The 57671-nt window shown below is 57.4% G+C and carries 48 protein-coding genes, 1 tRNA gene and 2 pseudogenes (1 of these 51 running past the window's edge); 36 read left to right on the top strand and 15 right to left on the bottom strand.

What is annotated here, in order from left to right:
• From ACW9H9_RS16710 to ACW9H9_RS16700, 3 genes are all read right to left on the bottom strand, one after another.
• A protein-coding gene (locus ACW9H9_RS16710; RefSeq protein ID WP_457341929.1) for a c-type heme family protein crosses the window boundary here: on the bottom strand, positions 1-84 show its start. It extends 795 nt beyond the left edge of the window; the window shows 84 of its 879 coding nt (coding positions 1-84); it begins with the start codon at positions 82-84; the stop codon falls past the left edge of the window.
• 40 nt (positions 85-124) lie between these two features.
• A complete protein-coding gene (locus ACW9H9_RS16705) occupies positions 125-937 on the bottom strand; it encodes a hypothetical protein (RefSeq protein WP_457341928.1) in 813 nt (270 codons plus the stop codon).
• A 128-nt stretch (positions 938-1065) separates the two neighbouring features.
• A complete protein-coding gene (locus ACW9H9_RS16700; protein ID WP_457341927.1) occupies positions 1066-1332 on the bottom strand; it encodes a hypothetical protein in 267 nt (88 codons plus the stop codon).
• A 43-nt stretch (positions 1333-1375) separates the two neighbouring features.
• Here ACW9H9_RS16700 and ACW9H9_RS16695 point away from each other — a divergent pair, with 43 nt between their 5' ends.
• The 3 genes from ACW9H9_RS16695 (at position 1376) to ACW9H9_RS16685 (ending at position 3603) form a co-directional block, all read left to right on the top strand.
• Entirely contained in the window at positions 1376-1930 is a 555-nt protein-coding gene (locus ACW9H9_RS16695) for a DUF3455 domain-containing protein (RefSeq protein ID WP_457341926.1), read from the top strand.
• Between the two features lie 134 nt (positions 1931-2064).
• A complete protein-coding gene (locus ACW9H9_RS16690; protein ID WP_457341925.1) occupies positions 2065-2820 on the top strand; it encodes an outer membrane protein in 756 nt (251 codons plus the stop codon).
• A 144-nt stretch (positions 2821-2964) separates the two neighbouring features.
• The gene (locus tag ACW9H9_RS16685; RefSeq protein ID WP_457341924.1) at positions 2965-3603 is read left to right on the top strand and encodes a TetR family transcriptional regulator C-terminal domain-containing protein; all 639 of its coding nucleotides are present in this window, start codon (positions 2965-2967) and stop codon (positions 3601-3603) included.
• A gap of 28 nt (positions 3604-3631) precedes the next feature.
• Here the strand turns inward: ACW9H9_RS16685 and ACW9H9_RS16680 are convergent, their stop codons facing one another.
• Both ACW9H9_RS16680 and ACW9H9_RS16675 read right to left on the bottom strand, forming a co-directional pair.
• A complete protein-coding gene (locus tag ACW9H9_RS16680) occupies positions 3632-4702 on the bottom strand; it encodes a 3-deoxy-7-phosphoheptulonate synthase (protein ID WP_457341923.1) in 1071 nt (356 codons plus the stop codon).
• A 331-nt stretch (positions 4703-5033) separates the two neighbouring features.
• Positions 5034-5168, bottom strand: a complete 135-nt coding sequence (locus ACW9H9_RS16675) for a hypothetical protein (RefSeq protein WP_457341922.1) — start codon at positions 5166-5168, stop codon at positions 5034-5036.
• Positions 5169-5295: 127 nt separating this feature from the next.
• On the opposite strand from ACW9H9_RS16675, the pseudogene ACW9H9_RS16670 reads away from it, so the two are divergent.
• The 6 genes and pseudogenes from ACW9H9_RS16670 to ACW9H9_RS16645 form a co-directional block, all read left to right on the top strand.
• A pseudogene (locus ACW9H9_RS16670) lies at positions 5296-5424 on the top strand (carbon-nitrogen hydrolase family protein); the annotation flags it as partial.
• A gap of 7 nt (positions 5425-5431) precedes the next feature.
• Entirely contained in the window at positions 5432-5872 is a 441-nt protein-coding gene (locus tag ACW9H9_RS16665; RefSeq protein ID WP_457341921.1) for a GNAT family N-acetyltransferase, read from the top strand.
• Positions 5873-6083: 211 nt separating this feature from the next.
• The gene (gene gacA, locus ACW9H9_RS16660; protein ID WP_457341920.1) at positions 6084-6725 is read left to right on the top strand and encodes a response regulator transcription factor GacA; all 642 of its coding nucleotides are present in this window, start codon (positions 6084-6086) and stop codon (positions 6723-6725) included.
• 1 nt (position 6726) lies between these two features.
• Positions 6727-8550 (top strand): excinuclease ABC subunit UvrC, encoded by a 1824-nt coding sequence (uvrC, locus tag ACW9H9_RS16655; protein WP_457341919.1) that lies wholly within the window; start codon positions 6727-6729, stop codon positions 8548-8550.
• Between the two features lie 32 nt (positions 8551-8582).
• A complete protein-coding gene (gene pgsA / locus ACW9H9_RS16650) occupies positions 8583-9143 on the top strand; it encodes a CDP-diacylglycerol--glycerol-3-phosphate 3-phosphatidyltransferase (protein WP_457342018.1) in 561 nt (186 codons plus the stop codon).
• Between the two features lie 62 nt (positions 9144-9205).
• Positions 9206-9281, top strand: a tRNA-Gly gene (locus ACW9H9_RS16645).
• A 304-nt stretch (positions 9282-9585) separates the two neighbouring features.
• On the opposite strand, the gene ACW9H9_RS16640 is transcribed toward ACW9H9_RS16645, so the two are convergent.
• From ACW9H9_RS16640 to ACW9H9_RS16600, 9 genes are all read right to left on the bottom strand, one after another.
• Complete coding sequence (locus tag ACW9H9_RS16640; protein WP_457341918.1) at positions 9586-10878, bottom strand: hypothetical protein; 1293 nt, start codon at positions 10876-10878, stop codon at positions 9586-9588.
• Between the two features lie 59 nt (positions 10879-10937).
• Positions 10938-11402, bottom strand: coding sequence for a type III secretion system chaperone (locus ACW9H9_RS16635; protein WP_457341917.1), 465 nt, complete (start codon positions 11400-11402; stop codon positions 10938-10940).
• Positions 11403-11437: 35 nt separating this feature from the next.
• On the bottom strand, positions 11438-12478 hold the full coding sequence (locus ACW9H9_RS16630) for a hypothetical protein (RefSeq protein ID WP_457341916.1): 1041 nt from the start codon (positions 12476-12478) through the stop codon (positions 11438-11440).
• Between the two features lie 477 nt (positions 12479-12955).
• Entirely contained in the window at positions 12956-13654 is a 699-nt protein-coding gene (locus tag ACW9H9_RS16625; RefSeq protein WP_457341915.1) for a glutathione S-transferase family protein, read from the bottom strand.
• Positions 13655-13751: 97 nt separating this feature from the next.
• Positions 13752-14918, bottom strand: a complete 1167-nt coding sequence (locus ACW9H9_RS16620) for an alkene reductase (protein ID WP_457341914.1) — start codon at positions 14916-14918, stop codon at positions 13752-13754.
• Positions 14919-15039: 121 nt separating this feature from the next.
• Positions 15040-15927, bottom strand: coding sequence for a LysR family transcriptional regulator (locus tag ACW9H9_RS16615; protein ID WP_457341913.1), 888 nt, complete (start codon positions 15925-15927; stop codon positions 15040-15042).
• A gap of 532 nt (positions 15928-16459) precedes the next feature.
• Complete coding sequence (locus ACW9H9_RS16610) at positions 16460-17323, bottom strand: NmrA family NAD(P)-binding protein (protein WP_457341912.1); 864 nt, start codon at positions 17321-17323, stop codon at positions 16460-16462.
• A gap of 314 nt (positions 17324-17637) precedes the next feature.
• Positions 17638-19020 (bottom strand): MATE family efflux transporter, encoded by a 1383-nt coding sequence (locus ACW9H9_RS16605; RefSeq protein WP_457341911.1) that lies wholly within the window; start codon positions 19018-19020, stop codon positions 17638-17640.
• Between the two features lie 39 nt (positions 19021-19059).
• The gene (locus ACW9H9_RS16600) at positions 19060-20457 is read right to left on the bottom strand and encodes an efflux transporter outer membrane subunit (RefSeq protein WP_457342017.1); all 1398 of its coding nucleotides are present in this window, start codon (positions 20455-20457) and stop codon (positions 19060-19062) included.
• 149 nt (positions 20458-20606) lie between these two features.
• Between ACW9H9_RS16600 and ACW9H9_RS16595 the strand changes: the two genes are divergently transcribed.
• The 27 genes from ACW9H9_RS16595 (at position 20607) to ACW9H9_RS16465 (ending at position 56914) form a co-directional block, all read left to right on the top strand.
• On the top strand, positions 20607-21242 hold the full coding sequence (locus ACW9H9_RS16595) for a TetR/AcrR family transcriptional regulator (protein ID WP_457341910.1): 636 nt from the start codon (positions 20607-20609) through the stop codon (positions 21240-21242).
• 65 nt (positions 21243-21307) lie between these two features.
• Positions 21308-22405 carry an efflux RND transporter periplasmic adaptor subunit gene (locus ACW9H9_RS16590; protein WP_457341909.1) on the top strand — a complete coding sequence of 366 codons (1098 nt, stop codon included), beginning with the start codon at positions 21308-21310 and terminating at the stop codon, positions 22403-22405.
• Positions 22402-25476, top strand: coding sequence for an efflux RND transporter permease subunit (locus ACW9H9_RS16585; protein WP_457341908.1), 3075 nt, complete (start codon positions 22402-22404; stop codon positions 25474-25476). Before ACW9H9_RS16590 ends, ACW9H9_RS16585 begins: the two co-directional genes overlap by 4 nt.
• Before the next feature lie 667 nt (positions 25477-26143).
• Positions 26144-27700, top strand: coding sequence for a type VI secretion system protein TssA (gene tssA, locus ACW9H9_RS16580; RefSeq protein ID WP_457341907.1), 1557 nt, complete (start codon positions 26144-26146; stop codon positions 27698-27700).
• Positions 27701-27732: 32 nt separating this feature from the next.
• Complete coding sequence (gene tssB / locus ACW9H9_RS16575) at positions 27733-28236, top strand: type VI secretion system contractile sheath small subunit (protein WP_457341906.1); 504 nt, start codon at positions 27733-27735, stop codon at positions 28234-28236.
• Positions 28237-28264: 28 nt separating this feature from the next.
• A complete protein-coding gene (gene tssC, locus ACW9H9_RS16570) occupies positions 28265-29740 on the top strand; it encodes a type VI secretion system contractile sheath large subunit (RefSeq protein WP_457341905.1) in 1476 nt (491 codons plus the stop codon).
• A 12-nt stretch (positions 29741-29752) separates the two neighbouring features.
• A complete protein-coding gene (tssE, locus tag ACW9H9_RS16565) occupies positions 29753-30160 on the top strand; it encodes a type VI secretion system baseplate subunit TssE (RefSeq protein WP_457341904.1) in 408 nt (135 codons plus the stop codon).
• A 347-nt stretch (positions 30161-30507) separates the two neighbouring features.
• The gene (tssF, locus tag ACW9H9_RS16560) at positions 30508-32295 is read left to right on the top strand and encodes a type VI secretion system baseplate subunit TssF (RefSeq protein WP_457341903.1); all 1788 of its coding nucleotides are present in this window, start codon (positions 30508-30510) and stop codon (positions 32293-32295) included.
• On the top strand, positions 32259-33266 hold the full coding sequence (gene tssG, locus ACW9H9_RS16555) for a type VI secretion system baseplate subunit TssG (RefSeq protein WP_457341902.1): 1008 nt from the start codon (positions 32259-32261) through the stop codon (positions 33264-33266). The genes tssF and tssG overlap by 37 nt, the downstream gene beginning before the upstream one ends.
• 13 nt (positions 33267-33279) lie before the next feature.
• Positions 33280-35925, top strand: a complete 2646-nt coding sequence (tssH, locus tag ACW9H9_RS16550) for a type VI secretion system ATPase TssH (RefSeq protein WP_457341901.1) — start codon at positions 33280-33282, stop codon at positions 35923-35925.
• A gap of 10 nt (positions 35926-35935) precedes the next feature.
• Complete coding sequence (locus tag ACW9H9_RS16545) at positions 35936-37459, top strand: sigma-54 interaction domain-containing protein (protein WP_457341900.1); 1524 nt, start codon at positions 35936-35938, stop codon at positions 37457-37459.
• 87 nt (positions 37460-37546) lie between these two features.
• On the top strand, positions 37547-37687 hold the full coding sequence (locus tag ACW9H9_RS16540; RefSeq protein WP_457341899.1) for a type VI secretion protein: 141 nt from the start codon (positions 37547-37549) through the stop codon (positions 37685-37687).
• Positions 37688-37704: 17 nt separating this feature from the next.
• Positions 37705-38901, top strand: coding sequence for a type VI secretion system-associated FHA domain protein TagH (gene tagH / locus ACW9H9_RS16535; RefSeq protein WP_457341898.1), 1197 nt, complete (start codon positions 37705-37707; stop codon positions 38899-38901).
• A 5-nt stretch (positions 38902-38906) separates the two neighbouring features.
• Positions 38907-39398 (top strand): type VI secretion system lipoprotein TssJ, encoded by a 492-nt coding sequence (gene tssJ / locus ACW9H9_RS16530; protein ID WP_457341897.1) that lies wholly within the window; start codon positions 38907-38909, stop codon positions 39396-39398.
• Between the two features lie 2 nt (positions 39399-39400).
• Complete coding sequence (gene tssK, locus ACW9H9_RS16525; protein WP_457341896.1) at positions 39401-40732, top strand: type VI secretion system baseplate subunit TssK; 1332 nt, start codon at positions 39401-39403, stop codon at positions 40730-40732.
• 5 nt (positions 40733-40737) lie between these two features.
• Positions 40738-41613 carry a type IVB secretion system protein IcmH/DotU gene (icmH, locus tag ACW9H9_RS16520; RefSeq protein WP_457341895.1) on the top strand — a complete coding sequence of 292 codons (876 nt, stop codon included), beginning with the start codon at positions 40738-40740 and terminating at the stop codon, positions 41611-41613.
• A 13-nt stretch (positions 41614-41626) separates the two neighbouring features.
• A complete protein-coding gene (tssM, locus tag ACW9H9_RS16515) occupies positions 41627-45154 on the top strand; it encodes a type VI secretion system membrane subunit TssM (protein ID WP_457341894.1) in 3528 nt (1175 codons plus the stop codon).
• Complete coding sequence (locus ACW9H9_RS16510) at positions 45154-45882, top strand: PP2C family protein-serine/threonine phosphatase (protein WP_457341893.1); 729 nt, start codon at positions 45154-45156, stop codon at positions 45880-45882. The genes tssM and ACW9H9_RS16510 overlap by 1 nt, the downstream gene beginning before the upstream one ends.
• Positions 45879-46886, top strand: coding sequence for a serine/threonine-protein kinase (locus ACW9H9_RS16505; RefSeq protein WP_457341892.1), 1008 nt, complete (start codon positions 45879-45881; stop codon positions 46884-46886). Before ACW9H9_RS16510 ends, ACW9H9_RS16505 begins: the two co-directional genes overlap by 4 nt.
• Positions 46883-47818, top strand: a complete 936-nt coding sequence (locus tag ACW9H9_RS16500) for a hypothetical protein (protein ID WP_457341891.1) — start codon at positions 46883-46885, stop codon at positions 47816-47818. The genes ACW9H9_RS16505 and ACW9H9_RS16500 overlap by 4 nt, the downstream gene beginning before the upstream one ends.
• 111 nt (positions 47819-47929) lie before the next feature.
• Positions 47930-49966 carry a type VI secretion system tip protein TssI/VgrG gene (gene tssI / locus ACW9H9_RS16495; protein WP_457341890.1) on the top strand — a complete coding sequence of 679 codons (2037 nt, stop codon included), beginning with the start codon at positions 47930-47932 and terminating at the stop codon, positions 49964-49966.
• Between the two features lie 21 nt (positions 49967-49987).
• The gene (locus ACW9H9_RS16490; protein WP_457341889.1) at positions 49988-50416 is read left to right on the top strand and encodes a hypothetical protein; all 429 of its coding nucleotides are present in this window, start codon (positions 49988-49990) and stop codon (positions 50414-50416) included.
• Between the two features lie 20 nt (positions 50417-50436).
• Positions 50437-53550, top strand: a complete 3114-nt coding sequence (locus ACW9H9_RS16485) for a peptidoglycan DD-metalloendopeptidase family protein (RefSeq protein WP_457341888.1) — start codon at positions 50437-50439, stop codon at positions 53548-53550.
• Positions 53547-54323 carry a hypothetical protein gene (locus ACW9H9_RS16480; RefSeq protein WP_457341887.1) on the top strand — a complete coding sequence of 259 codons (777 nt, stop codon included), beginning with the start codon at positions 53547-53549 and terminating at the stop codon, positions 54321-54323. Before ACW9H9_RS16485 ends, ACW9H9_RS16480 begins: the two co-directional genes overlap by 4 nt.
• Positions 54324-54418: 95 nt before the next feature.
• Positions 54419-55132: a hypothetical protein gene (locus tag ACW9H9_RS16475; RefSeq protein ID WP_457341886.1), complete on the top strand. Its 714-nt coding sequence runs from the start codon at positions 54419-54421 to the stop codon at positions 55130-55132.
• Positions 55133-55178: 46 nt separating this feature from the next.
• The gene (locus ACW9H9_RS16470; RefSeq protein WP_457341885.1) at positions 55179-55910 is read left to right on the top strand and encodes a hypothetical protein; all 732 of its coding nucleotides are present in this window, start codon (positions 55179-55181) and stop codon (positions 55908-55910) included.
• Positions 55911-56140: 230 nt separating this feature from the next.
• On the top strand, positions 56141-56914 hold the full coding sequence (locus tag ACW9H9_RS16465) for a hypothetical protein (RefSeq protein WP_457341884.1): 774 nt from the start codon (positions 56141-56143) through the stop codon (positions 56912-56914).
• Positions 56915-57323: 409 nt separating this feature from the next.
• On the opposite strand, the pseudogene ACW9H9_RS16460 reads toward ACW9H9_RS16465, so the two are convergent.
• Positions 57324-57488, bottom strand: a pseudogene (locus tag ACW9H9_RS16460) (transposase); the annotation flags it as partial.
• Positions 57489-57671: the final 183 nt, after the last annotated feature.

Here is a 57671-nt window from a genome sequence, read left to right as displayed (position 1 = left end):
GGTGGCGAGGCTGGTGGCGATGAATCCGACCACAAACACCACCAGAAACACCACGTTGAATTTTACGGCGAGCGACAGTTTCATAAGGACTCTTGGGGGCTGACGAGGTTAAGCGACAAGCGCATCAATGCGGGTTTTTCCGGCGTTCCAGGCGCAGCAGTTCAAGCTCCCATTCCAGCACGCCACCGCGGTTGACCTTCACGGCCTGGCGGAACGCCGGGTCGCTGAGGCGCGGGGCAAAACGGCTGGCGAGCATCTGCTGGCTCAGGTTCAGCGGGCTGACGACCCACGGTGCGATGTCGTCGTAGTTGACCTCGCGTTCCTTTTTCAAGGCCGGTTCGGCGGGGATCTTTTTGGCCAGCGGCACCAAAGGGTCCAGGAAAGGCCGGGGCAGGGCGTCGACAAACGCTTGCTCCGGGCGGCCGACGTTCTTCAGCGGGGCGTCGCCCTGGTGTTGCGCGAAGTCTTCACGGCCCAGGGTGAGGGTGCGGCCGGGCTTGCCTCGGGTGTCCAGTTCGGTCACGGATTGGCTGCCGTCTTCGACGAACATCTCGGTCTGGCGCGTGCCGACGTGAAGCACGCTGGCGCTGTCGGTCACGTTAAAGGCCAGGCCTGCGGCGTTGACCGCCAGGCTGGCGCTGGACTTTGTCGCCAGCGGTTGCAGTTTCAACCAGCCACTGAGCAAATTGATTTGCACCGCCTTGCTATTGGTGGCGATCAGGATGCGCGTGTCCGGCCCCAGCGCCAGGATCGCTGGCGCCAGGCCTTCAATCTGGGCGCTCGAGGCGCCTGTTTGCAGGATGTCGCCGCCCTGCAAGTGGGTGCCGGCACCAATGGTGTACAGCGTTGTGGCTCGAATCAGGTGCAGGGATTTTTCCGCGTAGGAAATCACCGCAAGGTTGTTCGAGGCCGCCGTGGCCAGGGGCAATTGGAGCATCCCGGCAAGTAACAGGACTATCGAAAGTTTCTTCACGTGGGTGCCACTGATAAACAGTTTGGAGGTCTGGGACCGATGCTGCCTTGCTGTCGGTAGTCACGCGTGCGCAAGGCTCGCAGGGTCGAAGGCTACCTGCTGGACGGGCGTGCAAAGAAGACAATTTTGTCCATGGTTTTCGGCGGATCCCATTGAGCAAAATCATGGAATAAAGCGCCGTTGCCGGGTGTTCTTCGTATGGTTTCGCGTGGTTCAAGCGCCTTTGCCAGGGGCGTCGAATCAAGGGTTGGCGAGTTTTTCCAGGTTTGAAAAAAGTCGGGAATAAAACCGTCGGGCGGGTTGTTCATCCTGCAGACGCTCACAGCTTCTTGTGATTGAACACCGGCGGATCCCGACATGATTGGACAGACTTTCCTTAAAACTTTTCCTGGCAGGCGAGCAATGAACGGCACCGATCCTGACGTTGTGGCTCGCCGTAATCGCCTGGTGCTGCTGGTATTGCAAGTGGTGGGCATGATTATTCTGGTGGTGTGCGCCATCGACGCCCAACGCGCCCAAGCGCAAGACTTGCCCGACGACCCGTTGAGCGGCGAGGCCAAGACCCTGCTGCTGACGGCGCGCGCCGAAGGTGTGCAGATTTACAACTGCGCCAAGGACAGCAACGGCCAGCTGACCTGGCAGTTTCGTGAGCCGCTGGCGACTTTAATGGTCAATGGCAAGACGGTCGGACGCCATTTTGCAGGGCCTACCTGGCAGTTGGATGACCGCAGTAGTGTCGTCGGCAAGGTGTCGGCACAGGTGCCGGGGGCAACGCCTCGCGATATCGCGTTGTTGCGCCTGGACGTGGTGTCGCACCAGGGCACGGGCGGTTTGTCGCGCGTGGTGGCCGTGCAGCGGCTGCACACTGAAGGCGGCGTATACAGCGGCAGTTGCGAACGTGAAGGTGACATGCACGTGGAGCCATACCGCGCCGACTACCGCTTCCTTGGCCAATAAATTCAACCGATTCACCCCGGGTCGCTCGACCCGGTTGTAGCACCCTCACGCACGCTGTTACGCCCCATGCCGGTTGCCATCGGCGTGCGGCGAAGCCGTGTTCGTGTATCAACCAATAACGACAGGAGCTTTACATGATCACTCGTTTACTCGCCGTTACGGCAATCACACTGGTGGCTTCGGCAGGCGCCCAGGCGGCTGACAACGGCCCTACCGACTGGACCGGTTTTTATGGCGGCTTGAACGCAGGCTATGGTTTTGGGGGCGATGGCGACGTCAACACCAAAGGCCAGGCCGCGCCGAACATTGCGAACATCAATGGCGGCGCGCGTCCGGGCCGGGTGGACCTGGATCGCAACGGCTTTATCGGTGGCGCGCAAATTGGCTACAACTATCAGTTCGGCCAATGGGTGGCGGGCGTCGAGGCCGACATCTCCCACACCGACCTGCAAGACAGCCGCAACATCGGCACCGCGCAGTTGAACACCCGCCTGGCGCTGAACAACAAGTTTGAATCGAAGATCAAATACCTCGGTACGCTGCGTGGCCGTTTTGGCTATGCCTTTGACCACACGCTGATCTACGGCACCGCGGGTCTGGCGTATGGCGAAACCAGCCAGAGCGTCGACATGTTCGGCCCTACCGGCAACACCCAGTTCAGTGGCGACCAAAGCCACTTCAAAATGGGCTACACCGTGGGCGCGGGCATCGAACAGTCCATCACCAAAAACCTCTCGTTCAAGACCGAATACCTTTACTACGACCTGGGCGAAGACAAGCTCAACGTGGCGGTTATTCCGGGCAGCGGCGGTGCTGGCACGGGCTACGACTCCAAGTTCAAGAACGACGGGCAAATGTTGCGCGTAGGTTTGAACTGGAAGTTTGACTGACGATGCACAGGCCTCAAGCGCAGGCGCTTGAGGCTTTGGCCGTGTTCCGACGCCGGTGTGATTCTGCCCGCCGGATCGGAGATCGCCGGGCTACCGGGACTGCTGTAGAGTCGTGCGGCCGACTCAACCGAAGGAACTCCCATCATGAACCAGGAATCCCGTTTCTCCCGAATGGAGCCGCAGTCGCGCAAGGCCAATCTGGTCCGCGCAACGCTGGTCTGCCTCACGCGCCATGGTTTCCAGGGGACGTCGATCCGTAGGATCAGCGCCGAGGCGGGCGTGTCGCTGGGGCTGATCAGCCACCACTATTCGGGCAAGGATGAATTGGTGGCGCAAGCCTATCGGTCCGTTACCCTCCAGGTGATGGACCTGTTGCGTGACGCCATGGCCAACGCGCCGCCAAGCCCGCGAGCGCAGTTGTCGGCTTTTCTCCAGGGCTCTTTTTCCCCCGCCTTGCTTGACCCGCAGCTGTTGGATGCATGGCTGGCCTTTTGGGGCGCGGTGAAGACTGCCCCGGCTATCAGCCAGGCGCATGAATATTTCTACGACGAGTACCGCGCCCTCATGCGTTCGGTGTTGATGGACATGGCCGGGCAAGAAGGTTGGGAGCGGTTTGACGCACGCCTTGCGGCCATCGGCCTGAGTGCGCTGCTGGACGGATTGTGGCTGGAGTTGGGGCTCAACCCTGACACGTTCACGCCCCAGCAAGCCATCCAGATCGCCGAAGCCTGGATGGATGGCTTGCTGGCCGGCGGCCGCCAGCGCTTTCAACTGCCGGCCTGAATCAAACGTTCCGGCACGGCCCTGGCGTTTAACCTCTGGCGCGCAGCTTTTCGGCGGCGCTGCGCAACAGGTGCTCGGTGCCGTTCCAGCCCAGGCACCCGTCGGTCACCGACACGCCGTAGCGCATCGACGCGCTCAATGGCTGGCAACCTTCGAACAGATGGCTTTCGATCATCATGCCCACCAACGATGTGTCGCCCTGCAAGCGCTGCTCCAGTACGTCGTTGAACACCGCTGGCTGGCGCAGCGGGTCTTTGCCGCTGTTGGCATGGCTGCAATCGACCATGATCCGCGCCGCCACGCGGGATTTGGCCAGGTCTTGCTTGACCTGCGCCACACTCTGGCGATCGTAGTTCGGCCCGCGATGGCCGCCACGCAGTACCAGGTGGGTGTCGGGGTTGCCCGAGGTCTGGATGATCGCCGGGTGGCCCTGGCTGTCGACGCCGAAGTGGCGGTGCGGGTGCTCGGCCGAGCGCATCGCGTCGCAGGCGATGCCGACGCCGCCGTCGGTGCCGTTCTTGAAGCCCACGGGCATGCTCAGGCCGCTGGCCATTTCACGGTGGATCTGCGATTCGGTGGTGCGTGCGCCAATGGCCACCCAGCTCAGCAGGTCATCGAAGTACCCGGCGGCCATGGGCTGCAGCAATTCGGTGGCAACCGGCAGGCCCAGGCGCAGCATTTCGCGCATCAGTTCCCGGGACAGGGTAAGGCCCGCGGCCATGTCGTCGCTGCCATCGAGGTGCGGATCGTAGGCCAGGCCTTTCCAGCCGACGGTGGTGCGCGGTTTTTCGACGTAGGCGCGAATCACCAGCAGCATCTGGTCGCTGACTTCTGTGGCGAGCTTTTTGAGATTGCGCGCGTATTCCATCGCAGATATGGGGTCGTGGATCGAGCAGGGGCCCACGATGACCAGCAGGCGTGAATCTTCGCCATTAAGGATGGCGCGCACGGCCTGGCGATGGGTGCGGATCTGTTCGTTGAGGAACGGGCTGAGCGGCAACTGGTGCTTGAGCTCAAGGGCGCTGGGCAGGCGCTGGGTCAGGGCTTCGTTGGCGCTGGTCAGGGCGGATACAGGCAGAGCGGCGACAGAGGAGTTCATATGCAAGGCTTCCTGGGCGAGCGGCGGGCGATTCCCGCAGGCTCGGCCTACTGGGGTGTTCGACAATTGGTCGGATTGGCTACGTGTGTTGGCTTGCCACCAATAGGTGACCGATCGGAGGCGGCAGGCTGTCCCGAACGGAGCTTGGTAAATCGCCAGGCGGTGGAGGTGCAGTAGCGGTAATAGGCGGTGTAGTTCATGTCGCGATTCCTTTTAAGTGTTCCAAAAATGGCAGGGGCCTGAAAAAACAAAACCCCCGGTCGGGGAGCCGACCGGGGGTTAGATTTCTCTGGTGGCGTCCCCTCGAGTAGTGGGCGCCGAATTTCAGGTATCAGGCGCGCCAGTGGCTAAACCAATACCCAAAATAAAAGCTGACCAGTGCAGCCAAACCGTTCACACGGGCAGCCATCACCGAGCGCTTGGCGCGGATCGAGGGGCAAACCTGAGTGAGGGTGAGTTGCAACATGGTGTGTCTCCAAATGATGGGGGTGAGCTTACTAGAGGCACGCGGTGGGATTCAATCAGTAATTTCTATGGCCCTGGGGGGCTTACGGCTATGGTCGGTGGGTGGATATGCTGCGTGCATTATCCCCGCGGGGCGCAGCGCGATCTGGGGCGCCGACGGGCATCTGATCGCGCAAGCGCCGGGTACGGGCGACAGGTTGGTGATTGCCCGTCGTGATACGCAAGGCAATTGGCGCGGCGAAGTGACAGAGGTTTGACGTAACCATGGCGTTTCAACTCCAGCCCGCAACTCGCAAGCACCTGGCATTCGCCCGCACGCTGACGCATCAGGCGATGGGCAACTATTACCGGCAGTACGACCTGGTCTGGTCCGACGAGGGCTTCGACATGGCGTGGGGTGGGCGCGAGAACTGGCTGATCTGCCGCGATGAAACGGTGCTGGGGTTCATCAGTCTGAGTGTGGATGAGAACGCGCTGTATATTCGCGAGTTACATCTGCTGGAGGCGTATCGCCGCCAAGGTGCGGGTGGGTGGGCATTGCAGCTCATGGTGCTCAAAGCGCGGGCGTTGGGTTTGGGGCTTTTGCGGTTGACCGTGTTCAAGACCAACCCGGCCAGAAGGCTGTATCAACGTCATGGCCTGAGCATTGTGGGGGAAGAAGAGGGCTTCTGGCGCATGGAACTGAATGTGCGGCACGGCGATTAACGCTGTTTTTAGGGGTGAGACAGGTCCGGATCTTCTGTACGTGTTGTAGGTTTTTCTGACCCTTTACGCAGGAAATAGAGCGGTCTGCTGCTCGCGAGCGGCGGTTTGTGCGGGGAAACACTATATATATGACGCTTCCAGCTAGGTCTGTGCGCCGCTTTTTTGCTAAGGTGTCCAGCAACCTGAAAAGACCATATCGCGAGGTGTCTGCTTGATTAGGGTGCTAGTAGTCGATGACCATGATCTCGTTCGTACAGGCATTACACGAATGCTGGCTGACATCGATGGCCTGCAAGTAGTCGGCCAGGCCGAATCGGGGGAAGAGTCCCTGATCAAGGCTCGGGAATTGAAGCCCGATGTGGTGCTGATGGACGTCAAGATGCCCGGAATCGGCGGTCTTGGCGCCACCACCAAACTGTTGCGCAGCCATCCGGATATCAAGGTTGTCGCGGTCACCGCCTGCGAGGAAGATCCGTTTCCGACGCGCCTGTTGCAAGCAGGGGCGGCGGGCTATCTCACCAAAGGGGCGGGGCTGTCGGAAATGGTCCAGGCCATTCGCCTGGTGTTTGCGGGACAGCGCTACATCAGCCCGCAGATTGCCCAGCAATTGGCGATCAAATCGTTCCAGCCGACCAGCGAGTCGCCGTTCGACGCGCTGTCGGAGCGGGAAATCCAGATCGCGCTGATGATTGTCGGCTGCCAGAAGGTGCAGACGATTTCGGACAAGCTGTGCCTGTCGCCCAAGACCGTGAACACCTACCGCTACCGTATTTTCGAGAAGCTTGCGATCAGCAGCGACGTCGAGTTGACCCTGCTGGCGGTGCGCCACGGCATGGTGGACGCCAGCGCCTGAAATGACGACTCCGTTTGATCCAAGTGCTTTCCTTTCTACCTGCAGTGGCCGCCCCGGTGTGTATCGCATGTTCGACAGCGATGCGCGCCTGCTCTACGTGGGTAAAGCCAAGAACCTGAAAAACCGCCTGGCGAGTTACTTTCGCAAGACGGGCCTTGCGCCCAAAACCGCTGCGTTGGTGGGGCGTATCGCCCAGGTGGAAACCACCATCACCGCCAACGAAACCGAGGCGCTGCTGCTTGAGCAGACGCTGATCAAGGAATGGCGGCCGCCGTATAACATCCTGCTGCGTGACGACAAGTCTTACCCGTACGTGTTTTTGTCCGACGGGGAATTCCCGCGCCTGAGCATCCATCGCGGCGCCAAAAAGCAGAAGGGCAAGTACTTTGGGCCCTATCCCAGTGCTGGCGCGATACGCGAGAGCCTGAGCCTGTTGCAAAAAGCCTTTTTTGTGCGCCAGTGCGAAGACAGCTTTTACAAGAACCGCAACCGCCCGTGCCTGCAATACCAGATCAAACGCTGCAAAGCCCCGTGCGTGGGCCTGGTCGAGCCGCAGGAGTACGCCGAAGATGTGCGCCATTCAGTGATGTTTCTTGAGGGGCGCAGCAATGCGCTGGCCGATGAGTTGTCCGGCGCCATGGAACAGGCCGCCAGCATCCTGGATTTCGAGCGCGCCGCAGAGCTTCGCGACCAGATTTCCCTGCTGCGCCGCGTGCAGGACCAACAGAGCATGGAGGGGGGCAGCGGCGACGTTGATGTCATCGCGGCCTTCGTCAACCCGGGCGGCGCCTGTGTGCACCTCATCAGCGTGCGCGGCGGGCGGGTGTTGGGCAGCAAAAATTTCTTCCCGCAGACCGGAATTGACGAAGAAGTGGCCGATGTCATGGCGGCATTCCTGGGCCAGTACTACGTCAGCAGCCCTGAGCGCGACCTGCCGAGCGAGCTGATCGTCAACGTGGTGCACGAGGACTTTCCCGCGCTGATCGAGGCGATTCATGCCTTGCGCGGTCGTGAGCTGGACATCAGCCATCGCGTGCGCGGCACTCGCGCCCGCTGGCAGCAACTGGCGGTGACCAACGCCGAGCAGGCCTTGGGCGCACGCCTTGCCAATCGCCAGCATGTGGCTGCACGGTTTGACGCATTGGCCCAGGTGCTCAACCTCGACGAGCCGCCCCAGCGCCTGGAGTGCTATGACATCAGCCACTCCAGCGGCGAGGCCACGGTGGCGTCCTGCGTGGTGTTCGGGCCGGAGGGGCCGATCAAGGCCGACTACCGGCGTTACAACATTGAGGGCGTCACCGCGGGCGATGACTATGCGGCGATGCACCAGGCCCTGACCCGGCGCTTCAGCAAACTGAAGGACGGTGAAGGCAAGTTGCCCGATATTTTGCTGGTGGACGGCGGCAAGGGGCAGTTGTCCATGGCGCGTGACGTGCTTAATGAGCTGGCGGTGCCTGACCTGATTCTGCTCGGCGTGGCCAAGGGCACGACCCGCAAGGCTGGCTTTGAAACCCTGTACCTCAATGATGCGGCCCATGAGTTCACCCTGAAGGGCGATTCCCCGGCGCTGCACCTGATTCAGCAAATTCGCGATGAGGCCCACCGTTTTGCCATCACCGGCCACCGTGCTCGACGCGGTAAAACCCGGCGCACCTCAACCCTGGAAGGGGTTGCCGGGGTAGGGCCGACGCGGCGGCGCGACTTGTTGAAACACTTTGGCGGTTTGCAGGAACTGTCCCGCGCCAGTATCGAAGAAATTGCCAAAGCGCCTGGTATCAGCAAAAAGCTTGCTGAGTTGATTTATGCAAACCTGCACAGCGAGTAGAATGCGTTTTCATTTCGTAGCCAGTTGTGCCGATGAATATCCCTAATCTGATCACCGTCCTACGCGTCCTGCTCATTCCGATTTTCATTCTGCTGTTTTATTTGCCGTACGAATGGAGCTACGCGGCGTCCAGTTCCGTCTTTGCGTTTGCCGCCGCAACCGACTGGCTGGACGGTTATCTTGCCCGCCGATTGAAGCAGAGCACCCCGTTCGGCGCGTTTCTTGACCCTGTGGCCGACAAACTGATGGTGGCCGTCGCCCTGGTATTGCTGGTACAGGAGCACGGCAGCCTTTGGCTGACCTTGCCGGCGGCCGTCATTATCGGTCGCGAGATCGTCGTGTCTGCCTTGCGCGAATGGATGGCCGAGATCGGTGCCCGGGCCCACGTCGCCGTCTCCAACATGGGCAAGTGGAAAACCGCAGCGCAAATGCTGGCCCTGGTGATCCTGTTAGCCAACCCTTCGCAGCTCAGCTTCTGGGTATTCACCGGCTACGCTTTGCTGCTGATTGCCGCCGGGCTGACCTTGTGGTCCATGCTGCAATACTTGCGCGCTGCGTGGCCTCATCTGCGGACCACCGCAGAAAAGAAATAAACTTTTTTGAATCAAGGTGTTGACGACTGTTCAGGATCCTATAGAATGCGCAACACCAAGACGCGGGAATAGCTCAGTTGGTAGAGCACGACCTTGCCAAGGTCGGGGTCGCGAGTTCGAGTCTCGTTTCCCGCTCCAAATATAGATCGGCAGCTGTCCATTGGAGGCTGCAGATCATCGAAAAAGACGCTTCGGCGTCTTTTTTCGTTTCTGTGGTTTGCGCTGAAAACCTTGCCCGGAACTTACCGCTGGGCATGCCCGCATCACCAGCAAAAACGACGCTTGATGACGATGACGGTCCCTGTCTTTGCGTCACCAAGCGCGCTATGGCCGAGCTGGCCAGCAGAGGCGGATCACGCTCGGCGCTTACTGGCGGCGGGGCTAAAAGTAGCCCGGGCTCATCCTGATGAAGCTAGCGCGTCCAGGGGCTGCAAACAGCGCTTCAACGGCTCCATTCAGGCCTGAACCAGGGGTTGGGGCGTTTTGAGTACTCGGCGACTCCCTCGTATTCCTTGGGTGCCCAGATGGGCGCCATTGCCACGTATTTTTTTCCTGCGCCATCGACACTCATCTTGTTCAGAATTGCCTCTTTGATCTCGTCATCCGGGACGTCTTTCAATAATTTGATAGTCTGGTCCAGGTCGAAATCCAATTGCTGTATATCAAGTTCACCGGGATGGTTTGCCTGATTGATACGGGCATGAATGTGCAGGCCGACGTTAGCGTCTCCGTACAAAGGCTTGTGCATGTACAGTTGAATTTTATCTTTCTTGGGATCGACGCCATAAATATCTTGCAAGTGGTCTAGCATGACCGATTTAAAGTTTTCCAGCAGGGGGATATGCTGTTTTCTGAGGTCGCAGAACGTGGAAAGGTAGTCCATTCCAGTTCGCTCTTTGTAGGCTTTCGGATTCTCCCGTTTTCCAGAATTGAAGAGCTCCTGTCCTTCAACTAAACGGTGATCGGCATCCTTGAAGAGTTGATTGAACACAGGGTGGCCGTTGAACTTTTGATCGGGCACGTAGTACCCAAGCACCGCCATGCCCCCTGTCTGATATTTCACGGTCTTTGGATCGTCATACGCCCCCTTGCCTTTGGGAACATACGACTCATTGGGCGAAATAAGAAAACCGCCTATGCCGGGAAAGAATTGGGTGCCCGTGAACTGTTCAGGATGGGCCTTGTACCCTCCGGTTCGATCTTCTCTTTCCAGGCCTTGAATGAAATCACTGATAAAAGAAGGTACGGCCGGTTGCAAGGTTTCGAAGCTGGCCAGCTTTTTTTCGAGCTCGGTACGGTTTAATAGCGCAACATCTTTCCTGTCGTATTTTCCGGCGCTCTTTTCCTTGACTTGATGACCTTCACTAAACCCCAGCCTCGCTGACTTTACGGACTCAACATAAGAAGGTGAGGCATAAGGGATTTTGGAGAGGTCCTCTGGCGTATTCAGTATTTTTTTGCCTTCGTCATCAAAATGACCAAAGGACAATTTCATTAGATCCAGATGTTCCAACTTTTTGTCGATGGGTCGATTGTCGAGTGGTGCATTATCGAGTTTGACCTGCCGCTGGCGGTGATCCGAAATGTGCGTGTCATCAACGCTGCCTTGACGGCCTTTGGGCGAATAATTCACTTTGGCGAATTTATTCTTGAGCCCGTCATCCACCGGCTTGGGGCTATCGTGTCCAATCTCCACCGGTTGGGAATATAAAGGAGTAGTAACAATTTTAGGCATTTTTGCACATCGTCTTATGAAGGTGGGCGGTATGCCTCAGTTCAGGGCGCCGCGTAAATTTACAGCGTGCGTTGAAACGTCCTGTGCCTGGCATTTTTTGACAGATCAGGTTTTGCAAGCTGTTGTTTTTTATAGTCGTCAAACATTGACACCAGCTCACCGCTCAGCTTCAGCATGTGGGTCATCACCGCCTCCAGCCATTGGATCGTGATGACCGACAAGTCCAGCGAGGAGCACAGTTGCAATGAACCCTCCTTGGTATCAAACGCAACCCAACTGCCCTTCATTTTTTCAAATTCAAGGTTGAGGTTCATCCACGCCCTCATGTCCTCGTTTTCCGGAAGGGTCTTTAATACCGGTACAGAGATCGCAAGAAACTCCGTCGTCATTCCAGTGTCCAGCCGCCACTCCCGATGTTCATGATCGGTGATGATTATAATGTTGTCGTTCCAATGCAGATTCATTCCAATCCTCTTTCCAAGATCGGAGATGATTAACGCAATTTTTCCACGATGCAGGCTCATCTGTTTTACGCTACCCCTACAGTTGTTGAGTTTAATCAGGCGTGTCGATATTTTTTCAGTAGCTGTTGAAGAGCGACGGTATCTTTAATAGCGGGCGCTGCAATGTCCATGTCCTGCAGGTTCACGTTGTCGTCTTTCATTCTTTTCAATACCCTGTCGAGTTCTACCAATCCGCAACGGTAGTGACCCGAGATCAGGGCAAATGATGTCGCCACGCCGTTCTCGATTTTGATAATGCCGGACGCCAGAACGGGAACGCCGCCTGTCGTCATCGGGTGGTGCATTTTGTTTCTTTCGTAATCATGGACATACATGTCGCCGTTACGGTGCATGACGAATACGCCATGTTGTGGGTAATATTCGGCGTGATTGGTTTTTCCAGGGGAGGCCAGTGTATCAACTCGCGTCGCTTGTTCGTCGGTACGGTGCCATACACCGTTTTTTACCGTTGCCTGGTACTGGTTAATCTCATTTGCGGAAAGGAATTTAGTCTGCTCTATTTCCTTTACGCTCTGGAAACGAACGATGGCGGCCGCAGACGTATCCACATTTTCCCTTGCCCATACATGGGGGCCGGCATCGCCAGGCTGGCCATGTTTTTTCCATTCTTCAACGGTTTTTTCAGGATCAAAAATGGGGATTTTATGGTCTGGATTTTTGTCCAGCCATTCAAAAAAGCTGGCTTGCTGCTGCCCCGTTTTTTTCCAGTCGACGTGGGCGATATTCAACATCGAGTAGATTCTGTGTTTTCCAAGATCCAACGCTTCCAGTTGAGTGTGTTCAATCAAACCCACTTCTCCCTTTTTCGCGTTCGGCGTAAGGGAAATGACTTTCTCGATCGCACTTTTAAGTTTTGTGCGCCGATCGATTGATACGCCGTTGGTGAATCCGTTAGCCAAGCTGACTTCTTTGAGTTCGTCCCATTCGGGTATGGGTTTCAGCTGGGGTTGAAAGGCGGAACGTGAACTGGAAAATTTCCCGTGCAAAAAACTATCCTGGTGCTCCGAATTATTTTTCAGCGATAACGACTCGCTAATAAACGCGTCGTTGCGGGATGAATGAATTCTTTCCAGCATTACAGAACTCCGTAACTATCTCTGGTAGACGTGAAGAAAAGGCGCCCGATATTTGCGCAGCGATTCGTCAAGGCGGGTCTGGCAACCAGCGCTTGTCAGGGGGCTTATGTCAGTGAGTGAGTGGGTGGGGGGGACGATGGGTTCCTTGATGATAAAAAATTTAAGGAGGCGCGGTGCGCCATCGTCAAGCTGCGTTATATGAAGCGCAACTGCGGCGGTTTGCTAATTGGGCAGGGGCGAATGCTGCGTGTCCACGTTATCCAGCACGGGGGGCAATCTGGCCGCTTTTGCTTGCGAAGAGGCGCGACAGTTACCGGAAAAGTTTGAAACGCGTCAAGCAGTGGAGAGGGGGGTTAAAAATGCCGGGGTGATTTCAGTTCGCGTAGAGCGGGTTCAATAATACGTTTGAAAAAGTACGCGACCCACAAAGTATTTTTGAAGGTCGCGTCGCTGAAGCACTGCGATTGCTCAAACAGTTCAGGCGCTGAGAACTTCCAGTGTGCTCCCGAAATCCTTGTTCAGTTCCGTCACCCGAACTTCGAGCTCATCGCGGGTTTTGCGCCAGGCTGGCACTTCGGCGAGCATTCGTTCATGCCATTTCTTTACGTTCGGATAGTCGTAGTAGGGGGCCTTGGTGCGCAGCATTTGACTGAACGGGCCCGCTACGTCGAGGTCCGCAAGCGTCAGGTGATCGCCGACGATCCATTGGCGAGTGGACAAGTGGTTGTCGAGAATTTCCAGCCAGGGGGCTATTTGCTTGTGAGCGCGTGTCAGCGCCTCCTGGTCCGGCTCTTGTTTCTGCCAGCGTTTGGCAAAGTTCTCCATAAAGAACGTAACGACGTTGGGCCGCAAATGCTCTGCCGCCCAGAACATCCATTTGATCGTCTCGTAACGCTCAGGTCCGCTTTTGGCGAGCAGTGAACTGTCGTAAGTGTCACTGATGTAGATGTTGATGGTGGCGGCGTCCCAGAGCGTGACGTCCCCATCTTTCATGACGGGCACGAAGTGGTTCGGGTTCATTTCAAGGAACCAGGGCTCCATCTGCTCGCCCTTGAAAATGTCCAAATGCTTGAACTGATAGTCAATTTCCAGATGGTCCAGGACCGTTGTAACTCGGCGCGTACTGCCGGAAATTTTATCGCTGAAGAGCGTGATGCCACTTGAGGTTTTTGCCACGACTTTCTCCTTACTGCTGTTAAACGACGACCAGATTGGTTGGCGATGAACAGCAGGTTATTAGGCCGACGGAAGAGGGGGTAGCCGGGCTTGCGGACTAAACGTTATTCAAGTGGGGAATAGGGTTTTTGGGTGTTACGCTCACCCGTTCGGTGCCCGAGTGTTTTGAGGGAGCGGCAGGCGGGTAGTCCGTATACCCTTGCTCTGCGCCGCCGAAGAAGGTGGCAGGGTCACCCGTATTAAGTGCCAGATCATGCTCAAGCCGGTGGGCAAGGTCGGGGTTGGCAATAAAGGGCCTGCCGAAGGCGACGAGGTCGGCATACCCCTTTTCGAGTACCCAGTCGGCCTTCTTTCGATCGTACAGCCCGGCCATGATGATCCGCCCGTTGAAGCGTGCTCGTATTTCCTGGCGGAAGTCTTCAGTGAATTCAGGGGCATGGTCGAAGTCGGCCTCTACCATATGCAAATATGCCAAGCCGATGTCATTTGCAAAGCTTGCCGCTTCAGCAATCGTCGGCAAAATATCGGGGCAACCCATTCCTCGAAACGTGAGAAATGGCGCAAGGCGGATGCCCGTACGATCGGCACCGATTTCCTCAACCACGGCGGTGAGTACCTCGCGCACAAAGCGCAGTCGATTCGTGCGTGAACCGCCGTATTCATCTGTCCGAACGTTCGACGTCGTACGCATGAATTGGTCGACCAGGTACCCGTTGGCACCATGAATTTCGACACCGTCAAATCCTGTCTCGATTGCGTTGCGGGCCGCTTGGCGAAAGTCCTGCACGGTTTGTTTGATTTCCTCGTGCGTCATAGCGCGCGACGGCTGTACCGGGACGAGTCCACCGACGCCCGTCACCGGGTCTACTTTCCAGATCTTCTCGTCAACGGGCAACGCGGAGGGCGCAACGGGCGCGGCGCCGTCGTGAAAATCAGAATGTGACATTCGACCGACATGCCAGATCTGAAGGAATATCCTCCCGCCCTCAGCGTGAACCGCCTCAACCACCTTCTTCCAGCCAGCCAGTTGTTCGCTGGTGAAGCAGCCCGGGGTGCCGTCGTAGCCTTTTCCTTGCCTTGATATGTAGGACGCTTCGGAGATGATCAGCGCTGCCGACGAGCGTTGGGCGTAGTATCGGGCATTCATCTCTGTGGGAATGTCCCCGGGTTGCGCACTTCGTGCGCGCGTCAGAGGCGCCATGACAACGCGTGAGGGGAGGTCCATGCGTCCGAGATGAAGAGGGGTAAACAGCAGTGGTTTCATGTTGCCGAACTCCTTTGTGCCTCGCCTCAATCAGGTTTGTCGTGACGCCTTGATTGAAGGCAAGGAGGGGGGGATGGGGCCGGTGCAAAACGCCGGCGCCTGGAACAGAAGAGCGAGATGGCTAGATCTCTTTCAGGATCTCTTCAATAAAATCCGCGAATGCTCGAGCCTTGGCGTTGGCGCTGCGCCCGTTTGCAAAAACCGCCCAGATATCCATGGGCGCCAGGCTCCAATCGCCGACGAGTTGAACCAGTTGTTCGGAGCGCATTTCCGGCAAGAAGAGCCACTCGGAACCAATCCCGACGCCTAACCCCGCCAGAACGGCCGAGCGTACACCCTCGCCGGTATTGAGTCGCACACGCGCACCCACCGAAACAGCCATTTCTTCGCCAGCGCGCTTGAAGCGGGAGGTTGCAGGCTCGCTACCGTTGTCGATTACATAAACTTGATGGTGGGCCAAGTCGCTTGGCTTTTCGGGCGAGCCGTGCCGAGAAACGTAGTCGGGAGTTGCCATGACTAATCGGCGGGACTGCCCAATTCGGCGGCCTGTAAATGTTGAGCTCACCAGTGTGCCCATCCGAATGGCAAGGTCGACGCCCTCTTCAACGAGAGCGATATTGTCGTCGGCCATGACGAGATCAATCTCGATTCCGGGGTTGTGTTCCAGAAACGAGGACAAGCGTGGAATGACGTGCAGCCGCGCAAATGTGATGGTCATGCTCACGCGCAATTTCCCCACCAGGCCGGCACTGGCTCCCCGCGCTGCCGCCTCGGCTTCTTCTACCTCGGCGATCGCGCGTTTGGCGCGTTCGTAAAAAGCCTGCCCCGCCTCAGTGGGTGTCAGGCCTTGCGTGGTTCGCAAAAGCAATCGCACGCCCAAGTGGTTCTCTAGTTGCGCAATGGCCTTTGAGACTGAAGGTTGGCCAATCTTCAATTGCCGTGATGCCGCCGAGAATGAGCCGGTTTCAATAATTCGGACCAGCATCTGCATCGCGCCTAAACGGTCCATTCTTAATCCGCCTGGTTAGTTGCTTCACCCTTGGGGGCAGCTTGAAATATTTAGAAGGCTCTCGTCGGACTACCCAACCCCGGCATGAATCAACTTGCTGAAAGGGCTTTTGTAAACGTTGAAAAATCTGTTTTTTATAAAGGTGAAAGTCAGTTTTTAAGCGCAGTGGTCTGTGCGATGTTGTACAAGGCTTTATCGAGGAGGGTTGTGCGCATGGCGTTTGCTTTGTTTCAGCGCAGATTTATTGTTCAGCACTCAAAGCACAAACATAAACGGCATTGCTCGTCTTTGGCAGCGTGCAGGCGGGAATAATGCTTATTCTGCGAGAGAATAGGTGAGGGCTGGCGGGCTTGGGGTTGCTTTCGTTTGCAGGGTTTTTTTTTTAAAACTTACTCGACTTAAAAAATATGAGCACGCTCGTACTTGCGACGGCGATGTGTTCACGGTGGCTGGTATCGACTACCGCAAGCTCCCATGGTGCACCGGGCTGAAATAGCGGCAAGGCATTCCAGCCCGATAGCTTACTTGCGTATCAGATCAACAGCTCACGATGCTCGGCAACAAACTCCGCGGGAGTTTGCAGAGGCCCGCCGATGATGGTGGTGCCGATGGTGTCCAGGCCTTCGAGGCGTCCTTCCTGCTGGTCGATTTTTACCGCCGAAAAGTGCGTCAGGTAACTCGGGTCGGATTCGAGGCCCATGATTTTGACGAACTCTTCCGGTGTCGCTTGTTCAAAGCGCACCTCTTTACCGAGCGTTTCGCCGATGACGCTCGCCAGTTCTTTGTGGCTGTACTCGATCGGGCCGTTCAATACGTAGGCCTGGTTGGCGTGCGCTTCGGGATTGGTCAGCACGCCAGCGATGATTTTTGCGATATCGCGGGTGGCCATCGGGGCAAAACGGCTGTCTGCGTCAAATGGCGTCAGGTAGAGGCCTTGGCGAATCAGCGGAGCGATGTAGAGCATCCACTGGGCGAAGAAGGTGATGCGCAGGTGGGTGCTCGGCACGCCGGACCAGTTGAACACTTGTTCTGACAGCCAGTGATTGAGTGTGGTCTGGCTGCGCGCATCGGGCCGCGATTGTTTGTGTGACATGTTTGCGATGATCTTGACGCCTGCCTCTTTCGCCGCCTGGGCAAAGACAGCCGCCGCTTCGACCAGGCCATTGCCTATCGGATAAACGAAGTACGCGCCGTCTACGCCCTTCATCGCGGGGCGCACTTCTTTCAGTTTCAGCAAGTCACCCACGAAGATGTTGGCGCCAAGGGCCTTCAATTTTTCCGAGCGTTCGTCTTCGCGATGGACAAAGGCGTTAACGCGATGGCCTGTTTCAAGCAGGTATTTGACGGTGGGGGTGCCGGTAGCGCCGGTGGCGCCTGATACCAGATACGTTTTCATGCATGTCTCCGGAAGCGGTGGGTGGGCTTTTTAAGCAGTATTGTCATACTGCATCTTTGGGCGAAGAATGATGGCCGAAACGCAGACTGTCAATACCTTTGTGTGTATTCAGTTTTGTGTATGTGTATATGGATTTTTGTTTTTGTCGGGTTTTATGGGGTTTTTCAGGTGTTTTTGTGTTTACACAAATATAAATTCATAAACTATTTTTCCGCTCAAAGGCACGTCGGCACATGCGTGCCGATAAAGCAGCTCGCGTCCCCCCCCCGCTCGCAAGGCGGGGTTTAGCGGTGTCTGACACGGCTCCAGGTCGCCTAAATTGCAGGGTTTGTACCCTGTCGATGCCGCCATATTTTAGTGGAGCGCATACCAGACAGGCAGATGGCCGCCTGGGTGAATGACCCTAGAAAAAACGCCAGCGCGATGCCTTCAATGCCCGTGTCCAGATGGTGGGTTAGCCACCAGCAGCTGGCGATAGTCACCGTCAGGCGGGCGGTTACACCGATGCTGGGAAGCAAGGAATGGCCGGTGCCCTGCATCGCGAAGCTCAGCACAAATGCCAGCGTGAACAGCGGGTAAGCGGCGCCAGCGATGCGAAGAAAGTGCGTGCCCTCAAGGAGGATGCCGGGCTGCGAGGTGAAAATCTCCAGCCAGCAAGAGGGCCAGAGGGTGATGACGGTAGCAGGCACAGTGATGAGGGCGAGCGTTATGGCGCATCCATAGCGCGCAACTTTTCGGGCCCTCAAAAAGTTTGCAGCGCCGTAGTTGGCGCCTGTCATGGTCAGCACTGACGTCGCGAACCCAAACAACAGCGGGATGGCGGCTGTCTCCAGGCGAGAGGCGATGCCAAAGGCGGCGAGGGCGTCGACGCCCAGCCGGGTCGCAAAGGCAGAAAGGGCGATATTTAACACGCTGCTTTGTACGGTGTTCAGGCAGCTGGGCAGGCCCACTTTCAAAATATCGGCCAGTGTTTGAAGGTAATGCTGGCGGTTGGTGGCGGGTTTATCGTCACCGGTTTGCCTGGCGAAAAGCGCCAGCGTCAGTGCTGCCAGGCTGTAATAGGTTGTCAGCGCCCAGCCGACGCCTGCGACGCCCTGGGCGGGAATGGGGCCGTAGCCAAAGATAAAGCAGGGAAAGGCCGGGATAAGAATCAACGCACTCACGCTTGTGACGATGCCGGGCAGGCCAGGCCGCCCCGTACCGCGGTACAGCGAAGCCAGCAGGTTAGTGATCCAGAGAGGGAAAGCGCAAAAAGCCAGCGAGCTGGAAAAGGCAATCGCCGCGTCGAGCACACTCCCGGTGCCGCCCAGCAAGGCATAAAAGTGAGGTCCGCCAAAGGTGAGCGCGGCGTAGAAAAGCACGCCAAACCCGATGCCCAAGGTGAAGCACTGATGCATCACGCTGCGAAAAATAGTCGGATCGTTGGCGCCCATGGCTCTCGCCAACTTGGACGATATGCCGTTGCCGATGCCACCGGCCGACATGGTCGACATCAGTAACTGGAACGGCACAACCAGCGTCGCGCCCGCCACGGCAGACGTTCCCAGCTGGGCGATAAAATAGAATTCGGCAATCGCGATCAGCACTTGAATCAGCATGACCGCCACGGTGGGCATGGCCAATTTAATGATGGGCGAGAGGATCGCGCCTTCTAAAAGAGGTGAGGCTTGGGATTGGGCGGTGTTAGAGGCGGTCATGCAGGCACCCTCAGGTTTGAGTTGGTCCGGGTATAAGCGTCATGGGGTTGGCGTAGGCGGCGCGCTCCACCCACCGCCCAGCGCCTTGTAAAGCGCCACCGCTGAAGATGCTGATGCATAAGTGGCATTTAACCGGCGTGCCTGGGCGAGCTGGAGTGTGGACTGTGTCAACAGCGCGTCGATGAGGCTGCTGTTGCCGCGCTTGTAGCTTTGCAGGGTGGCATCACGCGCGCTTGAGCGGGCGTTCTCGGCCGCCTGTAGCAGCCTTGCGCTTGATTCACTGGCGATCAGTGAGGCAATCGAGTCTTCCACCTCGGCGGTGGCTTGCAGGACGCTGTGTCGATAGATCGCCAGTTGCTCTGAATAGGCACCTTTTGACGCATTCACCTGGGCGTCGACCCGGCCGAAATCAAACAGCCGCCACCGCAGGCCCAGGGTGGCGGCGGCCTGGTTGGCATCACTGTCAAACAGGTGTGCGCCTTGGGAGGTGACCGTGCCGAGCAATGCCGACAGCGATACCTTGGGGTAGTACTCGGCCAGCGCTTGCCCGATCCGCTCATTGGACGCGGCAAGGTGGCGCTCGGCGACGATCAGGTCGGGTCGGCGGCGCAGCAACGCGGCGCTGCCCCCGGCGGCCTCGATCGAAGGTGCCGTGGGAATGGGGCGTATGGCGTCCAGTTCGGGGTCGTCGGTCCCGGGCTGCCTGCCGAGCAGCACGTCGAGTTTGTTCCGCGCCGCGCTCAAGCGGGCCTTGAGAGCAGGCACGGTGGCCTGGGTTGCGATGAGCTCGGACCGGGCCTGTTGCAGGTCCACATTTGGCGCGAGCCCGCGCATGTACAACGTGCCCACCCGTTGCTCGATATCCGCCTGGGTCGACACCTGTTCCGTCGCCAGCGACAGGCGTGATTGCAGGAGCCTGATCAGCAGGTAAGTGTCCGTAACGTTGGCTACGACCTGAATGTGTGCGGCCGCAACATCCGCCTGTGCGGCTTCATACTCGGCACGTGCCGCTTGTGCACTGCGCCTCAAGCCGCCGGACAGGTCGATCTCCCACAGGCTCGATACCCCGGCGCCATAAAGGTTGCCGGTACGTTCGAACCCGGGCAGCGTGGCATGCTCCGTGGCCACAACAGGATCTTCAAGGGATTGCCGAGCGCGGCTGGCATCGGCCGATGCCTGCCCGCTGGGAAGCAATTGCGCGTCTGCATAGCGGGCGAAGGCGGCGGACTGTGCGCTGCGGGCCAGGGCTTGTTCCAGGCTCAAGTTTTCGCGCAGCGCCGTATCGACCAACTGGTTCAGGGCGGGGTCATTGAAACCTTCCCACCAATGGTCTAGTGCGACTGGCGCACCGGCCACTGACCGCTCGCCAAGGGCTTGCGCTCCTTTAAACTGTGCCTCGGTTTTTATGTCGGGCTGCTGGTAGGTCGGGCCGACCATGCAGCCTGCTAATCCCGTTACAACGGCGAGCGCGAGTAAACTGTGCTTGCGCCTAATCCGGTACTGGTTCACTGCGGTGTCCTCACGACTCACAAGTGTTTACAGTATCGTAAAATCGTAACCTTTATGTCAATGGAGTCACGCCCGCTATGAATCAGCCGCAGCCAGACGAAATCGAGCTCCCGTCCTCCGGGCAACGCGGCCCTGTGGACCACGACCGCCGACTCGAAATCCTGCGTTTCGCCGACGCGCAGTTCCGTTTGTCTGGATACCGCAAAACCACAGTGGCCGAGCTGTCCAAGGCCATCGGCATCACCACTGCGTATATCTACCGGTTCTTTGAGTCAAAGCAGGCCATCGGCGAGGCTGTGGTGGCGCTGGTTTTAGCCGAGATGGATAACGAGCTGCGTCGACTCGTCGCTGAAGAGTCCTCTGCAACCCGTAAATTAAGGACATTTACCCGCCAGGCATTGCTCATGAGCCACGCGCTTTTTATCAGTGAAAACAAATTGTTCGAGCTGGTGGTGGCGGCGGTGGAGGAGCAGTGGTGCACCGCGGCAGGGCATAAGGCCGCGCTGGACACGTTAATTAAATCGATCGTCGAGCACGGGCGTGCAACCGGGGAGTTTGAGCGAAAAACCCCTTTGGATGAGGTGGTGACCGGTATCCATGAGGCGTTGATTCCCTACACCCATGCACCTTCAATGGTCAGTCGCAGCTTGCCGGACCTGGAGGCAGGTATGACGGCTGTCACGGGTATGATCCTGAGAAGCCTTGCGCCTTAACGCCCAAGTTAGTTGACATAATTTAAATCTGTAAACAAGAATGTCTCCTCGCCGAGGAGGCCTTCATGTCAATCTACGACCGTACGCGCTTTACCCTGACTGCTGTTGCCCTGTGCATCGCCCTGACGGCGTGCCGTGATCCTGTCAGTACAGACCCGAGGGTCGATCAGCCGCCGTTGGCCAGTGTCGCGGTGGTTAACGCCAATTCCACCTCTTCGCAGCAGCGGTTTACCGGGGTAATGGCTGCCCGGGTCGAAAGCCCGCTCGGTTTCCGGGTGGGCGGTAAAGTCGCCGAGCGATTTGTGGACGTCGGCCAGCACGTCAAGCGTGGCGAAACGTTGATGCGCCTGGACCTGGCCGACTTCGACCTGAGCGTCAAGCGTCAGCAAGCGGACGTGGATGCCGCCCATGCGCTGTGGGCCAAGGCGACCGCTGATCTGGGGCGGATGCAGGGCCTGGTGGAGGCGGGCGCCCTATCGGCCAGGGCCTTTGATGAGGCGCAAGAAGCGCAAGGTTCGACACGCGCTCGCTGGGAGGCGGCCCGCGCGCAGTTGGACCTGGCGAAAAACGCCTACCGTTATGCTGACCTGCGTGCCGACTCGGACGGCACCGTGGTCGAGCGCTTCGCCGATGTCGGGCAGGTGGTCAGCGCTGGCCAGTCCGTCGTCACCCTCGCGCAAGAGGGCGCTCGCGAGGCGTTGATCGATTTGCCTGAAACGCTCAGGCCCGCCCTCGGTTCTGCCGCAACGGCACGGCTTTACGCTCAACCGGCGCAGTCGTTCCCGGCGCAACTGCGCGAGCTGTCCGGCTCGGCGGACCCTTCGACACGGACCTACCGGGCGCGGTACGTCGTGGACGGGATCGCCCGTGATACGCCGTTAGGCTCCACGGTGATCATCAGCATCGCCCATCCGGCCGTCGCCTCTGAGCGAAGGGTGCCACTCTCGGCTATTTATGATCGTGGTGAAGGGCCAGGCCTGTGGGTGTTGGCCAGCGATAACAGCGTGCATTACCGGGCGGTGAAAATGTCCCGGATCGATGACGAAGACGCCGTTTTGAGCGAAGGCATCGACCCGGGAGAAAAGGTGATCGGGCTGGGTGCCCATCAGCTCCATGAAGGGCAGAAGGTGCGGCCTGTACCCATGGAAGGGGGCCGGCAATGAAAGGGTTCAACCTGTCCGAATTGGCCGTGCGGGAACGGGCCATCACGTTATTTTTGCTGATCGCCATTTTTGCCGCAGGGACGCTGGCATTTCTGAAGCTGGGGCGGGCAGAAGACCCGGCGTTCACGGTCAAGCAAATGACCCTGGTCACCGCCTGGCCAGGGGCTACCGCTCAGGAAATGCAAGATCTGGTGGCCGAGCCGCTAGAAAAACGCCTGCAAGAGTTGCGTTGGTATGACCGGACCGAGACATTCACCCGCCCAGGGCTGGCCTTTACAACCTTGATTTTGCTCGACAGCACACCGCCCGGTCAGGTGGCAGAAGAGTTCTATCAGGCCCGCAAGAAAGTGTACGACGAGGAGCAGAATCGCCCGGCGGGCGTGTCCCAGACGCTGGTCAATGACGAATATTCCGACGTCACATTTGCGTTGTTCGCCTTGAAGTCCAAAGGGCAGCCGTTGCGCGCATTGACGCGTCAGGCCGAGACCCTGCGCCAGCAGTTGCTTCACGTGCCGGGCGTCAAGAAGGTCAACATTATTGGTGAGCAGCCAGAACGGGTGTATGTCGATATTTCCTACGATCGGCTGTCGACCCTGGGTATTTCGCCGAACGACCTGTTCAGTGCCTTGCATGCCCAAAACGCGGTGACGCCGGCCGGGTCGATCAACACCCGTGGGCCCCAGGTGCAGATACGCCTGGACGGCGCACTCAATAGCCTCGATAAAATCAGAAACACACCGATCCAGGCCAACGGCCGCACGCTGAAGCTTTCGGATGTGGCAACGGTGGCACGCGGTTATGAAGACCCGGCTTCCTTTTTGGTGCGCAGCAATGGGGAGGAGGCGTTGTTGCTGGGTGTGGTCATGCGTGAGGGCTGGAACGGCCTGGATCTGGGCAAGGCGCTGGATAAGCAACGCGCGCAGATCAGCTCGACCTTGCCCTTGGGCATGACCTTTTCCAAAGTCACCGACCAGTCTGTGAACATCGACGAAGCAGTCGGCGAATTCATGCTGAAGTTTTTTGTCGCACTGGCCGTGGTGATGGTCGTTTGCCTGGTCAGCCTGGGGTGGCGGGTGGGGTTGGTCGTCGCCGCCGCTGTCCCGCTGACGCTGTCGGCGGTGTTTGTGATCATGCTGGTCACGGGGCGCGCATTCGACCGTATCACCCTTGGGGCGCTGATCCTGGCGCTGGGGTTGTTGGTCGACGACGCGATCATCGCGATCGAAACCATGGTGGTCAAAATGGAGGAGGGGTATGACCGTCTCCGTGCCAGCGCGTATGCGTGGAGCCATACGGCGGCGCCGATGCTGTCCGGCACGTTGGTCACGGTGATCGGCTTTTTGCCGGTGGGGTTCGCCATGAGTACCGCAGGTGAATATGCCAGTAATCTCTTCTGGATCGTCGCCTTTGCGCTTCTCACCTCCTGGGTGGTGGCGGTGGTGTTCACACCCTACCTGGGGGTGAAGCTGCTCGGCCATATCAAGCCGGTCGAAGGCGGGCACTCGGTCATCTACAGCACCCCGGGCTACCAGCGGCTCAGGCGGTTGTTGGGTGTGGCGATCAGGCATAAATGGCTGGCAGCGGCGCTGGTGGTGGCCAGCTTTGGCGTGGCCGTAATAGGGATGGGCGTGGTGAAAAAGCAGTTTTTCCCGTTGTCTGACCGGCCCGAAGTGCTGGTTGAAATCCAGATGCCGCAAGGCTCGTCGATCGAGCAGACCAACGCAGCCTCGGCGCTGGTCGAGCACTGGCTGGCCACCCAACCGCAGAGCCAAATCGTCACCGCCTACGTCGGCCAGGGCGCCCCCCGTTTCTATTTGGCGATGGCGCCGGAGCTCCCGGACCCCTCGTTTGCCAAAATCGTCGTGCTCACCGCCGGTGAGCGCGAGCGCGACGCGCTCAAGCTCAATCTGCGAAAAGCGATCAGTGACGGTCTGGCGCCGCAAGCCCGGGTTCGTGTGACCCAATTGGTCTTTGGCCCGTATTCGCCTTTCCCGGTGGCGTACCGTGTGATGGGGCCGGATGTGAATAAGGTCAGGCAGATTTCCGAACAGGTTCGCGCCGTCATGCTGGCCAATCCGGACATGCGCACGGTCAACACTGACTGGATGGAGCGTGTGCCTACCGTGCACCTGGTGCTGAACCAGGATCGCTTGCAGGCGTTTGGGCTGACCTCGGCGCAGGCGGGCGAGCAACTGCAGTTTTTGCTCAAGGGGGTGAGCGCCACGCAGGTCCGTGAAGACGTCCGCAAGGTCGAGGTGGTGGCCCGTTCCGAGGGGGATACCCGCCTGGACGCCGGAAAACTGGCCGACTTCAGCCTGGTGGCAAAAGACGGCCGACGCATCGCGCTGTCCCAGGTCGCAGAGATTGAGGTACGCCCTGAAGAGCCTATCCTGCGTCGACGTGATCGCGAGCCGACCATCACCGTACGCGGCGATATTGCCGAGGGGCTGCAGCCGCCCGACGTCTCCGTCGCGGTATGGAAAGACCTGCAACCGGTGATTGCGCTGTTGCCGGCCGGTTATCGAATCGAGATGGCCGGTGCCATTGAAGAGTCTGCCAAGGCGGACGCGGCGCTCGCGCCGTGGTTTCCGATCATGGCGCTTTTCACCCTGATCGTCATCGTGTTCCAGGTGCGTTCCCTGTCGGCCATGGCGATGGTGCTGGCCACCGCGCCGCTGGGCCTGGTGGGCGTTGTTCCAACGTTATTGATATTTCATCAACCGTTTGGCTTTAACGCACTGATTGGCCTGATCGGCCTGGCGGGGATCCTGATGCGCAACACATTGATCCTGATCGGCCAGATTCACACCAACGTACACGAAGGCCTGGCGCCTTACGACGCCCTGGTCGAGGCCACCATTCAGCGCACGCGGCCGGTGTTGCTGACTGCGTTAGCCGCCGTGCTTGCCTTTATTCCGCTGACCCAGTCGGTGTTCTGGGGAACGCTCGCCTACACCTTGATCGGCGGCACCCTCGGCGGAACGATGCTTACGCTGGTGTTCCTGCCGGCGTTGTACGCCATTTGGTTCAAGATCAAACCGGGCGTTTCGGCGCGAGCATCTGTGGAGTAAGAGCGACGTGGGTGTGTCGGCGTGGTTGTGCGGCTGCAACAGCCACGTCGGTCAATGCTACGCAGCGTAAGGATTACGGCGCACTTTCCCCGGTGTTTTGAGGTCGGGTCTTATATCACTTGGATTAAATGGTGGCACATTGAAATCATTCATTTGAAAGTGATGGCAATGTGAAATCATCTTTCGCAATGTAAGCATGACTTATAGTTGTAATAGCCTCGTCGTAGGAAGAGTCCTATCATCTTTTGGGAGTTTTCGTATTTATTGTATTGACGGCGATGAGTGTAGAATCCGCGGCCTGCACCCCTCCGATGCGAAGGTTTTCTCTGCCGATATTGTGAGAATTCGGAGCATGTGAAGGTGTGCCAATGCACTGTGTTTCAGCCATTGAATCAATGGTTTAGGGCGGTTTGTTGATTGTTTGGATGCTAAGTCGTCGTTTTGGGCTGCCCCTGATGCCTATAAGGGATTCCCCTAGCTTAGTTATGTGAAACTCATTTTTTTATTAACACCACTGCTTGCAGTATGCCATCACTCTCAGTACGATTCGCCTGCCCTAAAAAGTGGGCGCGATCTCATGGATTGAACAGCGACGCAGCTATTTCATTGTTCCGGCTTATTAAAAACGCTTAAGCCCGGTAACGATGTTCTAAATCAAAGGCCATGGATGTCCTACTCAAGCAAACTCTCCGCTCATTATCTAGAACTCGCGCAACTTTCTATTTCTACAGAGAGTTTTGCGGGCGAAGACGTTCGTTTCTCGAGTGAATTCGAGGCGCTGGAAAACGAGCTGGGCAAAGCCCAATCCATGCATGAAAGCGGTCAGATCGACTGGCTGAAAATTCGTGAAAACAGTGAAAGCCTGCTGCGCACCCAATCCAAGGATTTACGGGTGGGCGCCTGGCTGACCTGGGCCTTGTATCAGCGTGAATCGTTCCAGGGGCTGCTGGCGGGCCTTGGGCTTTTGCACCATTTGTGTGAGCACCACTGGGCCGAGGTTCATCCGGCTAAAGCCCGCACACGTTCGGCGGCCATCAGTTGGTTGGTTCCGCGTCTTGAGCAGGTGCTGAGCGAAAACGTTGCGATCAAGGAGCAGTTGCCGCTGTTCCGCCGACTGGTCGAACACCTTGAAGGGCTGGACGCCGCCTGCACCGAGCATTTGGGGGATGATGCGCCGCTGTTGCTGCCGATCTCGCGACGGCTCAAAAGCATGGTGCAGCGCGCCGCCGACAACCAGCCCGAGCCTGGTGTGGTGAGTGCTGCGGTTGCGCAGGTCAAGCAGGCCGCCACGCAGCTGTTCACGCCGGGCGCGCCCATCGACAACGAAAAAGAAGCCCACAAAGCGTTGCGTGCGCAGCAGGAAAGTGCGCGTCCGTTGTGTGCCTGGTGGCTCAAGCAGAAAGCCACCGACCTGCGCGCGTTGCGCCTCAACCGCACGCTGCTGTGGCTGCCCATCGACGCCGTCCCCGAGCGCAATGCCGAACACATCACCGCCTTGCGCGGGCTGCCGGCGGACAAACTCAAGTCTTACCAGGACCGTTACGAGCAAGGTGCTTACGCCGATTTGCTGGTGGAACTGGAAGCCAGCCTGGCCAAGGCGCCGTTCTGGTTCGACGGCCAGCGCATGGTCTGGGAGTGCCTGCAAGGCTTGAACGCGGAGCTGGCGATGCGCGAAGTGGAAATCCATTTTGCGCTGTTGATTCAGCGCCTGCCCGGCATCATCGAACTGCGCTTTCACGACGGCGCACCGTTCGCCGACGCTGCAACCCGGGCGTGGATCAGCGGCAACGTCATGCCCCATCTGCAAACCGCCAGCGCACCGCGCAAGGTGGAGGTCGCCGACACCCAGCCAGCCTGGGAGCTGGCATTGGAAGAAGTCTTGCCGGTCTTGCGCAAGGACGGCCTCAAGGCTGCCGTGCAGATCCTCAAGCAAGGTTTGCAAAACGCCCAGGGCGGGCGCGTCAGGTTTTTCTGGCAGTTCGCCCTCGCTCGACTGTGTTTCATGGCCAAGAAATACGAACTGGCCAAGACCCAGCTCGAAACCCTCGACCAGACACTCCAGGACTCGGGCCTCAACGCCTGGGAGCCGGATCTTGCGCTGGAAGTGCTGCACCTGCTGCATAGCTGCTGCGAGCTGTTACCGCAGAACCATGCAGTGCGTGAACGCAAAGAAGAGATTTACCGCAGGCTGTGCCACCTCGACCTCGAAGTGGTACTCGAATAGGCCCCCGGGCCACAACCGCAAGGAGAAAACCCATGGCCAAAGAAGGCTCGGTAGCCCCCAAGGAACGCATCAACGTCACCTTCAAACCCGCCACTGGCGGTGCTCAGGAAGAGATTGAACTGCCACTCAAGCTGTTGGCAATCGGTGACTACACCCATCGCAAGGACGAACGCAAAGTCGAAGATCGCAAGCCGATCAGCATCGACAAAATGACGTTCGACGAAGTACTGGCCAAGCAAGAGCTGCAACTGACGTTGAGCGTGCCCAACCGTCTTCAGGAAGACAGCGACACTGAAGAGCTGGCCGTGAAACTGCGCGTCAACTCGATGAAGGACTTCAACCCGGCCAGCCTGGTCGAGCAAGTGCCCGAGCTGAAAAAGCTGATGGAACTGCGCGACGCACTGGTAGCCCTCAAGGGCCCGCTGGGTAATGCGCCTGCATTCCGCAAAGCCATCGAAGGCGTTCTTGCCGACGACGAATCCCGCGGTCGCGTACTGGGTGAGCTGGGCTTGAACGCCGCCGCCCAAGACGCTTGAGCCCTAGCCAGTCAAGGAAGCCAACATTATGAGCACCAGTGCAGCACAGCAAAAAGGCGCCGAGAGCGGTGAATACAGCATTCTCGACAGCATCATCGCCGAGACTCGCCTGACCCCGGACGACGAAGCCTATGACATCGCCAAGCGCGGCGTATCGGCCTTCATCGAAGAACTGCTCAAGCCGCAGAACGACGGTGAGCCTGTCAAGAAGGCCATGGTTGACCGCATGATCGCCGAGATCGATGCCAAGCTCAGCCGCCAGATGGACGAAATTCTGCACCACCCGGACTTTCAGTCCCTGGAGTCTTCGTGGCGTGGCCTGCAGTTGCTGGTCGACCGCACCAACTTCCGCGAAAACATCAAGATCGAAATCCTCAACGTCTCCAAAGAAGACCTGCTGGACGATTTCGAAGACTCGCCGGAAGTGATGCAGGCGGGCTTGTACAAGCACATCTACACCGCTGAATACGGCCAGTTCGGTGGTCAGCCGGTAGGCGCGATCATCGCCAACTACTTCATGTCGCCAAGCTCGCCGGACGTGAAGCTGATGCAGTACGTGTCCAGCGTAGCCTGCATGTCCCATGCGCCGTTCATCGCCGCCGCCGGTCCGAAATTCTTCGGCCTGGAAAGCTTCACCGGCCTGCCGGACCTCAAGGACCTGAAAGATCACTTCGAAGGCCCGCAATTTGCCAAATGGCAGAGCTTCCGCCAGTCGGAAGACTCCCGCTACATCGGCCTGACCGTACCGCGTTTCCTGCTGCGCAACCCGTACGACCCGGAAGAAAACCCGGTCAAGTCGTTCGTGTACAAGGAAACCGTTGCCAACAGCCACGAACACTACCTGTGGGGCAACACCGCCTACGCGTTCGGCACCAAGCTGACCGACAGCTTTGCCAAGTTCCGCTGGTGCCCGAACATCATCGGCCCGCAAAGCGGTGGCGCGGTGGAAGACCTGCCGTTGCACCATTTCGAAAGCATGGGCGAAATCGAAACCAAGATCCCGACCGAGGTTCTGGTTTCCGATCGTCGTGAGTACGAACTGGCCGAGGAAGGCTTCATCTCCCTGACCATGCGCAAAGGCTCCGATAACGCGGCGTTCTTCTCCGCAAGCTCGGTGCAAAAGCCGAAGTTCTTCGGCATCAGCGCAGAAGGCAAGGCCGCAGAGCTGAACTACAAGCTCGGCACCCAGCTGCCTTACATGATGATCGTCAACCGCCTGGCCCACTACCTGAAGGTGCTGCAGCGCGAGCAACTCGGTTCGTGGAAAGAGCGTACCGACCTGGAACTGGAACTCAACAAGTGGATCCGCCAGTACGTCGCCGACCAGGAAAACCCGAGCGCCGAAGTGCGTGGCCGTCGCCCGCTGCGTGCCGCCCAAATCATCGTCAGCGATGTGGAAGGTGAGCCGGGCTGGTATCGCGTCAGCTTGAACGTGCGCCCGCACTTCAAGTACATGGGTGCCGATTTCACCCTGTCGCTGGTTGGCAAGCTGGACAAAGAGTAAGCGGAGCGACTCATGACTGGATACGGCAGCCTTTTCGAACGCCTGGGTGGCGACGCGGACAAACGCGTCGGCTGGAGCCGCGAGGTTTCCGCCACGGCGTCCGTGGCGGCCCATCTGGCCAAGATGCTCAGCACCCGTGCGGGCAGCGTGCAAACGCTGTCCGACTACGGGCTACCCGATCTCAATGACATGCGCCTGAGCCTGCACGACTCGTTGAGTCAGGCCCGCCAGGCCATCGAACGCTTTATCGAAGCCTACGAGCCGCGCTTGAGCAACGTGCGTGTCATTTCCCTGCCGCGTGAACACGATCAGCTTCGCCTGTCCTTCAGTATTGAAGGCCTGCTGGAAGTCGATGGTTTCAAGCGTCAGGTCAGTTTCGCCGCGCGCCTGGATGGCAGCGGTCAAGTCAAGGTCAATTAAGGAGGCCTGCATGTCTGGCAAACCCGCAGCCCGCGTCCGGGACGACTCTTGCCGGGAATTTGCAGACGCCTGCGCCGTTTGCAACGCCCTTGAGCGTTTGACTGCTCAGTGACCAGATGCATGCCTGGCTCGCTCATTATTGACGCTTATTGTTTTGCCGGGCCGATGGTCGGCGGTTGGCATTCTGTTTTTTTGGCTGGCCTGCTTGCCTTAGGTATTGGGTGTGGGCTGGGTTTTTAAAGTGATTGAGCTTCAGCCTGAGGGCGCCACTGTCGGGTTGATTTTGACCGTTGGGAAAAGCCACCAGGGCACTTTATTCATGAGATTCACTGCAAGGCAGGTACGCCATGTCCTTTAACCACTACTACCAAAGCGAACTCACCGCACTTCGCCAGTTGGGTCGTCGATTCGCCGAGCGCAGCCCGGCGTTGGCGCCTTTTCTTGGGCAAGCCGGGCGTGATCCGGACGTAGAGCGGTTGCTCGAAGGCTTCGCGTTCCTCACCGGTCGCCTGCGTCAGAAGCTCGATGACGAGTTGCCCGAACTCAGCCATTCGTTGATGCAACTGCTGTGGCCCAACTACATGCGGCCGTTGCCCGCGTTCAGCATTTTGCAGTTCGACCCGCTCAAGCACGCCGGTCCGGCAATGCGGGTGGAGCGCGATACGCCGGTGGAAAGCATGCCGGTCGACGACGTGCGTTGCCGTTTCCGCACCTGCTACCCCACCGACGTGCAGGCCCTGGACCTGGCCGCGCTGACGTACTCGGTCAAAGGTGACGGCTCGCTGCTGAGCCTGCGCCTGGAGATGAGTGCCGACGGCCATTTCGGCGAGCTGGAACTTAGCCGCCTGCGTCTGCATTTTGCCGGTGAGCGTTACATCAGCCAGATGCTTTACCTGAGCCTGTTACGCAACCTGGACGGCATCGAGCTGGTTCCCCTGGATGGCACCGGCAAGGCGATCAACGGTGTCAGCGGCCAGCCCCTGGCGTTCAAGCTGCCCGGCGACCGCGTTCAGCCGGTAGGGTTTGCCGAGGAAGAGGCGCTGATCCCGTACCCGTTGAACACCTTCCGGGGCTATCGCTACCTGCAAGAGTATTTCGCGTTCCAGGACAAATTCCTGTTTGTCGACGTCAACGGCCTGGACCTGCTCAAGGCGCTGCCGGAAGACACCCTCAAGCAAATGCGCGGGTTGGAGCTGCGTTTCGACATTCGCAAGAGCGGCATCCTGCGCATGCGGCCCACGATGGACAACGTCAAGCTGCACTGCACGCCCATCGTCAACCTGTTCAAGCACGACGCATTGCCGATCCGTCTCGACGGCAAGCAGGACGAATACCTGCTGCTGCCCGCCGAATTCGACCTGCAAAACTGCGGCGTGTTTTCCGTGGACCGGGTCATCGGCTGGAAGCCGGGCGGTTTGGGCTACCAGGACTACGTGCCGTTTGAATCCTTTGAGCACGACCCCAGCTTCGACGTGCCTACCAGTCGTCCTCACTACAGCATCCGTCAGCGCTCGTCGCTGTTGCACGACGGCCTCGACACCTACTTGAGCTTTGGCATTCGCCATACCGAAGCCCATGAAACCCTGTCGATCGAGCTGATGTGCACCAACCAGAATCTGCCGCGCAAGCTCAAGCTGGGCCAGATCTGCCTTTCATGCGAGCAAACGCCGGAGTTCCTGAGCTTTCGCAACATCACGCCCGCCACGCCCAGTTACGCACCGCCCCTGACCCGGGATTTTTTATGGAAGTTGATCAGCAACATGTCGCTCAACTACCTGTCGCTGGCCGACGTCAATGCGCTGAAGGTGATTCTGGAAACCTACGACTTGCCGCGCTACTACGACCAGCAAGCCGAGCGCGTCAGCAAGCGCCTGTTGGGTGGGCTCAAGTCGATCAAGCACCAGCACGTCGACAGGCTGCACCGCGGGTTGCCGGTCCGGGGGTTGCGCACCGAGCTGACCATCGACCCCGAAGGCTACATCGGCGAGGGCGACCTGTTTGTCTTTGCCTCCGTTCTCAATGAGTTTTTCGCGCTTTACGCCAGCCTCAATTCGTACCACGAACTGCGGGTCAACAGCACACAGGGAGAGGTGTACCAATGGACACCACGTATGGGCCTTCAGCCGCTTCTCTAAGCGGGCTGACCCGAGGCATACGCGAATACTCGCTGTTTCAGGCCGTGATGCTGGTCGTTGACCGGCTGCGCGAAGCGCACCCGAACCTGAGCCACGATGATTTGTACGATCACCTGGAGTTCCAGGCCAACCCCAGCCTGGGTTTTCCGGGCAGTGATGTTGATCGTGTCGAGTTCTTCCACGAGCACGGGCAAATGCGTGCGCGCATGCGTTTCAACCTGATTGGCCTGGTGGGTTCCGGCTCGCCGTTGCCCGCGTTTTATGGCGAGCAAGCCCTGGGTGACAGCGAAGACGGCAACCCGACGCGGCACTTCCTGGACCTGTTCCACCATCGTCTGCAGCGGTTGATGCTGCCGATCTGGAAAAAATACCGCTATCGCGCCAGCTTTGAGAGCGGCGCCCTCGACCCGTTCTCCGCGCAGCTGTTTGCATTGATCGGCCTGGGGGGCGAAGAGATCCGCCGTGCGCAGGAACTGAACTGGAAACGCCTGTTGCCGTACCTGGGCTTGCTCAGCTTGCGGGCGCATTCGGCAGCGCTGATCGAAGCGGTGCTGCGTTACTACTTCAAGCACGCCGAACTGATCATCGAGCAGTGCATTGAGCGTCGCGTGCAAATCCTCGAGGAGCAACGCAACCGCCTGGGGCGCGCCAACACCTTGTTGGGCGAAGACTCAGTGTTGGGCGAAAGCGTGCGCGATCGCAGCGGCAAATTCCGCATCCACATCCGTGAACTGGATTGGCAACGCTTCCACGAATTCTTGCCGATCGGTTTTGGCTACCAGCCGCTGTGCGCGTTGGTGCGGTTCACCCTGCGTGACCCGCTTGATTACGACATTCGGCTGGTGCTGCGCCACGAAGAAATTCGCGAACTGCGCATCGGCGAGCAAAACGCCTGTCGCCTGGGATGGACCAGCTGGCTGGGCCGCGAGAAAGCGGACGGCGTGGTCACCCTGGGCAGCAAAATTCATTAAGGACGTGAGACTCATGAGCAACGTAGACCTGCAACAACTGATCCAGGCGCTGGACGCCGAAACCCGTCGCGACCTGGAGCGTTCCGCCGAGCGTTGCGTCGCCCGTGGCGGCCACAAAGTGCTGGTTGAAGACATGCTGCTGGGCCTGCTGGAACGTCCGCAGGGCTTGCTCGCCCGCGCGTTGCAGGACGCCGAAGTGGACGCCGGTGAATTGAGCGCTGCGCTGCAATCGCGGGTTGAACACAGTGCGTCACGCAACCCCGTGTTCGCCCCGGAGCTGGTGCAGTGGCTGCAAGATGCGCTGTTGGTGGCCAACCTTGAGTTGGGCCAGACCCAGGTCGAGCAGGCCGCGTTGATCCTGGCGCTGCTGCGCAACCCGATGCGCTATGCAGGCAGCCGCTACCAGCCGCTGCTGGCAAAATTGAACATCGACCGCCTCAAGGAATTTGCCCTGTCGCAGCAAGAAAAGCCTGCGTCTGGCAAACCTGCCGTCCCGGGCGAGTCCCTGCTGGAGCGCTTCACCCACAACCTGACCCAGCAAGCCCGCGACGGCAAGCTCGACCCTGTACTGTGCCGCGACGGCGCGATCCGCCAGATGGTCGATATCCTGGCCCGACGCCGCAAAAACAACCCGATTGTGGTGGGGGAGGCCGGTGTCGGTAAAACCGCCATCGTCGAAGGCCTGGCCTCGCGCATCGCCGCCGGTGAAGTGCCGCAGGTCTTGAGGGGCGTGGAACTGCTGTCGCTGGACATGGGCCTGTTGCAGGCGGGCGCTAGCGTCAAGGGCGAGTTCGAGCGCCGTCTCAAGGGGGTGATTGACGAAGTCAAAGCCTCGCCCAAACCCATCATCCTGTTCATCGATGAGGCCCATACCCTGATCGGCGCGGGCGGCAACGCCGGGGGCTCCGATGCGGCCAATTTGCTCAAGCCCGCATTGGCCCGTGGCGAGCTGCGCACCATCGCTGCAACGACGTGGGCGGAGTACAAGAAGTACTTTGAAAAAGACCCGGCCCTGGCCCGTCGCTTTCAGCCGGTGCAACTGCACGAACCCACCGTCAGCGAGGCCGTGACCATCCTGCGTGGCCTGGCCCAGGTCTACGAAAAGAGCCACGGCATTTACCTGCGCGATGACGCGGTGGTGGCCGCTGCCGAACTCTCGGCCCGTTACCTGGCTGGGCGCCAGCTGCCTGACAAGGCCGTTGATGTGCTGGACACCGCCTGCGCCCGGGTACGTATCAGCCTGGCTGCCGCGCCGGAAAGCCTGGAGCGGCTGCGAGGCGAACTGGCCGAAGGTGGCCGTCAGCGCCAGGCGCTGCGCCGGGATGCCGAAGCGGGCCTGTTGATCGATCATGAAGCACTGGACGCCCTGGAAGCGCGCCTGGACGACGCCGAAAATGAGCGGGCGGCACTGGAAGCACTCTGGATTGAACAGAAAGCGCTGGCCGAGCGCCTGCTGGAACTGCGTCAACAACTGGCCAAGGCCCGCGAGGCCGTGGCCGAGCCGGTGGTGAGCATCGAGGAGGACGCAGAGGGCACCGTGATCGAAACGCTGGCGGTCGATGAGGCCCAAAGCGTCGAGGCCCTGGAGGCCGCGCTCAATGAAACGCACCGCTCCGTGACCGACCTGCAAACCCGCGATCGGCTGGTGAGTTTTGAAGTGTGCCCGCGCCTGGTGGCTGAAGTGATCAGCGCCTGGACCGGCGTGCCATTGGCGCAACTGGCCCGTGAGCACAACGCCAAAGTCGCAAGCTTTGCCACCGACCTGCGCCTGCGTATCCGCGGCCAGGAGCAAGCCGTGCACGCGCTGGATCGCTCGATGCGCGCCACCGCCGCCGGCCTGAACAAACCGGACGCACCGGTGGGCGTGTTCCTGCTGGTGGGCCCCAGCGGCGTCGGCAAGACCGAAACCGCGCTGGCGCTTGCCGACTTGCTGTACGGCGGTGATCGTTTTATCACCACCATCAACATGTCCGAGTTCCAGGAAAAACACACCGTGTCGCGCTTGATCGGCGCACCGCCGGGCTACGTCGGCTACGGCGAAGGCGGCATGTTGACCGAGGCCGTGCGGCAAAAGCCGTACTCTGTGGTGCTGCTCGATGAAGTCGAGAAAGCGGACCCGGACGTGCTCAACCTGTTCTACCAAATCTTCGACAAGGGCGTGGCGAACGACGGCGAAGGGCGTGAGATCGATTTTCGCAACACGCTGATCCTGATGACCTCCAACCTGGGCAGCGATCGCATCAGCGAGCTGTGCGAGAACGGCGAGCGTCCGACCGCTGAAGTGCTTGAAGAAACCATTCGCCCGGTGCTCAGCAAGCATTTCAAGCCTGCGTTGCTGGCGCGTATGCGCGTGGTGCCTTACTACCCGGTGGGCGGCCCGGTGTTGCGCGAGCTGATCGAGATCAAACTCGGCCGCCTGGGCGAGCGTCTCAACCGTCGCCAGTTGGACTTCACGTACTGCCAGAACCTGGTCGACCACCTGGCCGAGCGCTGCACGCAAAGCGACAGCGGCGCGCGCCTGATCGACCACTTGCTGGACCTGCACGTACTGCCGCTGGTCGCCGACCGTTTGCTGGATGCGATGGCCACCGGCGAAAGCCTCAAGCGTGTGCACGCAACGCTCGACGGCAACGCCAGCGTCACCTGCGAGTTTGCCTGAGGTGGGGGTGATGTTCAGGTCTGTGCCGCAACCGCTGGTGTATGCCGAAGCGTTGCTGGATCAGTTCGCCACGCTGTCGCGTGCGATGGACGGCGAGGCACTGTTGGGTGGTTTTGTGCGCGCATTGGCGCAACTCAGTGGGTGTGAGTTGGCGCAACTGTACCTGCTGGACGCCACCCATACCTGCCTGAGCATGACCGCTGAATGCCTCAATGGGGCGCTGCAACCGCGGGAAACAAGAAGCCTGCCCGCCGACTACAACGGCGAGCAGTTGCTGCAATTTGCCCTGTGCCAGAACCGCGTGGTGTGCCTTGGCGAACTGGCCTCCAGCCTGCACGAAACAGGGTTCTTGCCGGGCCAGGCCACCCCTTGGCAATCCCTGCTGTGCGTGCCGTTGGTCAATCGCAATGGTGAGGTTGAAGGGGTGATGCTGTGCGCCAGTGCCCAGCACATCCACCTGCAAGGCTTTGCCGACTCCTTTGCTCGCCTGGGCTCGTTTGTGTTGGGGCAATTGCATTTGCTTCAAAACCTGCGTCGGCCAGACGCCGAGGTTTCAACGGCGCCGGCGCCGGTGGCCGAACCCAGCGCTAGTGGTTACGGCCTGATCGGTAAAAGCACGGCCATGCGTCAGGTCTATTCGCTGATCAGCAAAGTGCTGCACAGCCCCTACACCGTGCTGCTGTGCGGTGAGACGGGAACCGGTAAAGAAGTGGTGGCCCGTGCTATCCACGAATGCGGCCCCCGTCGCTCGCAGGCGTTCATCGTGCAGAACTGCGCGGCGCTTCCGGAAAACCTGCTCGAAAGTGAACTGTTCGGCTATCACAAGGGCGCCTTTACCGGCGCCGACCGCGACCGCGCCGGGCTGTTCGCGGCGGCTGATGGCGGGACCTTGTTGCTCGACGAAATCGGCGACATGCCACTGTCGCTGCAAGCCAAGTTGCTGCGGGTGCTGCAAGAAAGCGAGATTCGCCCGTTGGGCTCCAACGACACCCAGAAGATTGACGTACGCATCATTGCCGCGACGCATCGGGATCTGGAAGCACTCGTCAGCCAAGGCAAGTTCCGTGAGGACTTGTACTACCGGCTCACGCAGTTTCCCATTGAGCTACCGGCGCTGCGTCAGCGTGAGGGCGACATTCTTGACCTTGCCCGGCACTTTGCCGACAAGGCCTGCACGTTTTTGCAGCGTGATGACGTGAGCTGGTCCGACGGCGTGCTCGATCAGCTGGCCCGCTACTCGTTTCCCGGCAACGTGCGGGAGCTCAAGGGCCTGGTCGAGCGGGCGGTGTTGCTCTGCGAGGGCGGCGAGTTGCTGGTGGAGCATTTTTCCCTGCGCATGGAGAGCGTGCCCGAAGGCAGCGGCCGCACCCTGCGCGAACGCTTGGAGCAGGTCGAGCGCTGCATGCTGATCGATTGCCTGCGCAAGCACGACGGTAACCAGACCACCGCCGCCCGCGAGCTCGGCCTGCCACGCCGTACCTTCTTGTACCGCCTCGGGCGCCTGAATATCAGCGTGGGTGATGGCGATGAGTAAGCCCGGCATGTCCTATTTCAATTCAACCGTTCCTAACGGCGCCCCCGCAAGGGCCAGCGCCTTGTGCTGTTCCATGGAGACCCTCTGATGTCTGTTCGTCACTGGCAAGCCGTCCTGCTGACCCTTGTCGTTCTATGCGGCCTGGGTGGCTGCAGCGGCAACTACAAATTCAACGACACGTCCTATCGCCCACTGGGTGACCCGCAGGCGGCCAATCGCGGCAAGTGACCGCAAGGAGCATCACCATGGAACTGGTTTTCGAAATGCTGAACACCAAGCAGTTCGTCCCGACCGAGCTGTGCCAGAAGACCTTCAAACAGGCCGGTGGCGTGATCGGGCGGGGCGAGGACTGCGACTGGATCATTCCGGATCGCAAGCGCCACCTGTCCAACCATCACGCGTTGATCAGCTACCGTGACGGCACGTTTTTCCTGACCGACACCAGCAGCAATGGCGTCCGGGACAGTGCCAGCGGCGCACGCCTGCACAAAGGCGCACCGGTCCGCATCGAACACGGCAGCGTCTATGTGCTGGGGGACTTCGAGATTCGCGCACGGCTGGTGCGTGACCCGGCCACCTTTGATGTGGAAGTCGGTCGCCCGCAAGCCGCCGGCAGCATTATCCCGGACGATGCGTTTCTGGACCTCGACCCGCTCAACGCCCTGGATCAGCAGGAGCGTGTGTACTCGGAAATCGAGGAGCTGATTTCCCCCCGCACAGTTATCCAGGACACCCGTCAGCGCGCCGACTACGCGCGCATCGACATGGAAAGCCTGACGGTCCCCGAACTGGTGGCTGAGGAACCCGAGCCTGCGCCTGCACCGCCGCCCAAGGCCGTCGAGCGCCAGACCGAGGGTTTCTGGGAAAAATTCGGCGCCGCACTGGGCGTGAACCTCAAGGACCTGGACCAGGATGCCCGTGAAGCGCTCGCGCTGAACGCCGCGCGGCTGCTCAAGCAAAGTGTGGGCGGGTTGCAGCAAAGCCTGCGCACGCGCAGCGAGCTGAAAAACGAACTGCGCCTGGCCCAGACCACGGTGCAAGGCTCGCAGAAAAACCCGTTGAAGTTCGCCGCGGATTCCTCCGAGGCGCTGGGTATTCTGTTGCAGCCCAACAAACCCGGCCAACTGCCTGCCGAACAGGCCGTTTCCCGGGCGTTCCGCGATTTGCAGGCGCATCAGGTGGCGCTGCTCACCGCCAGCCGTGCAGCCGTTCGCGGCACCCTGGAGCATTTTTCGCCGCAACAACTGACCTTGCGTTTCGAGCGTGACAACAAGCCGTTGCTCGCCACGTCGGGCAGCCGCTGGAGAGCCTACGGGCGCTATCACCAGGCACTGCGCCAGGACGATGACTGGAGCGAGCGCCTGCTGGCCCGCGACTTTGCCCAGGCCTACGAAGAACAGATCCGCCTGATCTCTACCCTACACACCGACCACCAAGGATGATGCGCATGTCTCGCCGTTCGATCCCGTTTTTCTCCCTGCTGGCAGCCCTGGTGCTGCTGGCTGGCTGCTCGACATTGTCGCCGTACTCCAAGGTCACCAAGCTCAACCTGAAGCTCACCGCCAGCGATCAGTTGAACCCTGACCTCAACGGTCGACCGTCGCCCGTCGTGGTGCGCCTGTTTGAGCTCAAGCACCCGGTCGCCTTTGAAAACGCCGACTTCTTCAGCCTGTATGAGCGCGCCAAGGAGTCGCTGGCCCCGGACATGGTCGCCACCGAAGAGCTGGAACTGCGCCCGGGCGAAACCGTCGACCTCAAGCTGAGCGTGGAGGAGGGCAGCCGTTATGTCGGCATCCTCGCCGCCTACCGCGACCTGTCCGACACCCAATGGCGCTACACCCTGCAAGTCGCCCCCGAAGAAGCCACGGACAGCGACCTGACCCTGGACCAGAGCGGCATCCGCAACACCCACGGCGTGCTCGCCAAGGCAGGTGATTGATCATGAATGCCCACAAAGTCATCTGGCAGGAAGGCATGCTGCTGCGCCCGCAGCACTTCCAGCACAACGACCGTTATTACGATCACCAAATGAAAACCCGCACCCAGTTGCTGGGCAGTTACACCTGGGGGTTTCTCAACCTGGAGATCGACCTGCAGTTTCTCAACATGGGCAAGGTGGTGGTCAGCCAGGCCTCGGGGATCCTGCCGGACGGTAGCCTGTTCGAGCTGGGCGGCAACACTGAACCGCTGGCCCTGGACGTACCGCCCAACACCGGCCACATGCCGATCTACCTGGCGCTGCCACTGGTCACCGGCAACCACATCGAGGCGCGCCGCCCGGAGCAATCGGACGTGCTGGCGCGTTATACCGCGTATGAAGCGGAAGTGTCCGACTCCAACGCCGGGGACGACTCGGCCAGCCAAGTCAGCTGCGCCCGGCCCGACTTCAAGCTGCTGCTGGGTGAGCAGCAGAGCGATCAGGGCTACGTGAAACTCAAGGTCTGTGAAGTGCTCGACACCACGCCCGACGGCGTGATTAGCCTGGACCCGGATTACGTGCCCACCTACATCCAGTCGCATGCCTCCAGTTACTTGCTGTCGTGCCTCAAGGAAGTCATCAGCATGCTCGGCCACCGGGGCGACACCATTGCCGAGCGGATTCGCTCCAACGGCAAGGTCGGTGGTGCCGAAATCGGTGACTTCATGATGCTGCAACTGATCAACCGCACCGAACTGCTGCTGCGTCATTACCTGGGCCTTGAGCAGGTGCATCCCGAAGAGTTGTACCGCACGTTGCTCACCATGCTGGGCGACCTGGCGACTTTTTCCAGCGACAGCAAACGCCCGCGCCTGGACAGCCGCTATCAGCACAGCGACCAGGGCGCGAGCTTTCGCAAACTGATGGAGGCGATCCGCCAAGTGTTGTCGATGGTGCTGGAGCAGCACGCCATTGAACTGGTCTTGCAGGCGCGTCAGTACGGCATCACCGTCTCGCCGTTGCACGACCACAAACTGCTGGGCTCGGCGTCTTTCGTGCTGGCGGCCAGCGCCAACTGCGACTCCGAAGAACTGCGCCAGCGTTTGCCTGCGCACCTCAAAGTGGGCCCGGTGGAACGCATCCGCCAATTGGTCAACCTGCACCTGCCGGGTATCAAGGTCAAACCGCTGCCGGTGGCGCCGCGCCAGATCGCGTTCCACTCCAACAAAACCTATTTCATTCTCGAACTCAGTTCCGAAGACCTGGCACAACTCGAGCGCTCCGGCGGCTTCGCGTTCCACGTGTCCGGCGAATTTGCCGAGCTTGAACTGAAATTCTGGGCCATCAGGAACTGACCGACATGATCAAGGACATGGAACATCACCAGGACGATAAGACAGTCTTGCTCGACCGCCAGGGCCAAAGCCCGGCATCGTCACCGCTGACCGACTTCGCAGCCCCGCCACGTTTCGAGCAGCTGGAAGAACGCATGATCTACGCCGCGCGCCTGCGCCCGGCAGAAGCCTTCAACATCAGCCTCAACTCCCTGGTCGCGGCGGCCTGTGAGCTGTTGTCCGAAGTGGTGCGGCTCAAGCACAGCGAAACCTCCGAGGACCTCTACGCCCTCAACGCGCGCCTGACCGCCAGCCTGAAGCTGTTTGAAGTGCGCGCCTTGCACAACGGCGCCGAAAGCAGCCAGGTGATGGGCGCCCGCTACGTGCTGTGCTCGGTGGTGGACGAAGCGGTCGTGACGACGCCTTGGGGCAACGAAAGCGAATGGTCGCAGATGAGCCTGCTCAGCAGCTTTCACAACGAAACCTTCGGTGGCGAGAAATTCTTCCAACTGCTGGATCGCCTGTCGAAAAACCCGGTCAAGCACCTGCCCATGCTGGAGTTGATGTACCTGTGCCTGTCCCTGGGCTTTGAGGGCAAGTACCGCGTGCAAGCGCGCGGCATGCTGGAGCTGGAAGGCATCCGTGACGCCTTGTACCGCCAGATCCGCCAGTTGCGTGGCGACGTGCCGCGCGAATTGTCGCCCCAGTGGGAAGGCCTGAACGATCAGCGCCGCAGCCTGGTGCGCATCGTACCGGCGTGGATGGTGGTGTTGTTCACGTTTGTCTGCCTGGTGGTGATGTATTCGGGCTTCGCCTGGGTGCTGGGCGAGCAACGCGACACCGTTCTGCAACCATATCAGCCGCTTGATCCGGCCGCGGTCCAGCCGCAGTCGCAGCCGTAAACAGGGACGAATGATGAAAAAGTTTTTCAAGAAAGTCGGCGCGTTCCTGCGCAAGACCTGGGTCTGGACCCTGTTGCTGGTGCTGTTCATTGCACTGCTGGTGTGGTTTGTCGGGCCGTTGCTGGCGGTGGATGACTACAAGTTCTGGGAGGGCGCCACTTCCCGCCTGCTGACCATCAGCCTGTTGTTCCTGATTTGGGGCCTGACCATGGTCTTTGTCAGCTGGCGCTCCGGGGTGCGCAAAAAGGCCGAAGAAGAAAGCGAGGACGGCCAGGACCGCATCCGCCGCGAAGAGTCCATCGAGCAGGAACACAAGGAACTCACGGCGCGTTTCAAGGACGCCCTGAAAACCCTCAAGACCTCCAGCCTCTATCGCGGGCGCAGCGAACGCTGGCGCAACGACTTGCCGTGGTACTTGCTGATCGGCCCGCACGCGAGCGGCAAGACCAGCCTGCTGGACTTCTCGGGCCTTGAGTTTCCGATCAACAAGATCGACCGCAAACTGACGCGCGATACCCACGGCACCCGCCATTGTGACTGGTACTTCGCCGATCACGGCGTACTGATCGACACCGCTGGCCGCTACCTTGACCAGCCCGACGCACAGGTGGATGGCAGTGCCTGGTCCACCTTGCTCGGCCTGTTGCGCAAGCGCCGCCGCAACCGCCCGCTGAACGGCGTGCTGGTGACCATTGCGGTGGAAAACCTGCTGAGCAACAGCGAGAAAGACCTGGAAACCCTGGCCCGCCAAGTGCGTGCGCGCTTGCAGGACGTGCATCAAACACTGCATGTCGATGTGCCGGTGTACCTGGTCCTGAGCAAGGCGGATCGCCTGCTGGGCTTTGATGAGTTTTTTGACCAACTGACCCGCGAAGAAAGTGACCAGGTGCTGGGCACCAGCTTTCGCAAGGAGCAGAGCGGTACGGACGTGGCCGTGCTGCGCACCGAGTTCGAAGCGCTGCTGCATCGCCTCAACAGCCAGGTCATCATGCGCATGCACCAGGAGCGCGACACCCAGCGCCGTGGCCGCATCCTCGACTTCCCGCACCAACTGGGGCAGATCGGCGAGCGCTTGTGCCTGTTCGTCGACATGGCCTTTACCGGCAACCGCTACCAGCGTGCAACCCAACTGCGCGGCTTTTACCTGACCAGCGCACCGCACCTGATCCAGAAAATGGACGACACCGCCGCCGGTATCGGCGCCAACCTGGGCATGGACGCTGGCGTACTGCCGACCCTGCGCAGCGGCCGCTCGCGGTTCATCCACCATTTGCTCAGCCAGGTGATTTTCCCCGAGGCCGACCTGGCGGGCCTGGACAAGCGCGAACGCAGCCGCATCCACTGGGGCCAGCGCGCCCTGTACGTGGGCGCACTGGCGGCGCTGGCGCTGTTTGGCATCCTGTGGGCCGGTGGCTTCTCGGCCAACTACGAACGCCTGGAAAACCTGCGCAACCTGGCACAGACCTGGACGCAACAACGTTCGGCGCTGAGCCCGCGGGATGACGCCATGGCGGTGCTCAAGAGCCTGGACACCCGCTACGCAGCGACTCAGGTCTTCCCGAAAAAGGGCGACGTGAGTTACCACGAGCGCGGTGGCCTGTACCAGGGTGAAGACGTCAACCCGGTGGTCAAGGCCGCCTATGAGCGTGACCTTGAGCAACAACTGCTGCCACGCGTGGCAACCCTGCTGGAAGGGCAGATCCGCGCCAACATGAAAGACCGTGAGCGCTTGCTTAACAGCCTGCGTGCGTACCTGATGCTGAACATGAAAGACCGCCGTGACGCGCCCTGGCTCAAGGATTGGGTCGCGAACGAATGGTCCCAGCGCTACACCGGCAACACCGCCGTTCAAAACGGTTTGAACAACCATTTCGAGCGTTTGCTGAAGCAGCCGTTTATCTACCCGCTGAACGACCAACTGGTGGCGCAGGCGCGTCAGGTACTGCGCAGTGAATCCTTGGCCAACGTGGTTTACCGCATGCTGCGCGAGCAGGCCCGCAACCTGCCGGACTACCGTTTGAGCCAACACCTGGGGCCGCAGGGTGCGCTGTTTGTCGGCACCGACTACGTGATCCCGGGCTTCTACACCCAGCAGGGTTATCAGCAGTACTTTTCGGTGCAGGGCTCGATGCTGGTCACCGACATCCTGAACGACAACTGGGTACTGGGCGAGGGCACCGGTATCAGCGGCATGGACCTGCGGCGCCTGTTGGTGGAACTGGAGCAGCTCTACTTCCGCGACTACGCCAACTACTGGAGCGAAGCGGTCGGCCAGGTGGCCCTGCCGCCGATCAACGACTTTGGCGAGGGCGCCGAGCAGCTGGCCGGCCTGACCTCGGCCAATTCGCCGGTCTTGCAGTTGCTGGTGGAAGTGCGTGAAAACACGCGCTTCCCGGTGGTGGCCGACACCGCTGACGACGCCGCCGATACGGTCGGCAAACTTGCAGAGAAGGGCGGCAAACTCGGTAAATTGGCGGCGGCCGCGGCGGACAAAGCCTCCGGCGCCCTAGCCAAAAACCTGCCGGACACGGCCAAAAAATCCCTGCAACGTCGCTTCGAACCGCTGCACCAGTTGCTGGATGACAACAACGGCCCGTCTGCCGACCTCACGCCTGCCCTGAACGCGCTCAACGACCTGCAACTGCAAATGGCCAGCTTGGCCCGTGCCAGCGCGCCGGAGCAGGCCGCGTTCGACATGGCCAAGACCCGCATGGGCGGCCAGCGTGATGCGCTGAGCAATTTGCGCAATGCCTCAGGCCGCCTGCCACGCCCGGTGAGCGCCTGGTTCAGTGTGCTGGCCGAAGACAGCTGGCGCCTGGTGCTGGGGGATGCGTATGCGTACCTGAACCAGCGTTACCAGGCCGAGCTGTACGGTTTCTACGGCAAAGCCATCAGCAAGCGTTACCCGTTCGACGCCCACAGCGCGAGCGACGTGGCGATCAGTGACTTCCGCGAGTTCTTCAAGGCCCAAGGCATCGCCGACCGCTTCTTTGACAGCTACCTGCGTCCGTTCGTCAGCGGCGACCCGGGCAGCTACCGCCTGCGCAGCGTGGATGGTCACAGCCTGCCGATCTCCCGGGTGTACCTGGACCAGATGGCCGCCGCGCAAGTCATCCGCCAGAGCTTCTTCGCCAGCAACCCGGCCGAGCCGCAGGTGCAGTTCAAGCTTGAGCCGTACACCCTCGACCCGTCGGTGAGCCGTTCGGAGTTCAAGTTTGGCGACAAGACCATTGAATACCGCCACGGCCCCATCGTGCCTGTGGCGTTCAAATGGCCGACCGATGCCGAAGACGGCCGTACCAGCCTGGTGCTGGACAAAATGGTCGGTCGCCCCATCGGCATCGAAAAGAACACCGGCCCCTGGTCGCTGTTCCGTCTGTTCGACCTGATGCAGACCGAATACCTCACCGGCCGTGACGTACTGGTACTCAAGGCCGACGTAGGCGGCTTGCGCGCCAACTACTTGCTGACCAGCCAGCGCACGCCCAACCCGTTCGACATGGGCGTGTTGCGCACCTTCCGCATGCCGGTGCAGCTCTGATGCTGGTAGCCAGCCCCTGGCGCAGCGCGGCGCGCACCGATGCCGGCAAGGTTCGGTCGCGCAACGAAGATGCGTTTCTGGACTGCCCCCAGCACGGTTTGTGGGTAGTCGCGGACGGCATGGGCGGTCATCAGGGGGGCGATATCGCCAGCCAGTTGATCGTCGCCAGCCTGGCGGAGCTGCCGGTACAGGAGGACTTTGACGAGCGCCTCAAAGCGGTTCGCCAGTGCCTGCACTGGCTCAACCGCCGCCTGGGCCAGGAGTTGACCGTCACGGCGGGGCGTCATGACAGCATCATGGGCAGCACCGTGGTGGTGCTGCTGGTAGACGGTCATCGGGGCGCCTGCATCTGGGCCGGTGACAGCCGTTGCTACCTGTGGCGCGGGCAGCGTTTGTATCAGCTGTCCAAAGACCATTCGTTGCAACAGCAACTGATCGACGAGCAAAAAATGAGCCTCGCCGAGGCCAAGGCCCACCCGGCCGCCCATGCACTGACCCGTGCTGTGGGCGCCGCGGAGCAATTGACCCTCGACGTGCTGGAATTTGAAGTCTACCCCGGTGACGCCTTTTTGCTGTGCAGCGACGGCCTGTACCACGGCCTCGGCAGCGACGCGCTGGGTAGCGCGCTCAGCCTGACAGCGCCGCATGTGGCGCTGGAGCGCTTGTTCGACGGTGCGCTGCGCGGCTCGGCGCGAGACAACCTGACTGCCGTGGTGATCCGCCAATGACCGACCTCATGTCACCCCTCGACGACCTGCTGGCGAGCGACGAACAGGACCACAACCTGACCTACTTCGCATTTGCCAAATCCCACGACGCACAACCGGCACCGGCGCCTACCCGTGCCAGCGTTGGCCAAATGCCCGAGGTGCTCGCTGGCCGGTATCGCATCGAGCGCCTGCTCGGTGCCGGTGGCATGGGCCTGGTTTACCGCGCACGGGACCTGCTGAGCGAACAGTTTGGCGAGCCCGACCCTTACATCGCGCTGAAGATCCTCAGCGAAGAATTTGCCGAATCGCCCGACGCGAGCGCCTTGCTGTACAGCGAGTTCGCCCTGACGCGGCGACTGCGCCACGACAACGTGCTGCGTTTGCACACCTTTGAAGTGGACACCGAATGCCAGCGGGCCTTCATCACCATGGAACTCATGCGTGGGCTGACCCTGGACAAGCTGCTGTGTGAGCGCCCCCTGGGCATGCCCTTCAAAGAGCTGCGGACCCTCGTGCTACCGCTGCTCGATGCCTTGGCCCACGCCCATGAACACGGCGTGCTGCACGGCGACATGAAGCCCAGCAATGTGATGGTCAGCGAAGAGGGCGTCCGCCTCTTTGACTTCGGCCTGGGCCAGGCGCAAGAGGGCCTGTTGCCCGGGTTACCCCACCTGAGCCGCGACCGCTTCAACGCCTGGACCCCCGGCTACGCCGCGCCGGAACTGCTCGAAGGCCAACCCCTGTCTGCCAGCGCCGACGTGTACGGCGCCGCCTGTGTGATTTATGAACTGGCGGGCGGCAAACACCCATTCCGCCGCCTGCCCTCCACCGAGGCGCGCGACGCCCAACTGGAGCGTGAACTGCACGCGCCCAGGCACCTACCGAAACACTGTTGGCCAGCCTTGCGCACCGCGCTGGCGTTTGACCCGAAGCAACGCACCATCACGGCCCGACAATTGCGCGATGCGCTGGGCGGCACCTCGTCCTGGCTGCAACGCTTCAGGCAGGGGCGCAACGGATGAGTACCGAACGGGAGGAGGGTGTTATTTCTGAAATATCAGAATGGAGAGCGAACATGAGATGGAGTTTTCTCTTCGCTCTTCTCTGTCTGTTCGGATGCGATGGCAGCACAAATAAAGGTGAGTACAAAGTAGACAGTGAGAACGTTGTAATTGAGTTGGGTTCATCAGTTAACGATCTCTTGAAGTCCAGTCCTGTAAAGTTCTCCGCCGATTGCCTGGGCGCGGTAGGCATGTGCTGGTACGAATTGATACGCCGTGGCCCGGGTAACCCTCCGATAAATCTGACGGTTGTCTACTCGGGGCATACGGTCGAAATACAGCAAGTGATAGGCGTGAGTGTTGTTGTCAATAAGGTCGTAACGAGCGACATTGAAAACTTTACCGTAACGCTTTGTGGATTGCCGGACAATAGCTTGCATGAAGATCATAAAGAACTTATTTATACGCTGATAGCGAAACTTAAAGCTGCTGGATGGAAGAAATATTATTTTCCATCGGATCCCCGAATTTCTGGCTCTGAGTTGGTTAAGTTTGACGGCGCGGGCGATGTGTTCGGTGTAAAGCCGCTTAGCCATCCATTGTTTGATTCTGATTATGTAATGAGCTTGCCAGAGTGGTTGGCAGGTAATGGGTTTTATGATTGGTATATGTACAGTGGCCAATATATCGCACATGTGCAAGTGCAAAGAAAAAATTCGGAAGCGAATCCATCAAAAATGGGTATGTACCTAATAACGATTGAGTTTAGTTCTTTAGATGGTTTTTGGAGAACTGATTTTGATGAGGATGTTAGGTTTAAGTGGAAAGAACTTTTTCCCGAACATCTAAGGCAGCTTCTTGCGAGGCGTAACCAGGTTGAGGAACTGGCCAGGTTTGCTGGGGTTTCTATAGACGAAAGTTACCAGGCTCCGAGAATGGAGAAAATGAAATGATTGAGGCGGAAGGCGACATGGGAACGCAAAAATCATGTGTAATTTATAAATTATTTGGTTTGGATAATACCCTGTGGTTTTCCGTTGATACTAAAGAGCAGGATGCACACCATGTTTAACCCTTCTAACGAAACGCACTTCAGCCTCACCGTTGAAGACTTTGCGGGCGACCTGAAAGTGCTGTCGTTCACCGGCACCGAAAGCATCAGCCAGCCTTATCGCTTCGACCTGGAACTGGTCAGCGAAAATCCGGACCTGGACCTTGAAACTCTGCTGTACAAGCAGGCTTTCCTGGCCTTCGACCCGCAGGGCAGAGGCATCCACGGCCAGGTCTACCAAGTGGCCCAGGGCGATGCGGGCAAACGCCTGACCCGTTACAAGGTGACCGTGGTGCCGCAGTTGCAGTACCTGCATCACCGCACCAACCAGCGTATTTACCAGCAGATGACGGCGCCGAACATCATCGCCCTCATCCTTGAAGAACACGGCATCAAGGGCAACGCCTACCGCTTCCAGCTTGGCCAGCCTTGCCCGGAGCGTGATTACTGCGTGCAGTACGACGAAACCGATCTGCATTTTGTGCAGCGCTTGTGCGAAGAAGAGGGCATCCACTACCACTTCCAGCACAGCACCGAGGGCCACGTGCTGGTATTTGGGGACGACCAGACCGTGTTCCCCAAACTCGGCCAGCCCACCGCCTACGTGCAAGGCAGCGGCATGGTCGCCGACGAGCCGGTCATCAAAGGCTTCAAGATGCGCCTGGAAACCCGCACGGGTCGCGTGACCCGTCGCGACTACGACTTTGAAAAGCCCAACCTGCAACTGGAGGCGGCCTACAAACCGGCGGGCGAAAGCACCGAGCCCGACCTGGAAGATTACGACTACCCCGGCCGTTTTACCGACCGAGCGCGCGGTAAATTCCTCAGCCAACGGGCACTGGAGCGCCACCGCGCCGACTATCGACAAGTCGCCGGTTGGGGCGACCAGCCGCGCCTGGTAAGTGGCCACTTCCTGGAACTCTCCGACCACCCGCGCCAAGAGTGGAACGACCTTTGGTTGCTGACACATATCGTGCATGAAGGCAAACAGCCACAAGTGCTGGAAGAGTCAGTGACCAGCGACACCACCCACAACAAGGACGACTTCCACCAGGGCTACCGCAACCACTTCCTCGCCACCCCGTGGGACGTGTTCTACCGCCCGCCCCTCGAACACCCCAAACCCCGCGTGCTTGGCAGCCAGACCGCCATGGTCACGGGGCCCAAGGGTGAAGAAATTCACTGCGACTCCTACGGGCGCATCAAAGTGCAATTCCATTGGGACCGCGAAGGCCAGGCCGGCGACAAGACCAGCTGCTGGCTACGTGTCTCCAGCGGCTGGGCGGGCGACCGCTACGGCGCCATCGCCATCCCGCGCATCGGCATGGAAGTGCTCGTGACCTTCCTGGAAGGCGACCCCGACCAACCATTGGTCAGCGGGTGCCTCTACCACAAGGAAAACCAGGTGCCCTACGCGCTGCCGGCCAACAAGACCCGCACCGTATTCAAAACCCTGAGCTCCCCGGGAGGCGCAGGTTTCAACGAACTGCGCATCGAAGACAAAAAGGGCGCCGAACAAATCTTCATCCACGCCCAACGCGACTGGGATGAAAACATCGAACACGACCAAAAGATTCGCGTGGGCAACGAACGCCACGACACCGTCGAAAAAAACACCTACACCGAACTCAAAGCCGAAGAACACCGTACCACCCACGCCGACCGCAAGGTTGAAGTGCGCCTGGACGACCACCTGACCATCGCACAAAACCAGCATGTGAAACTGGGCACTGCGCAACTGACCTACGCGGGAAACGAGATTCACCTGAAGGCCGGGGAAAAAATCGTGATCGAGGCGGGGGCGGAACTGACCGTGAAAGCGGGTGGGAGTTTTATCAAGCTGGATGGGGGAGGTGTGACGATAGTCGGGCCGGTGGTGAAGGCCAATGCGGGGGGCTCGGCGGGGAGTGGGACGGGGATTGGGATTAAGCCACCGGGGTTGCCGGGGGCGGCGGACAGGGATAAGGCGGGGAGTTTGATGGGGCAGGCGTTGGTGAATGCGTTGGTTGAGAAGGTGAAGCCTAAGGCTTTTTTTGTGTTTTCTGAGTAAAAATGAATTAAGGATTTAAAAATGAAAGCTCAAGTCCGATTTCTTTCTTTCTTGTTGGTCTCACTGTTAGCGTTTAGTGTTAATGCGCAGACTGATAGTACGGCGCTGTGTCCTTCTAAAAAGTTTTCACAGTTTTTAGACGCGTTTGCCGAGAGCGTACCCGTCCAAGAAGCGTTTACTAATGCGCCACTTAAAAAATTAATCACAGTTGATGCAGAACCTGAGCCTAGGCAAGAGACACTGCTCGTCGAAAAGGAAAAAATAGCATTCCCTGTATTGCCCAATAAAGAAAATAGGGGCGTGAACGGATTGAATTTGCAGGTTATTGATAATAAAGGTGACACGGCCACCGTACGACTGGAAAAGCCAGATACAGATTACCAAGTTATTTATGTATTTAAGCTTCTGTCATGCTGGCGTTTAGACGAAGTTAAAGATTACTCACTTTAAAAGTTTAAGCAGGAGCTTGTATGTCTTTTTCTGAAGTGATGCTTCGTGTTTTACCGCCAGTCAATGGCAAGCAGCCACATATTACAGGTCATTATGGCGAGCAGCGTGCCAGTGGTGCACATGGGGGCACAGATTTTAACTATATCGGTGGGCAGAGTGGGATTAATTTGCAATATCCCACGGTGTATGCGCCCATTGCCGGAGAAGTTACATTTACAGGCGGTTCATACGGCACAATTAAAATTAAGGATGCTGAGGGTAACAGTCATGAGATATTACACACGAGTAGCCATACGGTAAACGTGGGCGATACCGTTGCTGCGGGTGATGAAATTGGCGCGATGGGCGGTCAGGGGCCTAGTGGTGCGGCCCAATACCCTCGACATGTTCATTATCAGATGAAAGGACCCACGGGCACTCTGATTAGCCCGGAAATCTGGTGGGATGGGCAGGTAGCTGGGGCGGCAGATACCGCTCCGTCTCCCGCACAGGCAACGACTCCGGCACTGAGCTTTCAATATCCCATCAGGAAAGCAGACGGGAAACAGTTCAGCGATGCTGATGAAATTTACAGTGTGTTGGAAGGCGAAAACTCTGGCCATTATTTGCTGGGAAGTAACAGATTTTGGCACGGTGGTATCCACATCAGTGATAAAAGCGCCCCACAGTGTGTATTGAATGAGCCCGTGCGCTGTATAGCCGACGGAGAAGTCGTTGCTTACCGTTTGAACCAGGATTATCTGCAATCCACATTTGGCGACGATGAGAAAAAGCTGAAGTACTCCAACTCCTTTTGCCTGGTGCGTCATGAGTATAAATCGGCACCTAATCCTGAAGAAGGGCCGAACAAGGGTAAGCAAAACAAGCTGACGTTCTATAGCCTGTACATGCATTTGCTGCCCTTCGAGCGTTACCCGTTGGCGCCGGAGGAACCCCCCAAACCTGTCGTGACAATGACTGTTGGTGACTTTAATGGCTACGACAATCCCAAATGGGTTGAAGGTAAAAGACTGTACGGCATGATCAAACAGGGAACCCGACTTGAAGTACTTGAGCAATCGAGTCAAGGTAATCTGGTCTATGCCAAAGGCAAAATCCTGGCCGGTGAGGTAAAGCAGGGATCCCAAAAAACGCGAAATGTCGGCGACGAAATCTGGTTTGCCTATCAAGAAAATGGCGCGCCATATCGTAATAGCCGGAATAAGGAGATCTGGAAGGCAGACAAGATCGTTGAGCGCATTCATCCTAATTATTGGCAGGGGAAGGTAAGGGCCACAGCCATTAACAGACTCGATTTGTACGCCGATCCCTCGACACCTGCCAACGGTCAGCCCGCAGGCGCTCGCCTGAGTACAGTGCAGCTCATCCCAGGCACTGTTGTCGAGTTCGATAGCAAGGAAGTCCTGAACCTGACCGTTGCAGGCGTCACACGCAGGATGGCGAAATGTACCAGAGTCAATAGCAGTGACGAAGTAGCGGGGGCAGGAGTAGCCCCAGCCAGCTTTTGGGCTTGTGTAGAGAACGAGCCAAATCACCGGATACTTAATTGGACCTCACTGACACCTACCCGCTTCGATTCGGTTGAATCAGCAAGTATAGGTATCAAAGCGGGCGACCCGATCGGTTACCTGGGCTTGACAGAGAATCTCACCGGTGAAGAGGGGGGAGTAACCAGCAAATACCAAGTCCACGTCGAGGTTTTCACCGCAGAAGCCGAGGTTAAAGATTTCCTCAAAAATATCGCGGGTTTGAAGATTGGCAAACAGTATCTGCATCTTGTAGCGGGTAAGGAACTCAAGAAAAAATTACCGGCAACCGGCACCGTTCCACTTAAGAAAACGCATGCGGTTGATTTGGCAAAAGTAGCGGTCATCAAGGAAGGAAACGACGACTTTTATGACGTCAGCGTTATCGAAGATGGCCAGGCGGTAGTAGGTCTTTTCAAAAAATCTGACGCATCGATTATTACGCAGCACGACTGGGAGAAGCTGGGCTTTCAGATTGTTGAGGAGAGTAATGCGACAGCGGACGGCTTTCTGGATCCTGAAGATATGCCGCCGTTTTTCAAGGAACTCTTTGCAAAAATCGATACCAATCATGATGGTGAGGTTGATCCTAATGAGTTGGCTGAGGCACTAAAAAATATTGAAACGCGAGATCAGTGGACCAAGCTTATTGCGTATCATCCTACCGAGTGGAAAGAGAAGGCGGATTCGGCTAAGTGGAGTAAGTTGAACAGTTTGCTGGAGGCTTCGCCAAAGACGTTGATGCATGAAAAAGAAAGAATAAGCAGGTATGTTTTTTGGGAGGAGCTTACCGGGAGGGGGGCTATGAGTTCAGATGTGGTTTGGCATTTTCATCCTATACAGTTTGTCGAAAATATAGGTTGTCATGCTGAAAGCGTTGTCTGCGCAAAATGTGGAAAAAATATCTCACTTACATTTAATATAATGAAAAAAATTGCTCCTTCTGGAGTAACAGATGAATTTATTTCTGAATTTATTTTACATTCTAATAGGGTTTTTCCAAAATATGGTGTGAATACTTGCTCTCAGGTTGTACATTTACTTGGGCAGGGAAAGCACGAAACACAACAATTTACAGCCTTTAGAGAAAGTTTAATTTATAGTCGTCGCAGTTATACTGCGGAGAGGCTTTATAGGATGGCACCTACGGCTATTAATAACGGGTTTGCTAGGTTAGGTATGAATCTTACACGAGAAGAAAAAATATCGTATGTCGATCAACATTTAATTGCAAATGATGCTGGCTATGGTAAACATTGTTTTGGTGAGTCTCAGTATCCTAACAATGACTACAGGGGGCGTGGATTACTCCATTTGACACATTACTCAAATTACCTTGCCTGTGCTAAAGATATAGGTATTCATATCGACGCTAATCCGACACTTGTTGAAAGCGATATGAAAATTATAATTGAAACAGGGTTATGGTATTGGAAGGCAAATTCAATTGGTGTGATTGCCGATAATAATACGCTGGCGATGCCTGCAAAAGTCAGAGCGGTAACAGCAAAAATTAATACTGGCTTGAAGGCTCTTGAAGAGCGAGTGACATTTACAAACGCCATCTCGGCAATTTTTAAAGCTGAATTCGGATCTTGTGCAGAATGAAAATCAAAAATCTTTATCATATTGCTCTTTTGTTGCTGTTTTTAATTGGAAAAAATAGTTTTGCGTGCACCATTCCTGAGAGCGACGCGTTTAAATCTGTTCCTCTTGAAGGTGGTGCGATAATTTTCGATTGGGTCCCTATCAAACCGGAGGATGGAGGCTCCGCTGACAAGCAAGGTATTGGAATTAATGCCAATTTTTTTGACTGTGCAGATGGCTCAAAAAAACTCGTGAGTGAACTCCCATTTTTAGCCGATACAGGGAAAGTGAGGGCTGCCTTTTTTTCCCGCGTCGGAAACGGTGATGATAAGGAACTTTTTATTATCCACAGCGTTGATATAAAGTCTGATACGGGGGTCAGGTATTCTGGTGATTATTATACGGTTCTTGTATATAAAAAATCAGGGAATGATTTTTCTTTTGATGAGAAACTGTCTAATTATTTTAGTAGTGGTGGAGACATATTGGCTGAAAATAACGAAGATATGCTTTATACGTTTCCATATAAAACCGAATTATCAATACTGGAAAAACTAAAAAGTGGAAGTTATAAGCGTTGGATTTTAGGAGATACGATTAACTTGGTTTTGAATAAAAAAACATTTATTTATAGTTCTCCAGTCTTGACGGATGTTACTCGAATGTATCTCATTGCGGGGGATAAGGTTATTCAAGAGGCCGTTGAAGGAGGTTGGCTATCCGTAAGTTATAAAACTGCTAAGGGGAAAAATATCCAGGGCTGGATTTTGTGTGCCAACGCAGATGGTTGTTAATCTTGGAGAGAATTTGCATTGGAGGTGCAGATTGTAGTGCGAGAGTTTTTGTGTGACTGAGAGTTTTTAAAGGGTAACTGGGAAGGGTTAAGTTCATGGGCAGGCTTTTTATAAGGTTTTTAACGTTGCTTTTGGGGTTCTGGCTATCAACATCTGCCGTTGCAAAAGATTACTTGATTATCAATCAAGACTTAACAAGGGGCGGGGAGTATCAAGTAAAGCTCAGGGATGTAGGGACTGAGTTTTATAGGTTAAGTATTTTTTCTAAGGGGGTGGAGGTTTTATATAACGATCAACTAATTCCTAAAAGTATAAAAAACAGTGGCGGTTTGGATATGTTTCAAGGGATATTTGTAGTTGATAATAATATCTCGATACGTTATCGCTTTTGCAGCCCGTCAAAAAGTGTTTGTTATGATCGAAACCTTATTAGTAACGTTAAGCAAGGGCAGTTTTATTTTTTGGAAGAGGAAGTCGTCACCACAGCTGATAAAATTGCGCTCGCCGAAGTTTTTTACCCGCAAAAACCTATTTTACTGGCATCGCTTACTTTTCAGGATCTGTTAGAAAACAATGATATGCCTGAAAGTGTTTTCAATAATGTTTATGGAGACTGCGTCGCCAAATTAGGTGGAGATTCGTTAATGAAAATTTCTGAGGAGTTAGAAAAAGATTCCCCAGGGGACTGGGTGTTGAGAAAAGGCTGTGTAACTGTAGCTTTGGTTTTTAATTTAGAGGCACAAAAATATATTTCGCAAAAAGCAGCTTATAATTATTTGAGTTTGACAAGGCAGAACGCTGCGGATTAGATGTCGGTAAATTTTTTAACAAGTCATTATTTATATGAAAAAAATTATGTTCAAGCTTTTTTTATTTATTTTAATGGTAAATATCAGTTCCAGCGTGATCGCGGGAAACGCTACGAGTGACACCTATGAAGTGGACAGTGAAACTCAAGGCTTAAGAGCCAGCTGGCCCGGCGGCAGCCTTCTTGTAAAAGGTGTAGTAGGAAATCAAGGCCAAAATACCCGGACGTTGATGAGCTTTAACGGGAAAAGAGTCTTACACTACGAAAATTTGGCGTCTAGAATACCATTTGAAGCTTATTTCACCGTCGAAAGGCACTCCTCTAAGTTGGTAGTTGACTGTATATATGTCGATACCCGCAGCGAGCAAAATGGTGTGCTTGTAAATAAAGCCGTCTGTGGCTTGAATAAGGCACTGGTAAAAAATTACGCAGAGATGGTTTACGAATTTTCTGATATTTGGAAAGATGACGCCGCTGTGGTGGATATCGGGCCTGTGTTGGAAGTTCCTTCGGCTACCTTACAGGTTGTCGAGTCAAGTTTTAATGATATAAAAGTGGTCCGGATTTATAATTCGAAAGCTTGCCTTGCTTATCACTCGCCAGAAACACTTGTAAAGGATGAGTCTTCGGTGCGTCCCTTTGGTTTAAATAAGGTGTTTACGGTGTTTGACGTGGCTGATTTATCTACTCCCATTCGTATTGAGGTCGCTTCCGAAGATATGAGTAAGCCCTTTCATAAATTTGGTTATAAAGCGCTAAGTGAATTATTGAGTAAATAAGGACATCTAATTTTTGGTCAGTCTAGATTGTATAATTTACAGAATTATTCTTTGCTTAATCACGGTGGGGACGCTGTTAAATGTGCAGTTGGCTTGCAAAAAAACATCCGATTAAATTTGCCATGATGCTAGTAGTGTTTGCCTGTCTAAATAGGGACGAATGCCTTGTTCAGATCACCAGGTAGTATTTAAAGCAAAGGAGAATTGAAATTAATTTTTTAAGACTAAGCATGGTTTTATTTTTACTTTCTTCTTCGCCAGTGCATGCGAAATTTGAGAGTGTGTCTATTCAAGATAATACGGAAAGGGCTGTCGGAGGACAGTGCGCTGGTAGTGACAGTAAAATACGGCTGTCTAACGGCAGGGTAGACATCGTTGACTCTGTGGGGCGGATATACCCGCTTGGATGGAGTGAGGAGTTCGATCAGTTAAATACATATCTTGGAGCCTCTTATCGTTTTGGGCCGTGTGTAATAGCGATTAAATACGCCGAGAATGATGTAAACGAAAGTTTTTATCTTATTGTCTTTGATGATGAGCAAAAACAATTTAAGTTATCCAATATGGAAAGTGTGACAAATCCTGACTTTATCGAAAATGGTATTTTGAGTGAATATAAAGACGGACCCTTCACGTACAATGATAAATTCTGTTACTCCAAAAAGCGAAAAGATTACTATGTTTGTGAAAAAGGGAGAGAGTTTTCTGAAGGCCTTGAGCGTCGGGAAAAGTGCAGTGAGACGTCGTGCGCTGATCCGGAAATTTTGAGATTAAAGACAGGTCTTCCCTTGGAGGCCACTGTCTCCATAGAAAAAGTCAATCTGTTAGAAAAAAGTGGAGAATCATCTTTCTCTCAGAAAAAAGCCTATTTGGTTCTTGGTGATAAAGTGACGTTAAGTGACTATTACCGGGATGAAAGTGGTTTGTATTATAAAGTTGTTTATCGGGGAAAAATAAAAACCACCGGTTGGATTTCCGAAAAGTCAATAGTATTAAATGATTAAAAACTGTTAAGTGGACGGATTAAACCAGGTTAGGTCTGTATTTAAAACGGCCATGGCGAGCCATAGGCTGCATAATTAAAAAATCTTTAGAAGGCGTTGCGTTTAGATTTTTGCTCATTATACATTTGTTTTGGTCAATGTCGGTTTGTGCGGAAACCGTGACCCGCTCCCTGAACGCCCATTTTAATGCGCGGCAAAAGTTGAGTTTGCGTTCGTGGTGGACGGTCGTGGCGAAGTTCTGAAAGGAAGCTTTGTCGACGCTAAGGATGGTCTGAAGTAGGCCACTATGTTTCGACAGCCGAGCCATAAACGCTTTTAAAAACGGCAGCCGTTCAGAACCCGGGCAATTTTCCCGTCTATTCCCTCCATTTTTGCTGCTGCGAGCGCTTCGCAGCAGCCATTTCCCATATTACAGACGCACCTCTCCTGCGCTGGTCAGCAAATGTCGGCGGGCCATCCACAGGTTCGACAGGGCGAACAGCGTCACCATCTGAGCGGTATTTTTCACCACGCCTCGAAAGCGCACTTTCGTATAGCCAAACTGGCGTTTGATCACTCGAAATGGATGCTCAACAGTTTACTGCCAGATCACTATACGACTTGTCACCTACTGCGATAAATAATGGGGGTCTTCGAAAAGAGTTGGTTTTTACAGCGGCACAAAAGCTTCAGTATATTGATGATTATTTGTTAAGTAATGATTGAATCGCCCCGGGTTTTCTAGACACTCTCCAGGCTCGCTGCGTAACGCTTTTCA

This window comes from Pseudomonas sp. SDO5215_S409, assembly GCF_054071325.1.
This window is presented reverse-complemented; position numbering and strand designations above follow the sequence as displayed.

What these genes read in the sequence shown, in the direction of transcription:
- ACW9H9_RS16610 (WP_457341912.1), bottom strand. Translation starts at nt 17,323, where the DNA reads ATGAAAACGTATCTGGTATCAGGCGCCACCGGCGCTACCGGCACCCCC.
- tagH (WP_457341898.1), top strand. Translation starts at nt 37,705, where the DNA reads ATGGAACTGGTTTTCGAAATGCTGAACACCAAGCAGTTCGTCCCGACC.
- tssJ (WP_457341897.1), top strand. Translation starts at nt 38,907, where the DNA reads ATGTCTCGCCGTTCGATCCCGTTTTTCTCCCTGCTGGCAGCCCTGGTG.
- tssF (WP_457341903.1), top strand. Translation starts at nt 30,508, where the DNA reads ATGTCCTTTAACCACTACTACCAAAGCGAACTCACCGCACTTCGCCAG.
- ACW9H9_RS16510 (WP_457341893.1), top strand. Translation starts at nt 45,154, where the DNA reads ATGCTGGTAGCCAGCCCCTGGCGCAGCGCGGCGCGCACCGATGCCGGC.
- tssC (WP_457341905.1), top strand. Translation starts at nt 28,265, where the DNA reads ATGAGCACCAGTGCAGCACAGCAAAAAGGCGCCGAGAGCGGTGAATAC.
- tssA (WP_457341907.1), top strand. Translation starts at nt 26,144, where the DNA reads ATGTCCTACTCAAGCAAACTCTCCGCTCATTATCTAGAACTCGCGCAA.
- uvrC (WP_457341919.1), top strand. Translation starts at nt 6,727, where the DNA reads ATGACGACTCCGTTTGATCCAAGTGCTTTCCTTTCTACCTGCAGTGGC.
- ACW9H9_RS16605 (WP_457341911.1), bottom strand. Translation starts at nt 19,020, where the DNA reads ATGACCGCCTCTAACACCGCCCAATCCCAAGCCTCACCTCTTTTAGAA.
- tssI (WP_457341890.1), top strand. Translation starts at nt 47,930, where the DNA reads ATGTTTAACCCTTCTAACGAAACGCACTTCAGCCTCACCGTTGAAGAC.
- ACW9H9_RS16465 (WP_457341884.1), top strand. Translation starts at nt 56,141, where the DNA reads ATGGTTTTATTTTTACTTTCTTCTTCGCCAGTGCATGCGAAATTTGAG.
- tssG (WP_457341902.1), top strand. Translation starts at nt 32,259, where the DNA reads ATGGACACCACGTATGGGCCTTCAGCCGCTTCTCTAAGCGGGCTGACC.
- ACW9H9_RS16615 (WP_457341913.1), bottom strand. Translation starts at nt 15,927, where the DNA reads ATGGACCGTTTAGGCGCGATGCAGATGCTGGTCCGAATTATTGAAACC.
- tssB (WP_457341906.1), top strand. Translation starts at nt 27,733, where the DNA reads ATGGCCAAAGAAGGCTCGGTAGCCCCCAAGGAACGCATCAACGTCACC.
- ACW9H9_RS16705 (WP_457341928.1), bottom strand. Translation starts at nt 937, where the DNA reads ATGCTCCAATTGCCCCTGGCCACGGCGGCCTCGAACAACCTTGCGGTG.
- ACW9H9_RS16540 (WP_457341899.1), top strand. Translation starts at nt 37,547, where the DNA reads ATGTCTGTTCGTCACTGGCAAGCCGTCCTGCTGACCCTTGTCGTTCTA.
- ACW9H9_RS16595 (WP_457341910.1), top strand. Translation starts at nt 20,607, where the DNA reads ATGAATCAGCCGCAGCCAGACGAAATCGAGCTCCCGTCCTCCGGGCAA.
- pgsA (WP_457342018.1), top strand. Translation starts at nt 8,583, where the DNA reads ATGAATATCCCTAATCTGATCACCGTCCTACGCGTCCTGCTCATTCCG.
- ACW9H9_RS16480 (WP_457341887.1), top strand. Translation starts at nt 53,547, where the DNA reads ATGAAAATCAAAAATCTTTATCATATTGCTCTTTTGTTGCTGTTTTTA.
- icmH (WP_457341895.1), top strand. Translation starts at nt 40,738, where the DNA reads ATGATCAAGGACATGGAACATCACCAGGACGATAAGACAGTCTTGCTC.
- ACW9H9_RS16545 (WP_457341900.1), top strand. Translation starts at nt 35,936, where the DNA reads ATGTTCAGGTCTGTGCCGCAACCGCTGGTGTATGCCGAAGCGTTGCTG.
- ACW9H9_RS16665 (WP_457341921.1), top strand. Translation starts at nt 5,432, where the DNA reads ATGGCGTTTCAACTCCAGCCCGCAACTCGCAAGCACCTGGCATTCGCC.
- ACW9H9_RS16585 (WP_457341908.1), top strand. Translation starts at nt 22,402, where the DNA reads ATGAAAGGGTTCAACCTGTCCGAATTGGCCGTGCGGGAACGGGCCATC.
- ACW9H9_RS16680 (WP_457341923.1), bottom strand. Translation starts at nt 4,702, where the DNA reads ATGAACTCCTCTGTCGCCGCTCTGCCTGTATCCGCCCTGACCAGCGCC.
- ACW9H9_RS16475 (WP_457341886.1), top strand. Translation starts at nt 54,419, where the DNA reads ATGGGCAGGCTTTTTATAAGGTTTTTAACGTTGCTTTTGGGGTTCTGG.
- ACW9H9_RS16505 (WP_457341892.1), top strand. Translation starts at nt 45,879, where the DNA reads ATGACCGACCTCATGTCACCCCTCGACGACCTGCTGGCGAGCGACGAA.
- ACW9H9_RS16635 (WP_457341917.1), bottom strand. Translation starts at nt 11,402, where the DNA reads ATGAGCCTGCATCGTGGAAAAATTGCGTTAATCATCTCCGATCTTGGA.
- ACW9H9_RS16700 (WP_457341927.1), bottom strand. Translation starts at nt 1,332, where the DNA reads ATGTCGGGATCCGCCGGTGTTCAATCACAAGAAGCTGTGAGCGTCTGC.
- ACW9H9_RS16685 (WP_457341924.1), top strand. Translation starts at nt 2,965, where the DNA reads ATGAACCAGGAATCCCGTTTCTCCCGAATGGAGCCGCAGTCGCGCAAG.
- ACW9H9_RS16675 (WP_457341922.1), bottom strand. Translation starts at nt 5,168, where the DNA reads ATGTTGCAACTCACCCTCACTCAGGTTTGCCCCTCGATCCGCGCCAAG.
- ACW9H9_RS16590 (WP_457341909.1), top strand. Translation starts at nt 21,308, where the DNA reads ATGTCAATCTACGACCGTACGCGCTTTACCCTGACTGCTGTTGCCCTG.
- ACW9H9_RS16695 (WP_457341926.1), top strand. Translation starts at nt 1,376, where the DNA reads ATGAACGGCACCGATCCTGACGTTGTGGCTCGCCGTAATCGCCTGGTG.
- tssK (WP_457341896.1), top strand. Translation starts at nt 39,401, where the DNA reads ATGAATGCCCACAAAGTCATCTGGCAGGAAGGCATGCTGCTGCGCCCG.
- ACW9H9_RS16485 (WP_457341888.1), top strand. Translation starts at nt 50,437, where the DNA reads ATGTCTTTTTCTGAAGTGATGCTTCGTGTTTTACCGCCAGTCAATGGC.
- tssH (WP_457341901.1), top strand. Translation starts at nt 33,280, where the DNA reads ATGAGCAACGTAGACCTGCAACAACTGATCCAGGCGCTGGACGCCGAA.
- ACW9H9_RS16470 (WP_457341885.1), top strand. Translation starts at nt 55,179, where the DNA reads ATGTTCAAGCTTTTTTTATTTATTTTAATGGTAAATATCAGTTCCAGC.
- ACW9H9_RS16600 (WP_457342017.1), bottom strand. Translation starts at nt 20,457, where the DNA reads ATGGTCGGCCCGACCTACCAGCAGCCCGACATAAAAACCGAGGCACAG.
- tssM (WP_457341894.1), top strand. Translation starts at nt 41,627, where the DNA reads ATGAAAAAGTTTTTCAAGAAAGTCGGCGCGTTCCTGCGCAAGACCTGG.
- tssE (WP_457341904.1), top strand. Translation starts at nt 29,753, where the DNA reads ATGACTGGATACGGCAGCCTTTTCGAACGCCTGGGTGGCGACGCGGAC.
- ACW9H9_RS16500 (WP_457341891.1), top strand. Translation starts at nt 46,883, where the DNA reads ATGAGTACCGAACGGGAGGAGGGTGTTATTTCTGAAATATCAGAATGG.
- ACW9H9_RS16620 (WP_457341914.1), bottom strand. Translation starts at nt 14,918, where the DNA reads ATGAAACCACTGCTGTTTACCCCTCTTCATCTCGGACGCATGGACCTC.
- ACW9H9_RS16490 (WP_457341889.1), top strand. Translation starts at nt 49,988, where the DNA reads ATGAAAGCTCAAGTCCGATTTCTTTCTTTCTTGTTGGTCTCACTGTTA.
- ACW9H9_RS16640 (WP_457341918.1), bottom strand. Translation starts at nt 10,878, where the DNA reads ATGCCTAAAATTGTTACTACTCCTTTATATTCCCAACCGGTGGAGATT.
- ACW9H9_RS16690 (WP_457341925.1), top strand. Translation starts at nt 2,065, where the DNA reads ATGATCACTCGTTTACTCGCCGTTACGGCAATCACACTGGTGGCTTCG.
- ACW9H9_RS16630 (WP_457341916.1), bottom strand. Translation starts at nt 12,478, where the DNA reads ATGCTGGAAAGAATTCATTCATCCCGCAACGACGCGTTTATTAGCGAG.